The organism is Streptomyces scabichelini, from assembly GCF_011045015.1.
Classification (GTDB): Bacteria; Actinomycetota; Actinomycetes; order Streptomycetales; family Streptomycetaceae; genus Streptomyces; species Streptomyces scabichelini.
In genome coordinates this window covers 1-57,671 of sequence record NZ_JAAKZY010000002.1, presented here as the reverse complement: position 1 = coordinate 57,671, position 57,671 = coordinate 1, and the positions used below count along the sequence as shown (strand labels likewise).

Here is a 57,671-nt window from a genome sequence, read left to right as displayed (position 1 = left end):
AGCAGCGGCCCGGCGAGGAACGGCGCGGCCAGGCCCGCGGGCACCGCGACGGCCGCCCACTGCGCCGCCGTCGACGAGGCCAGCCGCGGGGTTCCGGCGCCGCGCGCGGCCAGCAGCGCGAGTTCCGGGCGGCGGTGCTCGGCGAGTTGGCGCGCGGTGAGCACGAGCGCGGCGGCGGCCAGGGCGGCGAGCAGGGTCGCCGGGATGTAGAGGCCGGCCCGGGCCACGGCGATGGGGGCGGTCAGGTCATCGAGCGCGTCTTCGAGGGTGGATTTGGCGACGAGCTCGGTCGTGGGCGGCGTACCGCGGAACACGGAGAGCGATACGTCGCTGCCGCCGAACCGCTCGGCGCGCCCCTGCAACGGTCCGATGTCGCCGAGCCGCAGCCCGCCGGTGTCCGGCACGCCGAGCCAGAACGCGCCGGCGTCCTCGGCCAGACCGGGAGTTGCCGTCAGCGCCTCGGGCCGCACCAGCGCGACGGAGTCGGACGGGCCGAAGGTGGTGCTCAGGTTCGCCCAGACGGCCGGGCTGCGGCCGTCCGCCCGGTACAGCCCGGCCACCCGCATCCGGACCTGCGGACCGTCGTCGTGCGGCTGCACCCGCAGCTCGTCGCCCGGCCGCAGCGCGAGCTCCGCCGCGAACACTTCGCCGAGCGCGGTCTCGACTCGCCCTCCCTCGCCGGTGGCACGCGGCCAGCGGCCCGCCACCAGCCGTGCGTGCCGCTGCGTCTCCTGAAGGGCGACCACGGACACGCCGGCGTCGTCGCGCCGACGGCCGTCCGTCTCGATCACGCCCAGCTCGGCGGACCGCGTGGCAGGGACGCGTAACGCGGACCAGGTGTGATGCGGTACGCCCCCGAAGGCACGGTCCACGGCGGCGCGTACCAGACCGTCCAGTTCCCGCGCACCGCTCGGCCGGTACGGCCCGGAGACGTCGACCACGGCCTCGGGGTCACCGGCGAGCCGCCGCTGCACCCCGCCTTCGACGGCCTTCTCGCTGAGGGCCGCCAGCGCGGCCAGCACGGTCGCGGCGAGGAGCACGGCAAGCCCCGCGGCGCCCAGCACCAGTCCGTGATGACCGGTCCCACGCACCGCCGCAGGCGCACGTCTCCCGCTCAACTCCCCGGTCTCCCCCCGTAGTCCGGCACAGTATGGGTCCATCTGTTCGAGCCCCGCAATGGTTCGGACCGGCCCGATCCCCGGCAACCCATTCTGTGTTCAAGCAATTTGAGCCGAGATCAGAGAATTGGAATTCAATTGTTGATTTGCCAATCAAATCTCAGGCCATGAAATTTGTCACACCATCCCGAGCGACAGAAAGGCCCACCCATAGACGACCGGCCAATACACTGGCGCCAGTTGCCATGGTGATTCGCATACTCACACGCAGTGAGGCATCGCATGGAGAATCCCCAAGACCTTCCCTCCGTCGGGTTCACCGACGGTTTAGGCGGATCACTGGCCTTCAAACGTGATCCGCTGGCCTTTCTTTCACGCAGTCGGGAGCGGTACGGCGACATTTTCCGCTTTCGTCCGCTCGGCATACCGATGGTGATGGTCAATCACCCCGACTACATCCGCCACATACTCATCGACAAAGGCGAGCAGTACGACAAGAACGCCACGATCTTCAAGGTCGTACGCCCAGTCCTGCGCAAGGGCTTGATCGCCAATGCGGACATGGAACTGTGGCGTCGTCAACGCCGCATGATGGCACCGTATTTCACCCCGAGAACGGTGAGTTCGTTCGCCCGGAACATGACCGAGGAGACCGTGCGGATCCTGGATCGGTGGGAGCGCGCCTACTGCGACAGCAACCGTACGTTCGATGTCACCGACGAGATCGGCCGGCTCGCTCTCCGTATCGTCAACAGGTCCCTGTTCAGCGCGGATGTGAGCGAGTCGGCCCAGGGGTTCGAGCGGTCCTTCGGCATCGCCAACGCGACACTCGGCGCCTTCTTCCGTTTTCCGTTCCCGCCGTTGAGTGTGCCGACCCCCGGCCATCGCCGGCTGCGGCGGGCGATCGACGACATGGACGAGTTCGTGTCCGGATTCGTCCGGCGGCGGCTGGCGGACGATGCCGCCCCGGGCAAGGACGATGTCGCCGCAGGCGAGGAACCGGATCTGCTCACCCTGCTCCTGCACTCCGTGGACGAGGAGGACGGGAAGGGGATGGACCTCCAGCAACTCCATCACGAGGTCCTCAATATCTGCGTCGGCGCCTACGAGACCACCACCAACGCCCTGTCCTGGGCGTTCCATCTCCTCGCCCGGCATCCCGAGGCCGAGAAGAAACTGCACGCCGAGGTCGACCGGGTGCTCGGCGACCGGCTTCCGCGTTTCGAGGATCTTCCCAAGCTGACGTATACGCGCATGGTCGTCGACGAGACGCTGCGGCTCTATTCTCCGGCGTATCAGTTCATGCGCCGTGCGAGTCAGGACGACGAGATCGGCGGATACCGTATCCCGGCGGGCAGCAACATGCTGATCAACAGCTATCTTCTGCACCGCCACCCGGATTTCTGGGACGAACCGGAGCGCTTCGCACCCGAGCGGTTCAGCCCGGAGGAGACCGCCGGGCGGCCCAAGCACGCCTATATCCCGTTCGGCAGTGGACACCGCATCTGCATAGGCAAGCATTTCGCGCTGGCCGAACTCATCCTCGTACTCACCACCATCGCGCGCGGACACCGCCTGGTCATGCCCGCGGACGCCCCCGAGGTACACCCGGATCCCCTGATCACACTGCACCCCAAAGGCGGAGTGCACCTGCGCCTCGAACGTCGCTGAGAGGGGAGGCGCCTGTTCATGGACACCGATGAACCCGACATCCGAAGTCCATTTCCCCATCGGCTCAACCCCTTTGCGGAGAAGGCACGCTTTCACGTGGCCCACTGGGTACGCCACAACGGTCTGGTGCACCGGGAATCCGCGAGAGAACGCTTTGAGCGAGCCGACTTCGGCTGGTTCGCGGCGGTGGTGTATCCAACCGCCGACGCCTCGCGTCTGAATCTCATGGCGGACTGGTTCGCCTGGCTCTTCCTGGTCGACGACCAGCTCGACGACGGACGGTTCGGACGCAGTCCGGACCACGTGGGCGAGACGGTGGACCGGATGCGGGCCGTGCTCGGAGGCCACGGCCGGTGCGAGGTGGCGGACCCGCACATCCCCACCACGATCTCCTCGCTGGCCGGCCTGTGGGAGCGTACGGCCCCGCATGCCACTCCCGAGTGGCGCCGCCGCTTCGTCGGACACCTGGAGGAATGCCTCAGGACGGCGGCCGTCTGGGAAGCGGGCAACCGGATCGACGGCACCGTCCCGTCCGAGGAGACGTACATCGTCAACCGCCGCCACACCGGCGCGATCTACGTCTGCATGGACCTCATCGAGATCGTGGAACGGATCTCGGTCCCCGACTCCGTGCACCGCAGCCCCGAGTTCACGGCCGCCCTCGATGCCGCGTGCAATGTCGTCTGCTGGACCAACGACGTCCATTCGCTGGCGAAGGAACGATTACGGGGCGAAGTGCACAACCTCGTCTTCCTCGTCGAGCACCATCGCGGCCTGGACCGGCGGACCGCGCTGGACCACGTCCGTACCGCCATCGAAGAAGAGACGGGCCGATACCTCGCGGCGGAGGCGAAGCTGCTGACGGCCCACCCGGACCGAACCCGGGAACTCACTCTCTACACCGCGGGCATGCGGACCTGGATGCGCGGCAACCTCGACTGGTCGAGGCGTACGAAGCGGTACCACCCGGCCTCCGACGGCGGTGCGGAGCGACCGGAGGACTACCTCGAAACCAGGCTCATGGAGGCCGACCGATGAACATCGCCATCCGCCCCAGCACCCTCGACGTCGGGGAACTCCTGCGCCGGGCCCGTGAGTTGACCGGTCCCGTGCTCCAGAACGTGGTCGCCGGGCTGCCCGAGCCGACCCGGACAGTGGCGCGCCACCACTTCGGCTGGCGGGACACGGCCGGCCGTCCGGCGCAGGGGGACTGGGGCAAAGGGGTGCGCGGCGCCCTGGCACTGGGCAGCGCGCAGGCCTGCGGCGGACCCATGTCGCTTGCCGTGCACGCGGCCGCCGGTGTGGAACTGGTGCACAACTTCTCGCTGCTGCACGACGATCTGATGGACAACGACCACATCCGCAGGGGCCGCCCCACCGCCTGGTCCCTCTTCGGCGACGCCCAGGCGGTTCTGGCGGGCGACGCTCTGTTGGTCATGGCTCTCAAGGTGCTGATCACCGAACAGGCCTCCGAACTCACCGCGAACGCCGTCCGGGAGTTGTCCGATGCCCTGCTCGGTCTGCTCGCGGGTCAGGGCGACGATCTGGACTTCGAGAAGCGGACCGATGTCCGGCCGGACGACTGCCTGCGGATGGCCGCCGGCAAGACGGCGTCTCTGTTCACGGGCGCCTGCGCGCTGGGCGCGATCGCGGTGAGCGCCGAGCCGGACCGGGTCGGCGGGCTGCGCGCGTTCGGACACCACGTCGGCCTGGCCTTTCAGCTCAGCGACGACGTCCTGGGCATCTGGGGAGACAGCGCCATCTCCGGGAAGCCGGTGGGCGCGGATCTGCAACGGCGCAAGAAGTCGTTCCCGGTGGTCGCGGCGCTGTCCAGTGATACGCGCGCGGGACGGCAGCTGGCGGAGCTGTACGACCGTACGGAACGTCTGTCGGACGCCGGGATACGCCGGGCCACCCGCCTGATCGAGGAGGCGGGAGGACTGGAAAGGACCCGGCAGGAGATCGCACGCCGGCACGTTTTCGCCCTGGACCGACTGGCTTCGGTGTCCCCCGAGCCGGAAGGAGAACGAATGCTGAGGTCCATCGCCGACCTGGCCATGCACCGCCGGGCTTAGGTCGGCCCGGACTTCCCGCACCTCATGCTGCCCGAGCCTGGTCAGGCGGCGTCGCTTCGCACCGCGCTGACGGCCACCGTCGCGTACCGCATCGTGAAGCCGCCGCCCATCGCGTCGACGGCGGCCCCGACGCCTTCCAGCACCTCCGCCAGCTTGTCCGGCGGGAGGCGCGTGAAGGCGCCCTGGGTGGGCATCAGGTCCAGCCATTCGTCCCGGGTGTAGGACCGCTCCCAGTCGAATCGCCACTGCTCCGCGTCGCCGAACCCGCCGGCCTCCCGGATCCCGTCGGCGACCTTGGTGAGCCCTGCCTCGTACAGGTCCACTGCCGTCCTCGACGCCGCCCGGAAGTCGAACGGCGCATCGGGCATCGCTCGTTCACAGATCGCGGCGACGGCCTCCCCGAGGTCGGGCGGCAGCTGGAACACGTGCCAGAACGCCGCCAGCCGGCCGCCGGGCCGCAGCACCTCGGCCGCCTTGGCCGCTCCCGCAACCGGGTCGACCCAGTGCCATGCCTGCCCGGCGACGACCGCATCGAAAGTCCGGCCGGCCGGGTCCCAGGCTTCGAACGTCGCCACCTCGACCTCGACCCCGCCGCGTCGGGCGAAGCCGGCCATCCGCGCGTCGGGCTCGACCCCGAGCACACAGCAGCCGGCCGCCTGGAACTGGCGGGCGACGATGCCGGTGCCGGTGCCGATGTCGAGGACATCGGACCCGGGTCCTGCGGCGAGGATCCGCTCCACCAGGGCGTCGGGGTAGCGGGGCCTGGCTCGGTCATAACGCTCAGGGTCCGTGCCGAACGACTCCGCCACCTCTCGGGCCCGATGAGGCTCGCGGGCGGGCGGACGCGTCGGCTCCGACGGTACAGTGGGCATGCGCCCACTATGAGTGGGCACACGCCCACTCGTCAACGGGTGGGATCGAGCGAAGCAAAGGACATGCACGGTGCCGACAGGTGTGGCCATGCGCGACGTACGCGAGCAGCTCTTCGCCGCCGCCGAGCGCGTCCTGCTCAGGGACGGGCCGAACGCGCTGACCAGCCGTGCGGTCACCACGGAGGCGGGCTGCGCCAAGGGCGTCCTGCACCGCCACTTCGCCGACTTCGACGCCTTCCTCACCGAGCTCGTGCTGGACCGCATCGGCCGGATCGACGACCAGGCCGCCGCCCTGCGCGACTCCGCCGGAACCGGCACCGTCGCCGGCAACGTCACCGCCGCGCTGACGGACCTCTTCGGCTCGGTCGCCGTGGCGATCGTCAGCCTCATCACCTTCCGGGACGGCCTGCGCGCCCGACTGCGCCAGGCCAGGCCGGCCGGCGTCCCCGTCCTCACGGAGGCGACGGCCATGATCGCCTCCTACCTCACCGCGGAGCGCGACCGGGGCCGCATCGCGCCGGACGCCGACGTCGACACGCTCGCACTCACGCTGATCGGGGGCGGGCACCTGCTCTTCGCCGGCCGAGAGGGCACACCGCCGGAAGCCGAAGCCGTCCGCAGGGTGGTGACCACGACCATCGCCGGCGTCGTGCGGGAACCGACGCCATGAAGTCGGTGGTGCCGCCTCGTCCTTGCCGGACGGACTGGCGATCAGCCCTGCGGACGGATTGACGATCCGCTCTGCGGACGGATCGGCGATCAGCCCTGCGGCTGGACGATGTTGACCATCCACGGGATACCGAACCGGTCCGTACACATGCCGAACACATCGCCCCACATCTGCTTCTCCATGGGCACGGACACCGAGCCGCCGGCGGACAGCTTCTCCCAGTAGCCGCGCAACTCGGCGTCGTCGTCACCGCTCAGGCTCACCGAGAAGTTGTTGCCCGGAGTGTTCTCCATCCCCGGCGGGGCATCGGCGCCCATCAGGGTGAAGCCGCTCGGGGTCTCCAGCATGCCGTGCATGATCTTGTCGGCGTCCGGGCCGCCTTCCTGGCCGAATTCGCCGTACGTGTTCACCGACAGCGTGCCGCCGAACACCTCCTTGTAGAACTCCAGCGCCTGCCGGGCGTCACCGCCGAAGCTGAGATACGGGTTGAGCCGCGAAGCCATGGAAACCTCCCTGATCGGGACAATCGGTCAGATGCGCGCAGACTAGCGCCGGGCACTGACAACGGCCTGCCGAGCGCGGTCGCGGACTGCGGTTTCCCGCAGGTCAGGACTGCGGAGAACATCACCACGTCGGACGGCGACCCTCATACCGCCGCTTGATCTGCGTTTTCTAGCGTGGGGAGGAGTTCGGGGCGGTGGGCCCCGGGCGTTGGACCCACGGCTTGGAGGCCACCCCTATGCAGTTGATGAACCCGGCGCCGCCCCAGGCACCCGACGTGGCGCTGCCCCAGGAGCCCGCCGGTGGGATCGCGGGGTGGGCGGCCGACCTGGTGGACGCGATGGGCGGGCCTGGTGCGGGGCTGGCGATCGCGTTGGAGAACCTGTTCCCACCGTTGCCGAGCGAGGTGATTCTGCCGCTGACCGGGTTCGCGGCGGGGCAAGGGGTGATCAGCCTGGCCTCGGCGCTCTTCTGGACCACGTCGGGGTCCGTGCTGGGCGCACTGGTGCTGTACTGGATCGGCGTTCTGTTGGGGCGGGAACGGATACACGCGATCTGGGGGAAGCTGCCGCTGGTGAAGGCCTCGGATCTGGAACGCACGGAGGCGTGGTTCGCCAGGCACGGCACCAAGGCGGTGTTTCTGGGCAGGATGGTGCCGATCTTCCGCAGCCTGATCTCCGTACCGGCGGGAGTGGAGCGGATGCGGCTGCCGGTGTTCCTGCTGCTGACCGCGCTGGGCAGTCTGATCTGGAACTCGGTGCTGGTGATGGCCGGTTACTGGCTCGGCGACCGGTGGGACTCGGTCGAGAGCTACGTCGGGGTGCTGTCCAAGGCCGTACTCGTCGGCGTGATACTGGCCGTCACCGCCTATGTGGTGGTGCGCTTCCGGGGCCGTAACCAGGCCCGGCAGCACAGCAGTTCATGAGCGGGGACGTGCGGTACGGCACCCGCGGGCGATCTTGTTCCCGCGGCGCGGCGGGATTAGGGTCGAGTTCCGTGCAGCGGGACGAGCAGGACGAGACCGACGCCTCCTCGGGACACTCCTGGCCGCGGGTCGTCCCCGGCGTTCTCCTCGGCTGCGGCACCGCGCCGCTCGGGCTCCTCTACTTCGTCATCGTCGGCGCGGCCCTCGGCCCCTGGCTGCTGCGGCCACGCACCCGGAGCCGCGCGACCGCCGCGCTGGCCACCGGGGCCCGCCGGCTGACCGAGGTGGAGTGGACGCGCCGCTCCGTCTTCTTCGGTGACCGCTTCCCCGAGCACTACAAGGCGTCGGATCAGAAGATCCTGCGCTACCTCGCGGTCCGCAGCTCCACAGGGCTGCTGTGCACGGTCGTGGTCGGGCTGCTCGCCGTCGGCGTGCTCCTGGCCGGGGTGCTGATCGCGGCTGTGGTGCGGGGCACCGTCGGCTGGCAGGAGTTACTGATCCAGGCGCTGCTCGGCTGCGTCCTGCTGTTCCTCGACATCCAGGGGCTCTACGCGCTGGCGGCCTTGGACACCCGGCTGGCGCGCGAGTGTTTCGGGCCCTCCGAGGGCGAGTTGATGCGACGGCGGATCGACGAACTGTCCACCAGCCGGGCCGCCGTGGTCCAGGCCGTGGACGTGGAGCGCCGGCGCATCGAGCGTGATCTGCACGACGGTGTGCAGCAGCGGCTGGTGGCGCTCGCCATGCTGATCGGCCGGACCCGCCGCGGCCGTACCCGCAATCCCGAACAGGTCGACGACCTGCTGCGACAGGCGCACGAGGAGTCCCAGGACGCTCTCACCGAACTACGGGAGACGGCCTGGCGGGTCTATCCCTCCGCTCTGGACAGCCTGGGGCTGAAGGAGGCACTCGGCGGGGTCTCGGAGCGCTGCGCCGTCCCGATCCGCATGGAGTACGACGTGGCGGAGCCGCTGCCCCAACCGGTGCAGACCGCCGCGTACTTCGTGGTGTCGGAGTCCGTGACCAACGCCGCCAAGCACTCCGGTGCCACCGCCGTCTCCGTACGACTGAGCCGGTACGGCCCGATCCTCGTCGTACGGATCGAGGACAACGGCACCGGCGGGGCGGACCAGGCCGGCGGCGGGCTGACCGGGCTGCGCAGCCGGGTGGACGCGCTGGACGGCGTACTGACCATTGAAAGCCCTCTCGGGGGACCGACCGTCATTACCGCGGAGCTGCCATGCGTGTGATCCTCGCCGAGGACTCGACCCTGCTGCGGGAGGGCCTGGTGCGGCTGCTCGCCGAGGAGGGCCATGAGGTCCTGGCGGCGGTCGGCGACGCGGTCGCCCTGCTGCGGGAGGTCGAGGAGCACAAGCCGGACACAGTCGTCGTCGACATCCGGATGCCACCGACCCACACCGATGAGGGGCTGCGGGCCGCAGTGGAGATCCGCGAGCGTTGGCCCATGATCGGCGTGCTGGTCCTGTCTCAATACGTGGAGCGCAACTACGCCGCCCAGTTGCTGGCGTCCAACGCGGAGCGGGTCGGCTACCTGCTCAAGGACCGGGTGGGGCAGGTCGAGGAGTTCCTGGACGCGCTGGAGCGAATCCACGCGGGCGGCGCGGCCATCGACTCGGAAGTGGTGCGGCAGTTGGTGATCCGCACCACCCACGGCGATCCGCTGACCCGGCTCACCCCGCGCGAGCGCGAGGTGCTCGAGACGCTGGCGCAGGGGCACACCAACGCGGCGATCGCGCGGAAGCTGCACATCTCGCTGAGCGCGGTGGAGAAGAACCTCAACACGATCTTCGACAAGCTGGACCTGTCGCACACCACCGGCTACAGCCGCCGGATCCTGGCGGTCCTGCGCTATCTCGAGTCCTGACCCCCGCCACGCGCACTGCCGTCCTCCCTCATCCTTGCTCCCCACCGTCCCCCTTCCCTCTTCTCCCTTCTCCCTTCTCCCTGTAAGGAGCCCTGTGACCGACCAGCCCCGGCTCGACCAGAACCCCACCGCCCCGGCGCCCCTGTCCAGCTCCAGTGCCAGTGCCGCGCCCGGCGTGCTGCCTCAGTTCACCGATCCGCCTTCCTCACGCCGTCGCCGCCGCTATGCCATCGCGGGAACGGGACACCGGGCGGGGATGTACGTGGGTGCGCTGACGGGCGAGCACGCGGACGTGGGCGAGTTGGTCGCCTGGCTCGATCCCAACCCCGCACGCATGGCCTGGTACGACGGCGAGGCCGGCCGTGCGCTGGGGCTCCCGGGTGCGGCCGGTCTGCCGCAGTACGGACCTGACGGACTGGAAACCATGCTGGGTGAGCAGGCCGTCGATGTCCTCATCGTCACGAGCGTGGACCGCACCCACGCGGAACTCGTCGACCGTGCCCTGCGCGCGGGCGCCGACGTCATCGTGGAGAAGCCGCTGACGACGGACGTCGAGGGCTGCCGGCTCATCAGCCGCGCCATCGCCGAGACGGGCCGCGATGTCATAGTCACCTTCAACTACCGCTACGCACCCCGGAATTCGACACTCAGGCAGGTCATCGACTCCGGCGTCATCGGTGACGTCACCGGCGTGCACTTCGAGTGGGTCCTGGACACGGTCCACGGAGCGGACTACTTCCGCCGCTGGCACCGCGACAAGGCCAACTCCGGCGGGCTGCTCGTGCACAAGGCCAGCCATCACTTCGACCTGGTCAACTGGTGGATCGCCGATGAGCCGGTGCGCGTGTTCGCCTCGGGCGGGCTGCGGTTCTACGGGGACAAGAACGCCGCCGAGCGAGGGCAGAGCGACCGCCCCGACCGCGGTACGGGCACGTCCGGCGGCCCCTTCTCCCTGGACCTGCGCGCCGATCCCCGTCTCGATGCCCTCTACCTCCAGGCCGAGCACCACGACGGGTACCGCCGCGACCAGGACCCCTTCGCGCCCGGAGTCACCATCGAGGACAACATGGCCGTCCTCGTCGACTACCGCCGGGGGGCGACGCTCACGTACTCGCTGAACGCGCACAGCCCCTGGGAGGGCTACCGCGTCAGCGTCAACGGAACGGCGGGCCGGGCCGAACTGACCGTCGTCGAGCGCGGTTTCGTGCAACTGGACGACCAGGGCAACGCCGTACTCGACCCTTCCGCCTCCGAGGTCGACGCGCCCCCGGACGACGTGCGGCCGGAGCGGGACACCCTCGTGGTGCAGCGCCACTGGCAGCGGCCGGAGGAGGTGCGCATTCCCGACGGCATCGGCGGACACGGCGGAGGAGACGCCATCCTGCTCATGGAAGCCTTCCGGCGTGACCTGCTGGTCGCACCTGATCCGCTGCGCCGGGCCGCCGACTACGCCGACGGCCTGCGTGCCGTCGCGGTCGGCATCGCTGCCAACCAGTCACTGGTGACAGGTCAGCCCGTGCACATCGCCGACCTGGACCTGAACGCCCGCGGCGACGGACGGATCGCGTGAGGGAATCGGGGCCAGTGCCGCGCCCCTTTTAGGGGCGCGGGACTGTATCAATTTGCGGCTCCGCCGCGTGGGCGCGACCAGCCACGACCGACCCGCACCGTGGAGCAAGCCCGCACAAGTGCACGTCGCCGGGGTGTCGAAGGAGGCGTCGGCTCAGTCCGGCAGCCCCCACGGCTTCGCGTCCCCGACGGCCGGTACGTCACGCGGACCCAGGTCCGGGGCGGTGCCGCGCGGGAGGACGATGGCCGTCTCGTCCCGGCCCAGCGGGATCTCGATGCGGCCGGGCGCGGTCTCCCGGTACCGCAGCCGCCGCCCACGCGCGTCCCGTACGTCGATCGCGCCCTCGATGCCGTGCCCCAGCACGAGCGGCGCGCCCGCCTCGCTGTGCACCCGCACCCACCTGGTCCGGCCGCCCGAGCGGTCCGCGTCCACCAGGAACGCGCCCTGGGTGCGCAGGCCCTGGACGGAGGCGTCGGGCCAGCGGCGGGACATGGAGGGGAAGACCCGTACCACCCCGCCATGGCTCTGCACGGCCGTGTCGAGAACCGACTGGGCCGCCGACAGCGGGCTCTCGATGGCCAGGTTCCCACCCTCCACGTACATCGTGTTGGGGGTCATCCAGGCGTTGTTGATGACCTTGCCGTCGGTGAAGAAGGTCAGGAAGTCGAGGGCCTCCTCGGGCCGTTCCATGAGGGAGGCCATCGAGGAGGCGGCGGCGTAGCTGTAACCGGCCCACAGCCTCCGGTCCTTGACCCAGTGGTCGAAGGTCGTGCGCATGATGTCCCGGTCGGCCGGGCGGTCCCAGTTCAGCTCGTGCAGCGGGTACAGCCACAGCATGTGCGAGAAGTGCCGGTGGGACTCGGTGAGCGGCTTCTCCGCGCCGATGATGACGCCGGTCGCGTCACGCGGGTAGTCCACCAGGCGCTGGAGGATCTCGCGCCAGCGCGCGGCGCGCGGATGGTCCGTACGCAGAACGCGCAGGCAGTCGAGGAGAGTTGCGCAGCCCCAGCGGATCAGGGAGAGGTCGTACGTGCAGTCGGTGGCGTCGGCCCACTCGGGCGACCGGGTGAGCGGCAGATGCAGCTTTCCGTCGCTGCCCTCATGCAGGAAGTGGTCGTAGAAGTTCACCGCCTTGACCAGGATCGGGAAGAGGACGTCGCGCACGATCGACACGTCCATGGTGTGGCGGTAGCTGAGCCAGACGTTGTGCATGGCCCACATGAGATTGCCGTTGTTGTCGGTCTTGGTGGAGGTGCCGGGGATGCCGACGGTCTTGGCGCCGGGGCGGAGCTTCCAGTCGGAGGGGTGGGCCAGGGCGTAGGTCTGGCCGTCCTGGTACTCGGGCGGGACGGAGAGCGGCAGGTGCTTCTCGAAGTTCTTGAAGGTAGAGGTGACGGAGTCGAGTTCGAGGTGATCGGACCCCTGGATCAGCCAGGTGGCTATCTGGACGTTGAGGTTCCACCAGACGGCGGTCCAACTCCCGCCGGTCTCCGGGTACCACGGTCCCCACTCGGACATCGACGGGCCGCCGGTCCGGGTGGCGCAGGCGGCCTTGTAGAGCTGGATCCAGTAGAAGTCCTGGATGCGTTTGTCGGGTACCGACAGCAGGCTGCGCCGGTAGAAGCGGTGCCACCAGGCGCGGTGGTCGCGCACCAGTCGGTCCGGGTCCATGGACAGGGTGCGGGCCACTTCGGCGACGGCCAGTTCCGTCGTGCGCGACAGGTCCTCGGGGAAGCGGTAGACGATGTGCGCGGCCAGCAACCTGCCGGTGCCGACGCGCCGTTCGCGCCAGGCGGTGGTCCATCCGCCGCCGGCGATCAGCGGCTGCTCCACGTACCTGGTGGCCCCGGCGTCTCCGGCGGAGCCGGTGCGGGGGTCGGGGTTTCCCGTGTAGTCGGCGGGTTTGTCCTTCGTACGCGGTGAGGTCGCGGGCATCCATGTGAACGACCAGGCCGCCTCTTCCTCGCCCGCGCTGGGCCGGGTGGAGATCAGCAGGGCGGTACGGGCGTTGTGCACCAGCATCGTGAAGCGGACGCTGCCCCGGGTGGTGGTGACGATGGCGCGCAGCTCGGCGTCCCAGAGGTCGAGGGTCCAGTCGACGCCGGTCACCTCGCCGGCGAGCGTGAGGTCGAAATGTCCTATGGGCAACCGGGAAAAGCCGTACGGGGCGCGCCACTGCGGTCGCTGGTCCTGCACCTGGTTGTGGCTGACCATGACTTTCACGGAGTTGGCCGTCGCACCTCGGTAGACCTGCACTCCGAGCAGGCCGTTGCCGAGGAAGGGGCCGTCCTTCCAGTCGCCGGGCATCCGCCGCCACCGCAGAGCGGCGGCCCTGGCCATCCGTTCGTGCAGGTCCTTCGCCGCGTCCGGCTCCCCGGACGCCGCCCAGACGGTGCCGGACCCGGCTGACCAGCCACCGGCGGCGACCGCGGCCGCCGTGCCGATCACACCTCTTCGAGAAATCCCGTTCCCTGGTGTCGCGGTCACGTAGGTGCCTCCCATTTCTGTTTGTGAACCACCCGCATGGTGCAGGGCGTTCGGCGACAGGGGAAGACCTCCGACGTATCGGAAATCGGAGGGATCCGTATCCGCAGGTGAGCTGCGGATGCCCGGCTGCATCCGACCGACGGAGGGGCCGATCCGCCCGATGTCTGCGCGGCCGTGGGCAGGCAAGTCCCGGGTCGTCTGGCACAAACCTGTCGTGTACGCACGCGTATGGATCGGCATCACTGGCGTATGTGCAACGCGGCCGCACCACTGGTTGAATCGCACGGAACCATGAGGAAAAGCCAAGCCAACGCCTACCAGTTACTCGCCCGAACCGAGGAAGTCTTTCCGGCCCGGCGCAATCCGGACGAATCTCGGATCAGCCCCCGAATGGAATCGTTCGACAACTGGCTGCGAATGCACCGCGACCAGCCTCCGGCCACTATGCGCTCCGCTATGCTCGGCCCCGTTCAAGGTTCAAGCGAACAACGACCGGCGTGGGACCGAACCGCCGGGAAGGAAGCGTGAGAGAGCGCGTGATATCGGGAGACGGCGATCACCAGGCGGCGACGCATTCGCCACGCGGCTCAGGACGGCTGATCGCCGGTCGGTATCTACTCCACGACATTCTGGGCAGAGGCGGCATGGGCACGGTCTGGCGCGCCCACGACCAGTTGCTGGACCGTCCGGTCGCGGCCAAGGAACTGCATATCCTCACCCACGGCGACGAGGAGCACCGCATACGGTTGCGCCGCGCGATACGTGAGGCGCGCGCGGTCGCCCGGGTGCCGCACCCGCATGTGGTGGGCATCCACGACCTCGTCGAGTCCGAGGACCGGCTGTGGATCGTCATGGAACTCGTCGAGGGGCCGTCACTCGCCCACCAGATCGCCGAGACCGGACCGCTCACCCCGCAGCACGCCGCCGCCCTGGGGCTGCAACTGCTCGACGCGCTGGAGGCCGTACACGCGGCCGGCACCCTGCATCGCGACGTCAAACCCGCCAACGTCCTGCTGCGTCGCGACGGCAACGCCGTCCTCACCGACTTCGGCATCGCGGCCCTGGACGACGGCGAGTTCCTGACGACCACCGGCGAACTGGTCGGCTCCCTCGAGTTCATGGCGCCCGAGCGGGTGATGGGATCGCAGGTCGGCCCGGCCTCCGACCTGTGGTCACTGGGCGCGACCCTCGCCACGGTCTGCGGCGAGCAGTCCCCGTTCCGCAGGCCCGCGCGGCCCGCGACGCTGCACGCGGTGGCGTACGAGGAACCCGTCCTGTCGCAGCGGCTCGGCCCGCTGCGCCCGCTCGTCGAGGCACTGCTGCGCAAGTCCCCGGACGAGCGCCCTTCGGCGGCGGATACGCGTTCCGCACTGTGGCGCGTCGCGGCAGGGCAGGCGGACGCCGGGCCACTGCCGTCGCCGGCCATGGGCGCAGTCCGGACCGCGGCCCCGCTGCCCGACGCGGACACGGTGACCAGTGGCCGGCAGGGGTTCGTCCCGGCCGGGCAGACCGCGCCGACGGCGCTGCACACCACGTCACTCAAGCCCGCGCACCAGCAGTCGTCCCGATCGAGGGGCCCCAAGCGGCTGTTATGGGCCATGGCAGGTACGGCGGTGCTGGCGGCCGGCGTCGGCGGCGGGCTCTTCCTCACCGGGGTGCTCCCCCTCAAGGAGGACCCGACGACGACCACCACCAGTCGGGTTGTCCAGTCCACCACCGGCTGGCAGGGGGTGTCCGGGGTGTCCGTCCAGCGGGGAGACCGGGTCAGCGTACGGTTCGCTTCGGGAGAGTGGACGGTCGACTTCCGGAACATCCCCGTGACCGGGCCGGCCGGTTACAACGCGGAGATCGACAGGTCGCTGGACGGGGCGAAGGACTGCAAGATCAAGCCCACGGCGCCGTTCGGCACCCTGCTGGCGCGCCTCGCGGGTGGGCAGAACTCTCCTGTCCACGTCGTCGGACGGAGCCTGACGTTCCAGGCGGCCAGGAACGGCACCCTGCAACTGTCGATCAACGACGGCGAGGGCTGCCTCCAGGACAACAGGGGCACGCTGACCGTGCAGGTGAGCGTCACGCATCAACCTTGATGGGCGGCCGGCGCGGCGGGTGCGCGTTCCACCTGACGCCGGGAAGGGGGGCCCGAATGATCACGGATCCGACGATCATCCGGATCGGTCAGGCCGTGCAGCTCGGCCACAGCGGCGAGCGGGAGGCCGCTCGCCGCCGGTTCGCAGAGATCTGGGACGAGATCGGCGGCGAGCACGGGGATCCCCTGCAGCGTTGCACGCTCGCGCACGCGATGGCCGATGTGCAGGACGACGTGCACGAGGAGCTGATCTGGGACCAGCGAGCGCTGGCGGCCGCCGACCTGATCACCGACGCGCGGGTCGCGCAGGCCGGGGTGTCCCTACCGGTGGCCGGCCTGTACCCCTCGCTGCATCTGAACTTGAGCGAGTGCTATCGCAAGCTGGGCGATCTCGATCGTGCTCGTGAGCACCTCCAGCGCGCGCAGGAAACGATCGGCGCGCTTGGCGATGACGGATACGGGCAGCTGATCAGGGACGGCCTGGAGCAGGTGGCTGAACGGCTGCGCTGATGGTGCGGAGCGCTTGGGCGGTGCGGGACGCCTGGGCGGCGACGCCGGGGATGCTCGAGGTGATGAACGAGCCCCCTCCGGTCAGGTCTCCGACCACATGCACGCGCGGGTCGGCGGGGATCAGCCCGCCGGACGGGTGGAGTGTGGCCAGGCCGGCGCTCACCAGGGACCGGACCAGGTGCCGGGCCGCGGCCGGGACCGCTTGCGGTGGCGGGTTCACGGCGTTGACGACGATCTCCGCGGTGCGTTCGCCGTCGTCGTCCCGTACCCGGAACCACCCGTTCACCGGCTCGATCGCGTGGACGCCGCGCGTGACGGCGAGCTGACCGGAATCCAGGAGCCGCATCAGGACGGACGCGTTCACCGGAACCATGGGCGAGGCCACGCTGGTGGCCGTGCGGAGGTGGCGCCGCAGCCACGCGCGGTCGGCTTCGGGCAGCAGCCGCCACACGTACGGCCCGACGGTGTGCGCCGTCTCCTGCAGTACGCGGCGGCCGATCCGGGGGTCGTCGACGGCGGCGATCTGCCGCCGGAGCCGCTGGACCGGGTCCTCGGCCTCGGTGCCCCGCAGCTCGGCCGCGAGCTCGTCGAAGTCCTCCCCCGCGTCGGCCAGTTCCCTGCGCAGCAGCCCGACGAGGTCGTCGAGCGTGACGTTCCCCCGTGCCTGGTGCAGCCCCGCCACGCGTTCGGCGGTCACGTGCCGCGGGCGCCGGTCGTCCGGGCGCTGCCAGACGTGCGGCAGCACTCCGCTGCGCGAGAGGAGCGTGATCCGCCCCTGATGCCCGCGCGCGGCGAGCGACACGACGACGTCCACGGCGGTCAGGCCGCTGCCGATGATCGCCACATCGCCCCCGGCCGGAACGTGGTCGAGCGTGTCGGCGAGCGGATAGGGATCGGTCGTGAAGCCCGGGAACTCGTCGAGGCCGTACGGATCTGGGGGTGTTCCTCCGCCCACGCACAGCGCCACGTGGGTGGCCTCGTGCTCTTGTGTGTCGTACGGGTCATGTGTGTCGTGCGTACGCAGGACGAGTCGGGCTCCGGAGCGGACGACCTCGGTCACGCGGGCGGCCACGACGCGTACGAGCCGGCCCTGCTCGCCCAGGGCCGCGATGGCCTTCTCGGCGGTGTGCGCCAGATACTCGCCGTAGAGTGCGCGCGGGACCAGCGGCAGGCCCAGGAGCTCGTCGATGTGGTCGGCGCCTCGATCTCCCAGCCAGGCCGCATAGTGGCCGAAGTCGCTGTTCCGGATGGACATGATGGCGGGTGGCGCGTTCACCAGCACCGAATCCAGGTCAGGGCCGTACGGCCGCCCCCTCCAGAGCTGCGGTGACGGCTCGAAGACTGTGATCGTGCCGGTCTCGCCCACGGCGGGCTCGCCCTCCGTGGCGGCCAGCGCGTCCAGCAGGCCGACCGCTGCCGCGCCCCCTCCGACAATCGCGATGTCCATGATCTCCCTCTCCGGTGGTCGTGTGTCATCGACCTTCGCCAACTCCGCCGGAGAGCCCCATCCCCCGTGTGCGGGCGATCGGCTCGGAACGGCCCCCTCAAACGGGGGGTTGGTGCTGTGCAGAAGACAAGGCAGGCTGACCCCGGGGGGATACACATGACCGATCCACACAGGCCGGTGCTGTTGGCCGCCGAACGAGCCGCCGACGCGTTCCAGTTGTTCAGCCGGGCCTCGGCCGGGCTGCGGCGGCTGGTGCCGTTCCACTCGGCCGTGTGGACGGCCGCCGACCCGGAGACCGGCCTGATCACCGCGCCGATGCTGGTGGAGAACCTCGGCTCCGGTGAGGGCTGTGCCGCCTACTGGGAGAGCGAGCTCCTGGAGGAGAACGTCGTGCCGTTCCGCGAGCTGGCCCGCGCGACCGTACCGGCGGCCGGGTTGCGCGCGGCCACCGGCGATCTGCCCGCCCGCAGTGCCCGCTTCCGGCGCCTCCTGCTCGGCCAGGGCGTGCACGACGAGTTGCGCGCCGTACTGCGGATCGGCGGCCGGCCATGGGGCCTGGTGAGCCTGTTCCGCATCACCGACACGTTCCGTCAGGACGAGATCGCGCTGCTCGCCGGCCTGTCCCGCCCGCTGGCCGCGCGGCTCCGCAGGTTCGCCCGGCCTCCCGGGTCGCACCCCCGCACCGACTCGCCCGCGCCCGGCCTGATCCTCTTCGACGATTCCGGCGAAGCCATGTCGATCAATGACGAGGCACGGCATCACCTCGCGCTGCTGCCGAAGGGGCCGTCCTTCCCCTCACCGCTGGGGCTGAAGCTGCCCATCTGGGTGATCGGCACGGCTCTCCAGGCACGGGCCGTCGCCGACGGCCGCGACCACGGCAACGCCCGGGTGCGCATCCGGACCGCCGAAGGCCGCTGGCTGACCTGCCACGCCTCCTGTCTCACAGGACCCGGCGGCCGGCCAGGCCCTGTAGCCCTCGTCATCGAGCCCGCGGCGCCCGCCGACCTGGCGGTCCTGGTCGCCGATGCATACGGCCTGACCTCGCGAGAGCTCCAGATCACCCAGCTCATCGCGCGCGGGATGACGACCGTTGAGATCGCCACCACGCTGTTCATCTCCCCGCACACGGTCCGCGACCACCTCAAGACCGTCTTCACCAAGGCCTGCGTCTCCAGCCGAGGCGAGCTGGTCGCCCGTCTGTTCACCGAGCACTACTGGCCCGCCCTGCCGGAGCCGACCCAGGTCCAGCAGCCCGGCGGGCCCCCCGCCCAAGCCCGAATCCCCCGCAACTGACGCACCTCCGTTCCGTCGGCCGTGCAGGGCGGGATGGATCAAGGGCGGGACGGATCAGAGGCCGCCGAGCGCCGGGTTCACTCCTGCGGCGGCGGTGGCTTCTTGCGTGACCGCAGGTACACCGCCGCTGCGAGCACGAGCAGCAGGTTTCCCACGATCCACTGACCGCCGCCGTCGGTGAGCGTGTGCGGCAGGTCGGTGTAGCCGAACACGTAGTAGAGGCTGGCGCCTCCGACGGCCCACAGGAGCAGCGCCGCGGGCGCGTTCCGCCCGATCATGTAGCGGAGGATCAGCATCGCGCCGACCCACATCACCGCAAGGCCGTTGGTGTGGACTGTCGCGCCCTCAAGGCCTCTCGTCATGAAGAGACCGACGCCGGTGACCAGCACCCCGGCCAGAAGCATGAAGATCACGTCACCACATCTCTTCTGAGTGGAGCGAGTGGAGTGGATGGAGCGGGTGGAGCGGGTGGAGATGGATTGTTGCGGACCGGACGCTACCCCTCACGGCTCGGGACCCGTCCCGACGGCATGATCGCGGCTCGAGCATTCCGGAAACCCCGACAGCTCGGCGTGTGACTTCGGCAACTCCGGAACGACCGCGGCGGCGCCCGGGCCGCCTCTTCGTGCCGCATGCCTCCCGCTCCCCCGCCCGGAGGGTCTCCCCTCCAAACTCCTTGCGACGCCCCGGCGTTGAGCCTCCGCGGACGGCTATGGCGTATATCGGGAAAAGATCGAACAAGCCGGCCGACGACAGAGACGTCGCGTTCCGTACCGGGTGCCGCCCTCGGCAGCACCGCCCCCGTTCACCGCGTGCGGACACACACTTGGGCATGCCCTGCTGCTTTTCCGCTCCCCTCGCGGCCCTGTCGGCCCTGCCCTCGCCCTGCGAAATCCTACGATCCGGCGCCCTCCTGGCCCCCGCCCTGCTGCGGGCGGCAGCCGGCGCCGTTCACGGCTCGGTACCCACGGGCCACTCCCGTCACTCGGACACCCTGGCGGCCGTCAATCTGGAACTGGTCACCCTGACCGAGGACAGCGCCGTCATCACCTGGTACACGGGAGTGCCCGGCACCCACGACGGGCTGGGCCACATACTCCCCGCCGTCACGGAGGGCGAGGTCGTCTACGGCACTCACCCGGCCCGGCTGAACCGCACCGCGGCGGAGGACCGGCCCACCGCGCACCACCAGGTGGAGCTCACGGGCCTCGAGCCGGGGCAGACGTACTACTACCAGGCCCGCTCGCGGGGCGTGGCCGCCACGCCCACACCCCTGCACCTCGTTCGCGGCAACGCCGTGGGCACATCCCGCTTCGGGTTCGGCATACACGGAGGGCCCTACTCCTTCACCACGCCGCAGCCCCCGCCCGGGAGACACCTGCTGTCGATCGCGCTCTGCAACGACCTGCACGTCGGGGAGACCACCGCCGGTCTGGTGACCGGCGTACCCCTGATGCGCGGGGTGTCACAGGAGCCGGGGCTCGCGCCGTATCCGGAGACCATGAGCCGGGCCCTGGTGGAGGAGGCGCGTCGGCGCGGGGCGGACGTGCTGCTGGCCGCGGGGGACATCTCGGCCGGCGGCGCGCCCCGGGACATGGCGGAGGCCGGGCGGATCCTCGACGGCTTCGGCGCCCACGGGCAGGACTACTTCGTCGTACGCGGAAACCACGACAGACCACGACACTGCGACTGCGGTTCTTGTACGGGCGGTTGCGGGGACGCCTTCCATGAAAGGTTCCTCGGCGGCGCGGGACCCTCGTACTTCGCCCGCGATCTCGGCGGGCTGCGGATCATCGGTCTCGACACATACGAGAAGGCCGGCAACGGGGCCGACACGGGCGGGCTCGGTGCCGAGCAACTGGCCTGGTTCCGGAGCAGGTTGAAGGAGAACAAGGACCAGCCCACAGTCGTGTTCGGCCACCATCCGCTGACCGTACGGGATTCCATCTTCCCCGTGGCGAGCGGACAGCGCCTGAACCGCCGCCAGGCCCGCTCGATCCTCGACGCCTATGCCGGTGCTCCTGGCGTCTTCCTCCACCACGCGGGCCACACCCACCGCAACAAGCGGACCGTCCTGCCCCAGGCCCCGCACGTCACGATGCAGGAGGTCGGCGCCGCCAAGGAGTACCCCGGCGGCTTCTGCCTGCTCCGGATCCACTCCGGCGGCTTCGCCCTCAACCACTACAAGTCCAGCAGTGCTCCGGCCCGCGAATGGAGCGAGCGCAGTCGCCGGGTGGCGGCGGGTCTGTGGCCGCACCACGCCCTCGGCCGCTCCGTCGCCGACCGAAACAGCATGCGCACCCACGACCTGTCCGGCATCAGCCATGCTCGGCTCGGGGCCACGGAGTCGGCCCGCCCCTGACCTGCGGTGCCGCTTCGGGCCGTCACGCGGCCCCTCGTACGACTGGTGAAAGGGCGGCTGCGGCGGGGTCGTGGATGGGTCCCGTGCCGCGGGAGAGGGGCAGGCCGGTGCGGTCGTTGGTGTGGGCGATGATCTCGGCGGTGATGGAGATGGCTGTTTCTTCGGGGGTGTGGGCGCCGAGGTCGAGACCGATGGGGGAGTTCAGGCGGGCGAGCCGGTCGTCCGGTACGCCGGCTTCGCGCAGGGCGTCGAGGCGGTGGTCGTGGGTGCGGCGGGAGCCCATGGCGCCTATGTAGCCGACGGGGAGGCCGAGGGCGAGGCGAAGGAGAGGGATGTCGAACTTGGCGTCATGGGTGAGGACGCAGACTGCGGTGCGGGAGTCCACTTCCGTGCGCTCCAGATAGCGGTGCGGCCAGTCGACGACGACCTCGTCGGCGTGAGGGAAGCGGGCTGGGGTCGCGAAGACCGGGCGGGCGTCGCAGACCGTGACCCGGTAGCCGAGGAAGCGTCCGGCCTCGCTCAGCGCGCCCGCGAAGTCGACGGCGCCGAAGATGAGCATGCGGGGGCGGGGCGCGTGAGTGTGGACGAGGACGGACAGCCGTTCGGGGCAGGTGTCGGCGTCGCCGCCGACTTCGATCCGGGCGGTGCGGCCCGCCCGCAGCAGCGCGCGGGCCTGGAGCGCCACCGCACGGTCCTCGCCCGGGCTGCCGAGGGTTCCGTCGTACGCGCTGCCGTCGCCGTGGAGGGAGAGGGTGCGGCCGAGGAGAGCCTCGGAGCCGTCGATGATCTGCGCGAGGGCGATGGACCGGCCCTGGGTGACGGCTTCGAGGGCCGTGGTGAGGTGGGGCTGGTCGGCGGGGTCGACGTGCTGGACGAGGACTTCGATCTCGCCTCCGCAGGTCAGGCCGACGGCGAAGGCGTCGTCGTCGGAGTAGCCGAAGCGGGCCCGTGCGGGGGTGCCGCGGTCCGCCAGGACCTGTTGGCACAGTTCGTAGACGGCTCCCTCGACGCAGCCGCCGGAGACGCTGCCGACCGCCGTGCCGCCGGTGTCGACGGCGAGGGCGGTGCCGGGTGGCAGGGGTGCGCTGCCGCTGACCTGGACGACGGTGGCGAGGGCGAAGGGGCGGGCCTCACGGCACCAGTCGTACAGCGTGTCCGCGATGTTCAGCATGGGCGGGTCTCCGTGGTGAGACGACGGGGGACGACGTTTTCTGAGCGGAGGTGGGCCGCCGCCGTGCCTTGAGGGGGGTGACACGACGGCGGCGCAGAGGTTCGGCGGCCGGGCATGGCCAGCAGCCGCCGAACGGTTGGGTGAGCACCCCGGGCGGCCGTCCTCACCACGACGCAGGCCGCCCGGGGGCTCGTATCGGGCCTCGGCTCAGAGCAACGCCTCGGCGGTGATGGGCAGTTCGCGGATCCGGCGGCCGGTGGCGTGGAAGACCGCGTTGGCGATGGCGGGCGCCACGCCGATGTGGACGACTTCCCCAAGGCCCTTGACGCCGATGGGGGCGGCCTCCAGGTCCTCGCCGCCGTCGAGGAAGATCGCCCGCAGGTCGGGGACATCGGCGTTGACGGGGACCATGTAGTTGGCGAGGTCGGCGTTGACGATCCGGCCGTCGCGGTGGTCGGTGATCGTGTGCTCCAGCAGCGCCGCGCCGATGCCGCCGACCTGGCCGCCGAGGGCCTGGCTGTCGGCGAGCTTGGGGCTGATGATCCGGCCCGCGTCGTACACGCCGAGCATCCGCCGCACCCGTACCAGCCCCAGGCGGGCGTCGACGGCGACCTCGGCGAACGTCACGCTGTAGCTGTACATGGAGGACCGGGCCTCGCCTGCGGTGTAGGACCCGAGGACTTCGAGGTGGGTGCGGTCGTTGCGGGCCAGGAGCTGCCCGTAGGTCTCGCCGCGCGCCGGATTGTCCTGTACGTGCAGCCGTCCGGCGCGGACCACGACGTCGCCGGCGTCGGCGCCGTACAGCGGCGAGCGCTCGTCCTCGACGGCGAGCTTGATCGCCTGCTTCCGTAGTGTGTCGCAGCCGTCCTGGACTGCGGAGCCGACATTGGCCATGGTCATCGAGCCGCCGTGGGGCGGGGTCAGCGGCATGGTGGAGTCGCCGAGCCGGAAGGTCACCTTACGCATCGTCAGGCCGAGGGCGTCCGCGGCGACCTGGGCCTGGGAGGTGTAGGTGCCCGGGCCCATGTCGCTGGTCGCGGCCTCGACCAGGGCGGTGCCGTCGGCAGCCAGCCTGACCCGGGCCTGGGTGGTGAAGCCCCGCGGGACGTCCATGATGCCGGTGGCCATGCCGGTGCCGATCAGCCAGTCGCCGTCGCGGGTGGAGCGCGGCTCGGGGTTGCGCCGGCTCCAGCCGAACTCGCGGGCGCCGGTGGCCAGGCACTCGCGGAGCCGCCGGGTGGAGAACGGCAGCCCGTTGGACGGGTCCTCCTCCGGTTCGTTGCGCAGGCGCAGCTCGATGGGGTCGATGCCCAGCTTGTGGGCGAGTTCGTCCATCGCCGACTCGATGGCGATGGCGGCGGTGCCGAAGCCGGGACCGCGCATCCACACCGGCGTGTTCACGTCCAGAGGCACCGTCCGGTAGTCCTGGCGGACGTTGGGCGCGTTGTAGAGCATCTGCCCGGCGTGCAGGACACCTTCGGTGAAGTTCTCATACGTCGAGGTCTCGGCCTTCACGTGCTGGACCATGGCGCTCACCCGTCCGCGCCGGTCGCTGCCCAGGCGCACCCGGTACTCGTACGCGGGCCGGTAGCCGGTTCCGAAGTACAACTGCTTGCGGGACAGCACGAGCTTGACCGGGCGGCCGGTTTCGCGGGCGGCGATCGCCGCGATGGTGATGTGGGGCCAGGCGCGAATGGCGTTGCCGAACCCGCCGCCGACGAACGGCGAGATGACGCGCACCGAGTCCTTCGGCAAGCCGAACACGGCGGCGAGGTCCTTCTGCGTACCGATCGGCCACTGGGTCTTGTCCCACAGGGTGAGTTCGTCGCCGTCCCAGCGGGCAAGGGTGGCGTGCGGTTCCATCGCGTTGTGATGGGCGCGAGGCAGTTGGTAGGTGACATCCAGCCGGACGGCAGCGGATTCGAATGCCTTGTCCGCGTCGCCCCGCGCATAGTTCACGGGCTCGCCGGCCGACGCGGAGGCCATGTCGGTCGACGGCTTCGCGGCGTCATAGCGGACCTTCACCAGGCTCGCGGCGTGCTGCGCCGTCTCCAGGGTGGTGGCCACCACGACGGCGACCGGCTGACCGTGGAAGAGAACCTTGTCGTCCTGGAATATCCGCAGCTGCTTGTTGCCCGGCGGATCAATCGACTCCGGGTTTCCGCGGTAGGCCAGCTTGGGTGCGTTGAGGTGGCTGATGACCTTGATGACGCCTGGCTGGGCGAGGGCCGCACGGGTGTCGATGCCGGTGATGCGCCCGCGGCCGATGGTGCTGTCCACGATGACGGCGTGGACGACGCCCTTGATGATGGGGGTCCCCCCGCGCGAGGTTGTTCGAGCGTGGGGCAGTTCGGCGGCGTACGTCGCCTTCCCCGTCACCTTCAGCCGACCGTCCACCCGGGTCAGCGGCGCTCCGACGGCTGCCTGTGGCTGCGGGCTCACTTGGTACCTCCTACGATGCGCAGCTGGCGCTCGACGGTGCGCTGGAGCAACTCGACCTTGAAACGGTTGTGTTCGAGCGGGCGCGCCCCGTCCGCCGCCTGCTTCGCGGCCTCGGCCCACAGGGACTGCGAGGGCCGCTCGCCCACGAGGTGCTTCTCGACGGCGGGCAGCTTCCACGGCACAGTGCCCACTCCCCCGGCGGCGACCTTGGCCTCGCGGATCACCCCGCCGCGTACGTGCAGCGCGACCGCCGCCGAGATCAGCGCGAACTCGTACGACTGCCGGTCGCGGACCTTCAGGTAACCGGACTGGAGCGGACGCGGCTGGGCCGGGATCTCCACGCCGGTGATCAACTCGCCTTCGCGGAGGGCCTGTTCGCGGTCCGGGGTGCTGCCGGGCCGCAGCAGGAAGTCGGCGAAGGGGATGCTGCGTGCGCCGTCCGGACCGAGCAGGTGCACGTGTGCCTCCAGGGCGGCGAACGCCACGGCTACGTCGGAGGGGTGCGTGGCCACGCACTCGTCGGAGGTGCCCAGGATCGCGTGGGTGCGGTTGAAGCCTTCCCGCGCCGCGCAACCCGAGCCGGGCTCACGCTTGTTGCAGGCGGCGGTCACGTCGCGGAAGTAGGTGCAGCGGGTGCGCTGCATGATGTTGCCGCCGATGGTGGCCATGTTGCGCAACTGCGCGGACGCGCTCAGTTCCAGCGCCTGCGAGATCACCGGATACAGGGTGCGGACCTTGGAGTGGGCGGCGGCCTCGGCCATCCGCACCAGGGCGCCGATCCGCAGTCCCCCGCGCTCGGTGACGGTGACCTCGCGCAGGGGCAGATCACTGATGTCGACCAGGGTTTCGGGGCGTTCGACGGTCTCGCGCATCAAATCGACCAGGGTGGTGCCACCGGCGATGTAACGCCCGCCGCGCCGGCCTGCGGTCAGTGCCTCGCGCGTGTCGGCAGCCTTGGTGAAGGAGAAGGGGTACATGGTGGCCGGGCCTCATTTCCCGCGTGCGGTCTGCTCGACCGCCCGCACGATCTTCACGTAGCAGCCGCAGCGGCAGATGTTGCCGCTCATCCACTCGCGGATCTCCTCCTTGGAACCGGTGTGGCCCTCCTCGATACAGCCGACGCCGGACATGATCTGACCCGGCGTGCAGTAGCCGCACTGGAAGGCGTCCTCTTCGATGAACGCCTTCTGCAGCGGGTGCAGTTCGCCGTCCGCGCCGCCGGGGGCGAGCCCCTCGATCGTGGTGACCTCGGCACCCTCCAGGCGCACCGCAAGCGTCAGACAGGAGTTGACGCGGCGGCCGTCGACCAGGACCGTGCAGGCGCCGCAGGCACCGGCGTTGCAGCCTTTCTTGGTGCCGGGCAGTTCCAGGTGCTCGCGCAACAGGTCGAGGAGCGAGGTCCGGTTGTCGACCGCGACGGTGTGCCGTCTGCCGTTGACGGTCAGCGAGACGCTCCCGCTCGGCGGCGCGTCGGCGGCGGCCGCCTCGTCGGCGCCGAGCAAGGGCGTGCCCGCGATCAGGCCGCCGGCCACGACTGCACCACCGACAGCGGTGGTCGTCGCGATGAACGTGCGCCGGGACGGCGCCGAAGAGGGCTCGGCAGAGGGGTCGATCGGGGGAGAAACAGCTGACTCGGTGAGTTCAGTGGACATCTGTACCCTTTCGGAATCGGCGGACAGTCGGGGTGCCTTACGCGTTGTCGCGCCTGAAGACAGCAACCGTGTAGTCGTCACCAGCGGAAACGCCGCCGGCCGGCAGGACGGCGTACTCGCTGTGGCCGCCGCAGGTTGGCCAGACATGACGGGCAGCGGCGCCGGCGGTCAGCGGTCAGCGGTCAGCGGTCAGCGGTCAGCGGTCGATGCTGGCCATGTTCGCCTCGTCGTGGCGCTCCCCCGCGGCCGGTGTGAGGTTGTTCAGGCGGTCGAGCTGCGCGGCGCTGAGCTCGATGCCGTCGGCGGCGGTGTTCTCTTCGACGCGTGAGACCCGCCGGGTGCCGGGGATGGGCGCGATGTCGTCGCCGCGGGTCAGCAGCCATGCCAGTGCGGTCTGGGCCGGGGTGGCTCCGATCTCGGCGCCGATGGCCCGCACTTCGTCGACGATGCGCAGGTTGCGCTGGAAGTTCTCGCCGGTGAAGCGCGGGTTGGTCTTGCGCCAGTCGTCGTCGGTGAAGTCGTCGACGGTGCGGATCTGGCCGGTCAGCAGGCCGTGGCCGAGCGGGGAGTAGGGAACGAACCCGATGCCCAACTCCCGCAGCAGCGGGAGGATTTCGGCCTCGATGTCGCGGGTCCACAGAGAGTATTCGGTCTGGAGCGCGGCCACCGGATGCACGGCGTGGGCCCGGCGGATCGTCTCGGGGCCGGCCTCGGAGAGTCCGATGTGGCGCACCTTGCCTTCGGCGACCAGCTCGGCCAGCGCGCCGACCGTCTCCTCGATGGGCGTGTTGGGGTCGACGCGGTGCTGGTAGTAGAGGTCGATGTGGTCGGTGCCGAGCCGCAGGAGCGAGCCTTCGACCGCCGTCTTCACATTGCCGGCGCTGCTGTCGATGACGCCGGGGCCGTCACCGGCGTGGGAGACGAGACCGAACTTCGTCGCCACCACGACGTCGTCGCGCCGCCCCTTGATGGCCTTGCCGACGATCTCCTCGCTGTGGAAGGGCCCGTAGATCTCAGCGGTGTCGATGTGGGTGACCCCCAGGTCCAGCGCCCGGTGGATGGTGCGGATCGACTCGGCGTCATCGAGTCCTCCGCCCGTGGTGTAGACGCCGGCCATGGTCATGGCTCCCAGGCCGATGCGGGAGACATCGAGCCCGCCCAGTGATACGTGCTTCATCAGATACTCCATTGCTCCTTGTCGTGACGGCCGTCAGGCCCGGTCGGTGGTCGTGATCAGTGCGGTGCGGTGCGCCATCCGTCGGCGGGCCCTGGACGCGGTGCTTCGGCGTATTACTCAGGCGTGGTCGTCGTCGTAGGCCAGGCCGGTGTTGTCAGAGACAGGCGACGGGGATCGGCAGGCCGAACCAGGTGTGCCGGGTGTGCCGGGTGTACAGGGTGTGCCGGATCAGTGCTCCTGGGCCGCGAGCTCCAGAACGAGGACCGGGATTTCACGGTCCGTGTTCTTCTGGTACTCGGCGTATTCCGGGAACGCCGCGACGGCTCGGGCCCACCACACGGCCTTCTCGTCCCCGGTCACCTCGCGTGCCAGCATGTCCTGGCGCACCGGACCGTCCTGCAACTCGACTCGGGGGTCGGCCACCACGTTGTGGTACCAGACCGGGTGCTTGGGGGCTCCTCCCGCGGAGGCGACCACGGCGTAGGAGCCGTCGTGCTCCACCCGAATGAGCGGGGACTTGCGGATCTTGCCGCTCTTCGCGCCCAGGGTGGTCAGGATGACGACGGGCACGCCCCCCAGCTTCTCGTCCTTCTCGTCTTCTTCACGTGTGACCAGGACACCCAGCGTCGTTCCCTGTGTACCGCCGGAGCTTTCGTACAGCTGCACATGGTCACGAACGAACTGCGCCTTGCTCGGCTCGTACTCGCCTTTGAGTGGCATGTTTCCTCTCTCAGGCGTGGGTGTCGGCGTAGGCGAGGCTGCCGCCCAGTTCACGGGAGGCCTCGGCCTGGGCGAGGAGTTCCTTCGCCTTGGCCTCGGCGGCCTCGATGGCGTCCGCGCCGGCGACGAAGCGCTCCAGGGGCTTGTCCTGGTCGGCGATGGTGAGCAGGGCGCGGGCGAGCTTGGCGGGGTCGCCGGGCTGCTTGCCGTTCATGCTCTTCATGCCCTCGATCCTCGGGGCGGTGCGCGGGGCGTAGTCGTCGATGGACAGCTCGGGCCAGGTGGTGGAGCCGTCCACGAGGAGTTCGGTGCGGAAGTAGCCGGGCTCAACGACCGTGGTGTGGATGTTGTACGGCTCGACGTCGTGACGCAGCGACTCCATCCAGCCCTCTTCCGCGAACTTGGAGGCGGCGTAGGCGGAGGTGAACTCCATGCCGACCAGGCCGGCGGTCGAGGTGATGGTGATGACATGGCCGGCGCGCTGTGCTCGCATGACGGGCAGGACGGCGCGGGTGACGTTCATCGGGCCGAAGAGGTTGGTCTCGAACTGCCGGCGCATCTGCGCGGGCGAGATCTCCTCGAAGTAGCCGGTGAAGAGGTTCCCGGCGTTGTTGACCAGGACGTCGACGCGGCCGAAGCGGTCGACGGCGGCCTGCGCGGCGGCCTCGGCGTCCTCGAGGCTTGTGACGTCGAGCTTGGTGACCAGCAGACTGTCCTGCGGCCCGCCGAGAGTCTTCTCGACCTCCTCGGGGCGGCGGCCGGTGGCGACGACCTGGTGGCCGGCGACGAGGGCCTCGCGGGCGATGTCCGTGCCCAGACCGCGTCCGGCACCGGTGACGAGAATGACCTTGCTCATGGGGGGTTCCTTTCGGGTGCCGTGATCCGGCACCCGGTGTGTGCGGGTGGTGATGCGTGGTGTCCGTCCCGGCGGCCGTCCGGGAGATTCACACCGCCGTGGGTCGGTGCACCACCAACAGAACCAGTCGTCACGGGACGCCGGGAGTCCCTGATGAGAGGGGGTACTGACAGGGACCCCCAACCCGGCGGAGGCGCTCGTAGAGTGGAGCACATGGCAGGAAGAAATGACCCTGACGGTACTCATCACGACATCCGCGGCGATTTCCGCGCGGAGATCCGGGAGTTCCTGGGCACGCGACGGGCCAGGGTCACCCCCGAACAGGCCGGACTGCCCGCGTACGGCGGGGACCGCCGACGGGTCACGGGGCTGCGCCGCGAGGAGGTCGCCCTGCTGGCGGGCATCTCCAGCGAGTACTACACCCGCCTGGAGCGCGGCAACGCCACCGGCGTCTCCGAGAGCGTCATCGAGGGCATCGCGCAGGCACTGCGGCTCGACGAGGCCGAGCGGATCCACCTGCTGGACCTCCTGCGCGGCGCCGGCACGACCCGTCCGCCACGCCGTCGGCCCGCCCAGCAGCGCGTCCGGCCCACGGTGCAGCGCGTCCTCGACTCGATGGGCGGCACGCCCGCTTTCGTCCTCAGCGGACGCGGAGACATCCTGGCCGCCAACGCCCTCGGGCGCGCCCTGTTCTCCCCGGTCTACGCCGACCCGGTACGCCCGCCCAACAACGCCCGGTTCATCTTCCTAGACCCACACGCGACCGAGTTCTTCCGCCACTGGGATCAGGTCGCCAACGACACGGTCGCCATGTTGCGCGCCGAGGCCGGCCGCAATCGCTACGACCGGCAGCTGACCGACCTGATCGGCGAACTGTCCACCCGCAGCGAAGACTTCCGCCGCCGCTGGGCCGCCCACAACGTCCGGATCCACACCACCGGCATCAAGCTCCTGCACCACCCGGTCGTCGGCGACCTCGACCTGCCCTTCGACACGTTCCCGCTCGGCGCCGACCCCAGCCAGTTCCTCCTCACCTACACCGCCGAGCCCGCCTCACCCTCGCAGGACGCCCTGAACCTGCTGGCCAGTTGGGCCGCCACCAACGACGACATCGATCAGCCCGCGCCGACCGACGACTCCCAGCCGACCGAGGCGGCCGACTCGACGGAGACCCCCGATTGACCCACGAGCCACTCGTGTCGATGCACCACATGTTTCAGCTCGTGGCCGTCTCGTACTGCGGGCGGCCCGTGGTGCGGTAGGTCTGGATCGTCAGCCCCTTCGGGGTGGACTGCAGGTCGACCAGCTCGAGTCCTGCGTCCGGGCCGGTGGCGGGGAACAGCCGCGTGCCCTGGCCGACGACCACGGGATAGGTGAGCAGTACGATCTCGTCCACCAGCCGGTGGTCGAGCAGCCAGCGGATCAGGGTGCCACTGCCCCACACCTGCAGCTCACCGCCCGGCTCGGCTCTCAGCTCGCCGACGGCGCCCGCGACGTCACCGGACAGGACGGTCGTGTTCGCCCATCGCGGGTCGGTGAGCGTGGTCGAGGCGACGTACTTGGGCCGCGTGTTCAACGCCTCTCCGACGGGGTTTCCCGGATCCATGCCCGCGCCCCAGGAGCCGGCGAAGATCTCGTAGGTCCGTCGGCCGAACAGGAACGCGTCGGCGCGCCGGAAGGCCTGGCCGATGAACGTCGAGGCCACGTCGTCGAGCAGTGGTGGGGCCCATCCGAAGCGCTCGAATCCGCCGCTGCCGTCCTCGTCCGGCGCGTCGGCTTCGCGCCGGGTCTCTGCGGTCCCTGCATCAATCCGTCGATGTCCCTGCGTCACTCCGTCGAGGGAGACGTTCGTGACGGTCGTGAGTTTCATGGTCGCGGTTCCCTTCGCGCTGGGATCGTCGTTCGGTACGACCGGACCGCGGCGCCGATCTCATCGGTCGTGCAGGCTCGTGCGCTTCAGCGCTTCAGCGCTTCCGGGAACCGGAGCGGGAGCGAGGGTGGGGATGGGGGTGCGGAATGTGGTGCGGTTCGTGGAGGTACCAGTAGCGGCCGACGAGGGCGCCGCCGAAGACGACGAAGCCGACACCGACCAGCCAGGACGTCACGATGAGGACGGTGCCGACCGAACCGTACGAGACCGCGTTGCTCACGATGAGCGGGGAGAAGACCAGGGAGGAGAACACACGCAGGCCGCCCAGGCCCACCATCGTGGCGATGGCGCCCGGCAGGAGGGCGCGCCAGGGGACCCGGCCGCCCAGCAGGAAACGCTGCCCCCACCAGAAGAAGAGCACGCCGAGCAGCGCGGACAGCCCGATCCGGCCCCATGAGCGCAGGGTCCCCGACCCCAGGACGGCACCGCTCTGCGCTTCGGCGAAGAGGTAGGCCGTGAGAGCGGCGAGCCACGCCACGCGTCGCCATACGGTGTGCCAGCGCCCGGCCGACAGGTCCCACACCTTTTCGTAACCGGTCTGGACGCTGCCCGCGAACGGCACGCCGAAGACCGCGAGCAGCACCACGCTGAGAGCACTGGTCGTGCTCAGGACCCTGCGGGGCGCGGCGAAGAGGTCCTGCACGGCGTCGGCGGGACGCCCGGACAGCCCCATGCCGTCCACGACCCACTGGGCGAAGCCGCGCTCCTGGATCGGGGCGGTCGCCGCGACCACGATCAGCAGGGGGGCGATCGTCACCAGTCCCAGCGCGGCGAAGCCCATGGCCCGGTGCATCAGCTCAACTTCCGTGCCGCGCCGCCATACGTGCGTGCCCCTGACGTGGAGCAAGCGGCCCAGTTCCCTGGACCGTTGCCCGCGGCTGCGGCTGCGGAGGTGACTCCTGCTTGCGTTCGCCGGGCCGTCCTTGGCCCGGGGGACCCGAGAATCACTCGACCCGGAGGAGTCCGGAGCACCCGGTGAGCCGGATGGCTCAGACGGGCCCGAAGGTTCTACGGGGTCTCCAGGCTCTACGGGATCTCCGGGCCCTGCGGGATTTCCGGGCTCTACGGGCTCTCCGGGCGCTACGGGCTCTCCGGGTTTTACCGGTTCTACGGGTCCGGCACGCCGGTCATGCCCGCCGCCCCGCTCCTCGCCGAACGGGCTCCGGCAAGCCTGGTGCAGTGGTGGCACGACCCCATGGCGCATCCGTGTCACCTCGTTCTGTTTCCGTGCACCGGCGTATGGGCTCGTCCCCGCACCGAGCGGGCCCGTGCAGCGCGAGTGGCTGATTCCAGCGTGCCCCGCCCGCTCCGGATGTGCGACCGGCTCAGCGGCCCAGGCATCCGTTCCGGGGAAATGATCCGGGGAATTGATCCGGGGAAATGAAGAGCCGCCGACCCGAGCGTTCGAATCGGCGGCCCCGCTTTCATGCGCTCGATGCGAGCTCGTGTGTCATGCAGTTGTCATGCAGTCGATGCGAGCCCGTGGAAACCACTGCGGTGGAAGACCATCGGAGGAACATCGGGGTACATGTCGAGCGCCTCGATCTTCAGCAGCACGATCGCGTGATCGCCTGCCTCTACGACCTCATAGATGGAGCACTCCAGCCACAGCGTGGCGCCGTGCACGAAAACGGCCCCGGTCTCGGTGGCGACCCAGTCGACGTCGGCGAAACGCTGACCGCTCTTCGATGCGAGCGAACGCGCCACCGAGCGGTGCTCGCCGGCCAGCACACTCAGTCCCAGGCGACTTGCCTCGGCCAGCCGCGGCCAGGTCGAGGACGTGTTCGCCACGCAGACGGACACCAGTGCCGGATCCAGCGAGACGGAGGTGAACGAGCTGGCGGCCATGCCCTCCGGGGCGCCGTCCACCATCCCGCAGAAGGCGGTCACACCACTGGGGAAGCAGCCGAACGCCTGCCGGAGCAACACGTCGTCGAAACGTCTGTCGGATGCCCGGATCACGGCGTCACCGCCGCCGGGACGTACTTCCTGGCCGACTCGAGCCAGCCGGCCAGGTCCGGCGAGGTCGCGTACTGCGAGTCGATCAGGTACAGGCTCGGCGCGGGACAGCTGGCTCCGATCTCGACGAGTACCGGACGCAGGGTCAGTTCAGGCGCGAGAGCGTGCTGAAGTCCGGCCCCGAGCATGACGGGGAACGTCGGGATCCCGCCGAGCTCACCTTGCCCGAACTGGTCGAGAAACAGCTTGAGGAGACCCGTGTACGTGGCCTTGAACGTCGGGGAGGCCACCACGAGTGAGTCCGCACCCAGCACCGTGGCCTTGGCCTCGGCCACCTTGGGGTCACCCCATCCGAGCAGCCCGGCGCCGAGATCCACCACGTCGACAACTGCGGACGGCGCGCTCCCGCTGAGCTCGCGAGCGATCAGCTCTGCGGCAGCTCGGGTACGCGACATCGGCTTGGGGTTACCGACGACGACGACCGTCATATGAGTCCTCCAAAGCAGCAGACGAATGCTGACCCCGTCAGTGAAGGAGCGGCGGATTTCCCGGTCAGGTGTGCGCAGTAAACCTTCCATTGCGCCGCTGCCACCTCGTCGGCAGGACTGCCTGGACGGCGCAATGGCCGCGGAACGGTCGCGGTCTGCCGGTGTCACGCTGCCTGGCTAGCTTCCAGCAGCAAGGTCGGCGGCAGTACCTGACGCCGTCGTCGCATGGAGTGAGCGGGAGGCCGGGTTGCAAGCCAAGAAGTTCCACCTGGGTTGGTTCATGAACGGCTACCGCGTGCACGGGTGGCGGGACCAGTGGATCGGCACCCACAAGTCCGAGGGAATGCTCCCGGACTTCTACGTCGACATGGCGCGTTCCTTGGAGCGCGCCTGCTTCGACTACTTCATCCTCGAGGACTCGTCGTTCGTGCCCGACGCCTGGCAGGGCAAGCACGACTTCTATCTGGAGAACGCGTACGCGGTCCCCAAGTTCGACCCGGCGGTCCTGGCCTCGATCCTCACCCAGAACACCGCGCGCCTGGGGATCGTCACCACGCTGGCGATCACGGAGTACCCCCCGTACCTGCTGGCACGGCTCGTCTCGACGATGGACCACGTCTCACGGGGCCGGGCCGGCTGGAACATGGTCACCGCGAGCTCGGACCGTGCGGCACAGAACTACGGCCACGACGCCCAGCCGGATCACGACGTCCGCTACGACATGGCCGAGGAGTTCGCCGAGCTGGTCGTCAAGCTCTGGGAGTCCTGGGAGCCGGGTTCCATGGTGGTCGACCAGGACGGGATCTTCGCCGACCCGGCCAAGGTCCACCCGGTCGATTTCCAGGGGAAGTTCTACAAGTCGCGGGGCCCCATCAACTCGGCTCGCTCCCCGCAGGGCAGGTCGGTCATCGTCCAGGCGGGCGGATCGCCCAAGGGCCGTGCCTTCGCCTCCAAGTACGCCGACTCGATCATCGCCTCGGCGAGCACGGTCGAGCAGATGAAGGAGTACCGCGACGACGTCCGGGCCCGTGCCGAGGCGCACGGTCGCGACCCGGACTCCGTGAAGGTGCTGTTCCTGGTGTCGCCGGTCATCGGTGAGACCCATCAGGCGGCCGTGGACCGTCGGCAGCAGGCCAAGGAGGAGGCGGCGGCCAACCCGGTGACGCGCCTCGCCGGGATGGGCTACGCGACGGACATCGACTTCTCCGTGTTCGATCTGGACACCCCGATCAAGGATCTGGCGTCCGAGTTGGTGACCAACGGCCACCAGAGCTCGCTGCAGCAGTTCGTCGCGCAGAACAGGGAACGCACGCTCCGCGAGGTCGCGATGCAGTCGTCCACCAGCGCCGGGCAGCGCGTCGAGCTGTTGGGTACGCCGTCCGAGGTCGCCGACCAGATGGGTGACGTCATGGCCACGGTGGGCGGCGACGGTTTCCTGCTCACCCAGGACGTCCTCACACGGCGCTCCATCAGCGAGGTCTGCGACGGCCTCGTACCCGAGCTGCAAAAACGCGGGCTGACGCGGACCTCGTACTCGTACGAGATGTTCCGCGACAACCTGCTCGAGTTCTGAGGTGACCTCACCGTCCTGTGGGGTGCCCCGGTCTCCGGTCGAGCGCGCGCGAATCCAGCGGAGGAGCTTGCGCGTGCTCACCCTGGGACAGGTGGTGGGTGCCGGTGCGCTCGGCGCGGCCGTCACGATCGGCGGCTTCGTGGTCGAGGGCATCGTCGGTGTCGCCACACCGTGGGTGGGTCTGTCGACCGCGGCCGTCACCGCGGGCTCGGGCGCCATGGCGCAGGTGCTCGCCCGGGTCATGGCGCGACGCGGACGACGGGTCGGCATGCAGCTGGGCTACGGACTCGCCGCCCTGGGAGGTCTTGTGGCGTGTGCGGGCGTGCAGATCTCGTCGCTCGCGGTCTTCCTGGGCGGTCTCCTGCTGTACGGCGCCGGCTCCGCCACCAACCTGCTCGCCCGGTACGCGGCGACCGACCTGGCAGAGCCGGACGAGCGGAGCCGGGCGATGGGCCGGATCCTGTTCGCGGCCACCTTCGGAGCGATCTTCGGCCCTACTCTCGTCGGACCGGCCGAAGCACTCGGGCAGTCGGTGTTCGGGCTGGAGAAGTACGCCGGTCCCTGGCTCCTGAGCTCGTTCTTCTTCCTCTGCGCAATGGTCAACGTGGGGGTACGGCTACGCCCCGATCCCTTGGCGGTCTGGGCGGAGGGCAACGACGCGGCGCACGGGCAGACCGTCGCCGTCCGGTCGGTCCGCGTCGGCGACTCACTGCGGTTGATCGCCACGGCCTCCGCGGCCCGGCTGGCTCTGCTCTCCATGGTTGTCGCCCAAGCCGTGATGGTCGGCGTGATGGCCATGTCACCGATCGAGATGAAGACGCACCACCACGAGGCGGTCATCCCCTTCGTGGTCTCGGCCCACATGGCCGGCATGTTCGCCTTCAGCCCGCTCGTCGGTCGCGTCGCGGACAGGTTTGGGCGGTTCGTGGCGATGCGGAGCGGTGCGCTCGTACTCGTCCTTGCCGGCTGCACCGGGACGGTGGCGAACAGCGTCCCCTTGATGTTCGTCTCGATGTTCACGGTGGGGCTCGGCTGGGCGCTCGTCTTCATCGGCGCCTCGACGCTTCTGGTGGACACCGTCACCTCCGGTGACCGGGTGCCGGTCCAGGGCACGGCGGACTTCGTCATAGCCGTCTCCGGTGGAATCGCCGGGGTCCTGTGCGGGTTCCTGCTCAGCTGGGTCGGGTTCGCCGCCCTCGCCCTGGGCTCCGCGGGCCTGAGCGTGCTGCTCCTCCTCGGGGTGTCCGGTCAGCGGCGACGGGAGAAGTCAGTGGTGGAGGCCGGGTGACCACCGACGAAGCACGATCCACCCCACGCCCGGCCGACGCCGTGCCGTCGTACTCGTTGCGGGCGCTGTTCCGGGTCCCCGGCTACCGCTACCTCTGCGTGAGTTCCTTCGTCTGGCACACCACGCGGTGGGGCGGCCTGTTCACCACGAGCTACCTGCTGGCCCAGCTTTCCGGTTCGCCCATCCTCAACCAGGTCGTCGGCGCACTCGTCTTCCTCCCGATGCTCGTCGGTGGCTTCGTGGCCGGGGTGATCAGCGACCGGCTGGACCGGCGCAAGCTCGTCCGTCGCGTCCAACTGGCGCTGATCCCGATCCAGTTCGCGATGTTCGGACTCGTCCAGTCAGGACGGGTCGAGATCTGGATGACCCTCCCCTTCATGTTCGCGCTGGGCATCGGCGGGTTGGTGAACATGACCGCGCAGCGCCCTCTCATCTACGAGACTGTCGGTCCGCGTTTCGCCGGGCAGGCGATGACGATCGAGTCCACCGCACAGGCGGGGTCGGCCATGTTCGGCACGCTCGCCGGTGGTGCGCTCATCGAGCACGTCGGCATGGGGGCGGGATTCGCCGGGATGGGCATACTGCTCTGCATCTCGGCGGCCTTGCTCCGGCTGGTCCCCAGTCCTCGCTACGCCACCCCGCGCGATCCCGAAGCGCGTGTGTCGATCGCCGCGCAGGCCGTCGCCAGCGTCAGGCTCGCCCGGCGCAGCAGGCGCCTGATGGCCACTCTGGGGGTGACCGTGGCGATGAACCTGTTTATGTTCGGCTACATCCCGCTGGTACCTCTCGTGGCCGATGAGTTCTCCGCCGACGCCGTGCTCGCCGGCGCCCTGGGCGCCGCTGCGGGTGGCGGGCAGATCCTCTGCGGAGTCGTCCTGAGCACCCGGCCCCTCCTTCGACGGGGGCTGGTCTTCGCGGTCGGCTCGATGGTTGCTCTGCTCGGCCTGTTCTGCTTCTCCATGGCGCCGCTGTACCAACTCGCGTTTCTCGCGTTGTTCGTGGCCGGGACGGGCCAGGCCGCGTTCGCGTCCATGCAGAGTCTCCTCGCGATCGAGTCCGCACACGAGACCGAACGCGGCGTCGCCCTCGGTGTGCTCAGCACCGCGATCGGCGCGATGCCGATCGGGATGGTGGTGATCGGAGCGAGTGCCGAGCTGCTCGGCACCAGGAACGCCCTCATGGTGTCGTCCCTGATCGGGATGGCCGCGGTGCTGACGGTCGTGCTGCGCCTGCGTGACCTGCTGTCGGCCGCCCCGGAGACCGCCCTCCGCCCCTCTCCCGGGGCCTGAGTACCTCTCGGTCGCAGTGGCCGCCCGCCGACACGGACGGCGTGCCGTGCCCGCGTCGCGAAGCCCGCGCCCTTGGCAATTCCGGGATTCCGAGCGCCCTCGTGGCTATCGGTGGCTCCGTTACAAAAACCTTATGTGTGGTGAACCAGGCGCAATAGGAAAGCCACGATGACGACGCTGCGGTGTCACACAGCGCAGCCATCGTCATCGCACACCGTGGAGACGAGCCGAACGCCTCGACTCCTTCCTTCCTCACCGCACTGTCACCGCACTGTCCAAGTGGCTCTGTGAGACCCCGCCGTAGGAGGCGTCCTTGCCCACCAAGACCGAACCCCAGCACAGACCGGAACCGCGCACCCAGCTGAGCCGTCGCGGCCTGCTCAAGGCGGCCGGCATCACGCTCGGCAGTGTCAGCCTGCTGAGCCTGATCCAGGCGTGCGGCGAGGGAGCCGCCGAGGACGGCGCGGGCAACCTCACCCTGCGCATGCCGTTCCTGCAGGACATGCAGGTCCCCGACCCGGACATCATGTACGAGGGTGAGGGCGTCCAGGTCATGCACGCGTGCTACGACGGCCTCGTCACCTACAAGTCCGGTACTCCGGAGATAATCCCGCAGCTGGCGGACTCCTGGACGGTGTCCGACGACCAGCTGACCTACACCTTCAAGCTGAAGCCGGACGTCACCTTCCACGACGGGACACCCGCCGACGCCGAGGCGTGGGTGAAGAGCTTCGAGCGTCGGGCCGCGGTCAAACAGGGGCCTGCCTACATGGTGACAGGGATCGCCAAGGCCGAGGCGACGGATGCGACCACCCTCGTGGTCAAGCTCAAGGAGCCCAACAACGCCTGGCTCCACTACGCGGCCTGCCCGTGGAAGATGCTGGTGACCAGCCCGACGGCGGTCACCAAGAACGCGGTGGGTGGCGACCTGGCCCAGACGTGGCTCAAGACCCACGACGCGGGCACTGGCCCCTACGTCATGAAGGAGTTCGTGCCGGGAAGCCACTACGTCCTGGAAAGGTTCGACGGCTACTGGGGCGAGAAGCCGTACTTCGAGACGATCCGGATCGAGATCACCCCCGAGATCGCGACCCAGAAGCTCCAGTTGGACCAGGGTGCGTTCAGTCTGGTCACCCATGGGTTCGCCATCGCCGACGTACTCAGCTACCGGAAGAACAAGAAGTTCTCGGTCTCCACCAACCTCGGCGCTTCGATGATGTCGCTCTACATGAACCCTGGCGCGGGCATGTTCAAGGACAAGTCCCTGCGACAGGCGATGATGACCGCCATCGACCGCGCCACGGCCGTCGAGACGTCCTTCAAGGGGCTCACCACGGTCCAGGAGAACTTCTGGCCGGAGAACATGTTCCCCAAGGGGCTCGCACCCTTCGACCCGAAGGTCGACCTCGGTCCGCTGACCGAGAAGGTCGCCAGGTTGTCGAACAAGAAGGTCGACTTCGCCTGGGTGTCGTCCAACGGCGCACCGGCTCAGCAGATGGCCGAGCTGGTCCAGACCCAACTCGCCCCGACCGGGCTGGAGATCACCATCCGGGCGATGCCCTCGGCGGAGTGGTTCGACCTGTGCAACCAGCCGGCCGGCAAGCGTCCTGACCTGCTCCTGGGGTCGATGGGCGGTGACGCGCTGCACCTGGACACCGCGCTGCGGATCTTCCTGCGTACGGGCGCGAAGCCCCTCAACGCGTTCCAGTACGGCAACCCCAAGGTGGACGCGCTCATGGACGAGGCGATCACCAAGGGCACCGCGGCCAAGACCAACGACGTCTACCTGCAGATCACCGAGATCATCGCCGACGACGCCTTGTGGGTCCCGTTGTGCCGTATCCCGCAGAACTTCGTCACCCACGCCGACATCGGCGGCGTAGAGCTGGATTCGTACCTCCCCTACATCTACAACCCGGCCAAGATCAAACGGCGCTGAGCCGGCAGCGACAGGCTGAGGAGGGCATGAAACATGACCAGCACCAGCACTCCCAGCGGCAGCGCCGCCGCACTCGCCGAACCACTGACCGCATCACGTGCTCGGGTGGAGGACCTCACGGTCACCTTCAACCGTCGAGGAGTGCCCGTCCACTCCCTGCGCGGCGTCACCCTCGACATCGCCCCCGGCGAGATCCTCGCCGTCGTCGGTGAGTCCGGCTCGGGCAAGAGCGTGATGGCTCTGGCCCTCCTCGGGCTGCTCTCGGGCGACCCGATGCCCCTGGTCACCGGAAAGGCCGAGGTGTGCGGGGTCGACATGGTGTCCGCGTCGGACGAGGAGCGGCGCCGCATGCGCAAACTGCACCTCGGCGCGGTGTTCCAGGACCCCATGACCTCGCTCAACCCCACGATGCGCATCGGCCGCCAGGTGGTGGAGGCGGCCGGGTCCGAGGAGGAGGCGCTGCGGCTTCTCGACCTCGTCGGCATCCCGGACCCCGCGCGGCGGATGAAGGCGTTTCCCCACGAGTTGTCGGGCGGGCTCAGGCAGCGCGTGATGATAGCCATGGCGGTCGCCGGCAAGCCCGACCTGGTGATCGCCGACGAGCCCACCACGGCACTCGACGTGACGGTGCAGGCCCAGGTCCTCGCGCTCATCCGCGACCTCTGCGACAAGCTCGGCACATCCTTCATCCTGGTCACTCACGACATCGGCGTGGCTTCCCAGGTGGCGGACCGGATCGCCGTCATGTACGGCGGCCGGGTGGCCGAGATCGGTAAGACGGAACAGGTCCTGCGGGCACCGTCACACCCCTACACCCTGGGCCTGCTGAACGCCCGCCTGGATCTCGGCCTGCCGACCGGCCGACCCATCCCGGCGCTCCCGGGCGAACCTCCGGACCCCCGGGCCCATCCGCGTGGTTGTGCCTTCGCACCTCGGTGCTCGGCGGCGACCCATGAGTGCGCGGAAACGCTGCCGGTGCCGACCCCTGCGTCCACTCACTCGGGGGTGGCGGCCTGCATCATCCCCGGCGCGACGACGCAAGAGGCGATACGCGTCGCCGCGCCACCGTTCCGGCCCATGGCCGAGGTCGACGACGACACTCCCGCGCTGCGGATCAACGGCATCGACAAGCAGTTCACGATCAGGCGCGGGCTGCTGAAGAAGGACCAGCTCCACGCGCTGCGCAACGTGATCCTCGATATCGCTCCCGGCGAGTCGATGGCCGTAGTGGGCGAATCCGGGTCGGGGAAGTCGACCTTGCTCCGCGTCGTCGCAGGGCTGATGACGCCCGACGGCGGCACCGTCGAGCGACTCGGCGGCCGGCCGCAAATGGTGTTCCAGGACGCCGGCGCCTCGCTCACGCCCTGGCTGACCGTGGGTGAGATCGTGGGCGAACGGCTGCTCAAGGACAACAGCAGGGCAGACCGCCGGGAGATGGTCGACCGGGCACTGCGCCAGGTGGGGCTTCCCCCGGACGTGGCCGGCATCAAGGCGGGTCTGCTCTCGGGAGGCCAGCGCCAGCGGGTCGCGTTCGCCAGGGCCGTCATCGTCCCGCCGAAGTTGCTGCTGTGCGACGAGCCCACCTCCGCACTGGACGCCTCCTTGGCCGCGTCCGTGCTCAACCTGCTTCAAGACCTGCGGCGCGAGCTCGGGATGGCCGTCATGTTCGTCACCCATGATCTGGCCGCTGCGCGCTTCATCTCCGACCGCACCGCGGTGATGTACCTCGGACAGATCGTCGAGCTGGGGCCGACCGAGGAAGTCATCGCCTCCCCCAAACACCCGTACACCAAGGCCTTGCTGGCCGCGATCCCCACCCCTGGGGCCGCGCCCGTGCGACTGCCGGGCGAGCCGGCGAGCCCGCTCTCCGTGCCGTCGGGTTGTTCGTTCCACCCGCGCTGCCGCGAGCGGATCGACCGATGCTCCACCGAGGCGCCGTTCCTCTACTCCATCGACGGCATCGGGGGTCGGGAGGCTTCGTGTCACCTCTCCAGGCTGCCCGCGAGCGAAGGGTGACTGGGCGTGGTTCGCCCCATCACCTCGGGAGTCGAACCACGGTCACAGCGGCGCAATGCGAGTGCCATGACGGCGCATTCGACGTGACATCGACACCGGATGTCATGAGGTCACCGCGGACCGAGGCACGCAATGGCGCGGTGCCGAACAGCCCGGCGATCAGTCATACACCGTCCACTGGTTCACGGCAGCGGAGACAGCAAGAGAGGCAGGCAGACGCACATGACGCAGATGTTCCACCTGGGTTGGTTCATGAACTTCACGCCGCCGGACTGGCAGTCGGAGTGGGCCTCCCCGGACGTGAAGAACTGGGCCAACGGCAAGTTCCACGTCGACATGGCCCAGTCGATGGAACGGGCCTGCTTCGACTTCATGATGATCGAGGACACCGTCATGGTCGCCGACGCCTACGGCGGCACCATGGAAGGCTCACTCAAGAACGCCGTCTTCGCACCCAAGCAGGACCCGGTCCCACTGGCCGTCATGGTCGCCGCCAACACCTCCAAGATGGGCGTGGTGGCGACGATGTCCACGTCGTTCTACCCGCCCTACCTCCTCGCTCGCGCCTGCTCCACCGTCGACTCCATCGCCGAAGGCCGCTTCGGCTGGAACATCGTCTCCTCCGCCGAGGACCGCGCCGCCCAGAACTTCGGCCTCACCGGCCTGCCCGAACATGACGAGCGCTACAACGTCGCCGAGGAGTACTTCGACGTCGTCAACCAGTTGTGGGACTCCTGGGAGCCGGACGCGGTCGTCATGGACCGCGAGACCAACACCTACGCCGACTACAACAAAGTCCGCACCATCGACTTCGACGGCAAATACTTCAAGTCCCGCGGACCCCTCAACACCGTCCCCTCACCCCAGCACCGCCCCGCGTTCTTCCAGGCGGGAGCCTCACCCCGGGGTCGTGCGTTCGCCGCCGGCGCCGCCGACGCGATCATCGCGGTCGGCACCGGCACCGCAGGCATGAAGGAATACCGCGACGACATCCGCGCCCGCGCCGAAGCAGCCGGCCGCAACCCCGACGACATCAAACTCCTCTTCGTCGTCTCCCCCACCATCGCCGCCACCGAAGCCGAAGCGATCGCCGCTCACCAACGCTTCGGCCAGTCGGACCTGTTCGTGGAGAAGGCACTGGTGGGCATCTCGTCCAACACCGAGATCGACTTCAAGCAGTTCGACCTCGACGAGCCGCTCCCCGAGGGCCTCACCACCAACGGCGAACGCGGATCCCTCGAACACTTCAAGCGGGGCGACGGCACTCCAGGCCCCAAGACCCTGCGTCAACTCGCGATCGCTGCAAGCTCGTTCGGCCTGGAGTTCATCGGCACTCCCGGACAGGTCGCCGACCAGATGGAAGCCGTGATGGAGCAGGTCGGCGGCGACGGCTTCCTCATCCACCGCAGGGGCCTGACTCGTAAGTACATCACCGACATCTGCGACGGCCTCGTCCCCGAGCTCCAACGACGTGGTCTTACCCGCACCGAATACACCGGGTCCACCTTGCGCGAGACCCTCGGCGAGTTCTGAAAGGCAGAGGCACATGACGCAGATGTTCCACCTGGGTTGGTTCATGAACTTCACGCCGCCGGACTGGCAGTCGGAGTGGGCCTCCCCGGACGTGAAGAACTGGGCCAACGGCAAGTTCCACGTCGACATGGCCCAGTCGATGGAACGGGCCTGCTTCGACTTCATGATGATCGAGGACACCGTCATGGTCGCCGACGCCTACGGCGGCACCATGGAAGGCTCACTCAAGAACGCCGTCTTCGCACCCAAGCAGGACCCGGTCCCACTGGCCGTCATGGTCGCCGCCAACACCTCCAAGATGGGCGTGGTGGCGACGATGTCCACGTCGTTCTACCCGCCGTATCTGCTGGCCCGTGCCTGTTCCACCGTGGACTCGATTGCCGGGGGCCGCTTCGGCTGGAACATCGTCTCCTCCGCCGAGGACCGCGCCGCCCAGAACTTCGGCCTCACCGGCCTGCCCGAACATGACGAGCGTTACAACGTCGCCGAGGAGTACTTCGACGTCGTCAACCAACTCTGGGACTCCTGGGAGCCGGACGCGGTCGTCATGGACCGCGAGACCAACACCTACGCCGACTACAACAAAGTCCGCACCATCGACTTCGACGGCAAATACTTCAAGTCCCGTGGACCACTGAACACCGTCCCCTCACCCCAGCACCGCCCCGCGTTCTTCCAGGCGGGAGCCTCTCCCCGGGGCCGTGCATTCGCCGCCGGTGCCGCCGACGCGATCATCGCGGTCGGCACCGGCACCGCAGGCATGAAGGAATACCGCGACGACATCCGCGCCCGCGCCGAAGCAGCCGGCCGCAACCCCGACGACATCAAACTCCTCTTCGTCGTCTCCCCCACCATCGCCGCCACCGAAGCCGAAGCCCGTGCCGAGGCCCAGCGGACTCTCAATGATCCGTCGTACATCGACAAAGCGCTGGTGGGCATCTCGTCCAACACCGAGATCGACTTCAAGCAGTTCGACCTCGACGAGCCCCTCCCCGAGGGCCTCACCACCAACGGCGAACGCGGATCCCTCGAACACTTCATGCGCGGCGACGGGAGCCCCGGCCCCAAAACCCTGCGCGAGCTGGTCATGGCCCGCAACAAGCGAGGGCTGGAGCTGGTGGGCACCCCGGAGCAGGTCGCCAAGAAGATGGGCGAGGCGATGGAGGAGATCGGCGGCGACGGCTTCCTGATCAACAAGGGCGGTCGCGACCTCTCCCGGCAGTACATCACCGACATCTGCGACGGCCTGGTCCCCGAGCTCCAACGCCAGGGCCTCACCCGTACCGAGTACACCAAGTCCACCCTGCGCGAGACGCTCCGCGAGTTCTGAGCCCACCGCAGACATCCCATCCCCGCATCCCCGGCCTTTCCAGAGCACCGCGTCACGATCGAGCAGGAGACATCATGCCGAAGAAGTTCCACATGGGTTGGTTCATGAACTTCATCCCGCCGGAGTGGGACACCGAGTGGGCTTCCCCGGACGTGAAGAACTGGGCCAACGGCAAGTTCTACGTCGACATGGCCCAGTCGATGGAGCGGGCCTGCTTCGACCTGATCATGATCGAGGACACCGTCATGGTGGCCGACGCCTACGGCGGCACCATGGAAGGCGCGTTGAAGCACTCGGCGTTCGCGCCGAAGCATGACCCCATCCCGCTGGCCGTTCTGATCGCCGGCAGTACGTCCAGGATGGGCGTGGTGGCGACGATGTCGACGTCGTTCTATCCGCCCTACCTCCTCGCTCGCGCCTGCTCCACCGTCGACTCGATCGCCGAGGGCCGGTTCGGCTGGAACATCGTCTCCTCCGCCGAGGACCGCGCCGCCCAGAACTTCGGCCTCACCGGTCTGCCCGAGCATGACGAGCGTTACAACGTGGCGGAGGAGTACTTCGACGTCGTCAACCAACTCTGGGACTCCTGGGAGCCGGACGCGGTCGTCATGGACCGCGAGACCAACACCTACGCCGACTACAACAAAGTCCGCACCATCGACTTCGACGGCAAGTACTTCAAGTCCCGCGGACCGCTGAACACGGTGCCCTCACCCCAGCACCGGCCCGCCTTTCTCCAGGCGGGAGCCTCCCCTCGCGGCCGTGCGTTCGCCGCCGGCGCCGCCGACGCGATCATCGCGGTCGGCACCGGTATCGAAGGGATGAAGGAGTACCGCGACGACATCCGTACCCGCGCCGAAGCAGCCGGCCGCGACCCCGACGACATCAAACTCCTCTTCGTCGTCTCCCCCACCATCGCCGCCACCGAAGCGGAAGCCCGCGCCGAGGTCGAGCGGATCCACAACCACCCGTCGTACATCGAGAAGTCGTTGGTGAACATCTCGTCCAACACCGAGATCGACTTCAAGCAGTTCGACCTCGACGAGCCCCTCCCCGAAGGCCTCACCACCAACGGCGAACGCGGATCCCTCGAGTACTTCATGCGCGGCGACGGGAGCCCCGGCCCCAAAACCCTGCGCGAGCTGGTGCTGCACCGCGCCAAGCGGGGGCTGGAGCTGGTGGGCACCCCGGAGCAGGTCGCCAAGAAGATGGGCGAGGCGATGGAGGAGGTCGGCGGTGACGGCTTCCTGATCAGCAAGCCCGGCTGGGACCTGTCCCGCACGTACATCAACGCCATCTGTGACGGCCTGATGCCCGCGCTGCAGCGCCAAGGCCTCGCCCGCACCGAGTACACCAAGTCCACCCTGCGCGAGACCCTTCGTGAGTTCTGATCGTGTGCGGGCGTGACCGCGTCGTACACGTCCCACGGCAGCGCGCTCGCCCGGTTCCGGGAGTCGGCCGGTCATCCGCTGACGATGGTCCTGGTCGGTTTCGTGATGGCCATGACCGCGCCGATCGAGCTGCTCTACGCGATCAAGCTGGGGCTCAGCCCGGTCCTCGTCACCGTCTTCATCGTGAGCTCCGCGGCCGGGCTCATGCTGGTCGACGTCCTGGGAACGCGGGTCGTCACCCGGATCGACGCTCGATCGACGGCCGTCGTCGGGATGGTGCTCTTCGCGGTCAGCGAAGCCTGTTACGGGCTGGCTGACCGCGCGCCGGAACTGATCGCCGCCCGGGTCCTCCAGGGCCTGGCCAGCGCGGTGGTCGCCGGCGCGGCACTTCAGGTGACGGTGCGGATGCACACTCGCCCGCACCGCGCTCTCGGCTCGAACGCGAGCCTGCAGATGCTCGGCGGCGCCATCGGCGCCCCGGTCGGCGGCATCCTGGCCACACAGCACGCGGGGGTCGACGGCTACCGGCTCGCCTTCGCGGTCTGCTGCGGAGCCGGCCTGGCGGCGGGCACGCTGGTGGTCCTGCTGCTGCCGCGCCTTCCCGCCTCGGACAAGCTCGGCAGACCCCGTGTCGGTCTGCCCCGGCTCGCGGTCGGCCGCGCGGTCCGCGTCGCGCTCGCGCTGGGGCTCATCGGCAACTACTTGCGCAGCGGGATCGAGAACACCGCCTTCCCGCTGATCGGGGACGCGGCGGGTCTCACCCCCGCAGGCATCGGTATCTCCCTGGGCGTGCTCTCCATGGTGGAGATCGTGGTCCTCGGCACCTCGGGCACGCTGTTCGAGAAAGTCCCGCCTGCTCGAGCGCTCGTGTGGGCGCTCACGCTGGGTGTGATCGCCTTGGGAGCGCTTCTGGCCGCACATTCACTCAGTGGCTTCCTCGTCGCGGCCGTGCTGTTCGGGCTCGTCGACGGAGTCGCTCTGGCAGCACCACCGGTACTGGTCGTCGTCACCAGCCCGGACCCGTCGATCGCCGTGGCCAACTACCGGATCGCCTGCGGGGTCGGCTCGTTCAGTGGCTCGGGCAGCGTCAACCTGCTCTTCGGCGCGCTGGGGACGGCGGGGTGCGTGGTCGGCGGAGGGCTCGTCCTGCTGTGCGCGGCGGTGCTGGCCGGGTCGAGACCCCTGCGGGAAACGCGCGCGACCCGCGCGCAATGAACCAGCAACGTGAATTGACCCTTCAATGACACCGCGAGCGGTGCACTTGTTCCCCGATGGAGCGCATCAGGAGCCCGTGACCGCACGGTCGAGGACGAGCGGGCCGTCGAATTTCGGAGGAGCTATGGCAGTTGCTGAGCCCTACGTCGCCAAAGGTCTGGTCCCGGTCGGGGCCAGGTTCGGTCAAGGCCTCAGACAGTATTTCCAGGGCACGCCGGTGGCCGCCTGGGTCGCCTTCACCGCGCTGGCAGCGATGTTCCTCATCGCGGTCTTCGCCGAGGCCCTCGCCCCCTATGACCCCCTGGTGCCGGCCGGGACACCGATGTCCGCGCCGGGATCCGGCTTTCTCCTCGGGACCGACACGGTGGGACGTGACGTGCTCAGTCGCGTTCTCGTCGGCATGTCCACCAGTTGGTGGGGCGCCCTGGCGGTCGTCGCGTCCGGTGTCGTCTTCGGTGGTCTTGTCGGTCTCGTCGCCGGGGCTGTCGGCGGCATCGTCGACAGCATCCTGATGCGCATCACCGACGTGTTCCTGGCGCTCCCGGGGCCGATCCTGGCGGTCGCGGTGGTCGCGGCCCTCGGCCCGTCCTACTTCCACACCCTCGTCGGCGTCTCGATCGTGTGGTGGCCGTTGTACACGCGCATCATCCGCGCCGAGGTACGCAAGCTACGGGCCTCTCCCCACATGGAGGCGGCCAAGATCTCGGGTGCCGGACCGGTGCGCCGGCTCACCAGACACCTGCTGCCCGGAGCCGTCCCGGTCACCATCATCACCGCGAGCCTGGACGTGTCGGCCCTGGTGCTGATGCTCTCGAGCCTCTCGTTCCTCGGTCTTGGCGCCCCGCAACCCGCGCCGGAGCTCGGGGCGATGAGCGCCCAGGGCATGACCAACATCTTCAGTGCGTGGTGGATCCCCGTGTTCCCTGCCGCAGCCGTCGCCCTGATCGCCATCGTCAGCAACTTCGCCGGCGACGCCCTCAGGGACCGCATCCGTGACCGCTGACACTGACCGCTGACCGGTACGGACCAACGTAGAGGTGACATCATGCTGCTGATCTTGGGTCGTCGGCTCCTGGGAGCGCTACCCGTCCTGATCGCACTCGTCCTGGTGGTCTTCGTCCTGCAGCAGGTGGCGCCCGTCGACCCTGTCGTGGCCCTGGTCGGGGAGAAGGCACCACCAGAGGTGTACGAAGCCGCCCGCCGGCAACTGGGACTCGACAAGCCGGTGCCGGTGCAGTTCTTCAACTACCTGGGGAGCGCGGTGCAGGGTGACCTCGGGACCTCCTCGGTGACGCGCACACTGGTCGCGTCGGACATCGTGAAGTTCCTGCCGGTCACGCTGGAGCTCGTGTTCATGGCACTCGTACTGATCGCTGTGATCGGGTTCTTCCTGGGGCTCGCCACGGCGCAGCGGTGGCGCGGATCGGGGGTGCTGCGAGTGGTGATGATCTCCGGCGCGTCGGTGCCCGTGTTCCTGGCCTGCCTGATCGCGATGCTGGTCTTCTACCGCTGGCTCGACGTCCTGCCGGTCACCGGCCAGACATCGGCGTACGACGCACCGTCGGGCCCGACCGGCTTCCTCCTGGTGGACAGCCTGGTGGCGGGTCGGCCGGGCCTGTTCCTCGACGACCTGAAACATCTCATCCTCCCCGCGTTGTGCATCGCGATCGGGCCTGCTGTGGCCGTCGGTCGCGTCCTGAGAAGCAGCCTGGAGGGCACCCTCCGGGCGGAGTACGCCCGTACGGCCAGGGCCAAGGGCCTGAGCGGGACGCAGGTCCTCATCAAGCACGCGCTCCGCAACGCCCTCGGCCCGGTGCTCGCGCTGATCGGACTTCAGCTCGCCGGGATGATCGGGAACAGCATCCTGGTCGAGGCGATCTTCGCCAGACCCGGGATCGGCCTGTACATCTCGCAGTCGATCGGCAAGGGGGACTTCAACACCATCGCCGGAATCACGCTGGTCGTCGGCCTCCTCTACGTAATGGCCAACATCGTCGTCGACGTCCTCCAGGCGGCGGCCGATCCGCGGATCGCCGTCTGAGCAACCCTGGTGAAGTCCGGTGCAGTACCGCGCCCGTAAGGGGCGCGGGGAACTGCGCGACCAGCCACGGATGGCCCGCACCCTCTTTTCGCACCGCACTCCCCGCGGAGCGCTCGGCGTCCAGGGGCGCAATCGACCGGCAACGCACGAGAAGGGGCGCGGAAATCCGCGCCCCTTCTCCTGTGCCCATGACCACTCCACTCGACATGCGCGAAGCAGACTCCCTCGAGCCCGACGTGGAGGTGGACAGCCAGTACCGTCCGGTGTACGCGCGTGGGACGCTCCAACTGCTGGCACCGGTGCTCGACCGGCGGGAGCGCCTGCGCATCTGGCTCGGCGTCGGGTTCGCCGTCGCCGCGATGGGCCTGATGGGCCTCATCCCGCTCGTCCAGCAGGTCATTCTCGATGACACGATCCTCTCCGAGAAGCGGTCCCGAGGCGTCTGGATCGTGCTCCTGCTCGTCACCGGACTCGTCAGCTTCGTGGCGAACTACCTGCGCCGCACGATCGGCGGGAGAGCCGCCGTACGCGTCCAGCGGGACCTCCAGATCAAGCTGCACCGGCACATGCAGTACCTGGACGCCTCGCGGCGCGACGAGCTGCGTGCCGGCGACGTGATGTCGCAGGCGACATCGGATCTCACCCTGATCCAGATGTTCCTCCAGCAGCTGGGCCTGGCCTACGGCAACGTCACCCTGCTCATCGTGTCGCTGGCCGTGATGGTCGCCCTCTCGCCCCTCCTGGCAGCGGTGATGCTGGTGGCCGTACCCGTGTTCCTCGCCGTGGCCATGAGGTTCCGCAGCCGGTCGTTCCCCGCGAGCTGGATGGACCAGCGGTTCCAGGGCAGCGTGGCCGGGGTCGTGGAGGAGGCGGTCACCGGAGTCCGGGTCGTCAAGGCCTTCGGGCAGGAGGAGCAGGAGCAGGCATCGCTCAACGACGAGGCGCGCAAGCTGTTCCAGTCCCGGCTCCGCACCGCGAGGATCACCGCGGTGTTCGGCGCCGGACTGGACGCCATCCCCGGTCTCACCCAGCTGGCCATCCTCGGTTTCGGGGGCTGGCTCGTCATGGAGGACCAGGTCTCACTCGGCGTGTTCCTCGCCTTCTCCAGCTACGTCCTGCAACTGGTCGCCCCGGTGCGCTTCCTGTCCGGCCTGATGGCCACCAGCCAGCAGGCGCGAGCAGGCGCCCAGCGGGTCGTGGAGCTGCTGTCGACGCAGGCCCGCGTGCAGGAGCGTCCGCACGCCGTCCGGCTGGAGAACCCCGAAGGCCTGGTCGAGCTCGACCACGTCGACTTCCGTTACCCGGGTGGCGACGTCGTGTTGCACGACATCTCGCTGCGGGTGAACCCTGGAGAGCGGATCGCCATCGTGGGGGCCTCCGGTTCGGGGAAGTCCACCCTGGCCCACCTCATCGCCCGGTTCCACGACCCCACGTCGGGAGCGGTACGCATCGACGGCCGCGACATCCGCGAGTACACCCTGACCTCGCTGCGTGCCGCGGTCGGGATCGTGTTCGAGGAAGGCTTCCTCTTCGGGACGACGATCCGCGACAACATCGCGTTCGGCAGGCCGACGGCCACCACCGACGAGGTGGAGCACGCGGCGGTCGCGGCCCATGCGCACGGCTTCATCGCCGGACTCCCCGAGGGCTACGACACCGTCGTGGGCGAACGCGGCTTCACCCTGTCCGGCGGGCAGCGGCAACGACTCGCACTCGCCCGAGCGGCACTGACCAGCCCTCAGGTCCTGATCCTCGACGATGCCACGTCGGCCATCGACGCACGGACGGAGCACGCGATCCACCGCTCGCTCGGGGAGGTCCTCGCCGAGCGGACGACCGTGCTGATCGCCCACCGGCACTCGACCCTGCTTCTGGCGGACCGGGTCATCGTGCTCGACCACGGCCGGATCGTCGACGTCGGGACCACGGAAGAGCTGCTCGAAAGCTCCCAGCTCTTCCGGGAGCTCCTGACCGGACCCGACGCGGACTTCGTGGCAGAACCCGAGGAGCCGGTCACCGAGCTGGACCCCGCCGCCTGGCCGGGGGGCGTGTCACGCCTTGGCGCACCCAAGATCAGCAGCCACACCAGCGAGGCCGCCACGCGGGCGGCGTCCGGCTCGCACGGCCCCGGTATGAGTGGCGACACCTCGACCCTCGCAGGCCTGGCCACCGTGTCGCCCACACTGCTCCAGGCCGTGGAGCGCCTTCCCGAGCTGCGCGGCGAGCCCGACATCGACCTCGCGGAAGCAGTGGCGCCGCACGACCAGTTCACCATGGGGAGCGTCTTCCGGTCCTTCACCAAGCCACTGCTGCTGGCCTCGGCCATGGTGGTCGTCGACGCCGTGTCGTGGATCGCGACGCCGGTGCTGATCAGGCTCGGCATCGACCACGGCGTCCTCCAGTCCTCCCACCGGACGCTGGCCTGGATCTGTGTGGCCCTCCTGGCCATCCAGGGCGTCATCTGGATCAACAGCAGGGTGATGATCTACTTCGCCCAGCTCATCGCCGAGCGCATGCTGTTCGGGCTGCGCGTGCGTACGTTCGCGCATCTGCAACGACTCTCGCTCAACTACTACGAGCAGCACATGGCCGGCAAGATCATGACCCGGATGACCTCCGACGTCGAGGCCTTCGCCCAGCTGTTGCAGCAGGGACTGCTGACCGCGATGGTGAGCCTGCTGGCGTGTGCCGGCATCGCCGTCGGCCTCGTCGTCTTCGACCCCCGGCTCGCCCTCGCGGTATCGGCGGTACTGCCGGTCCTCCTGGTCTCGACGCTGTGGTTCCGCTCCGCTTCGGGCAAGACATACCTGATCGCACGCCACCGGGTGTCGGTGCTCTACGCCGACATGCAGGAGAGCCTCGCCGGCGTCGCGGTCAGCCAGGCCTACAGCCAACAGCAGGCGAACGAACAGCGGTTCACGACGCTGGCCGACTCCTACTGCGAGGCCCGGATTCGCTCGGCCGAGCTGATCGCCCGCTTCTTCCCGGTACTCCAGCTGCTGAGCACCGTCGCCAAAGCCATCGCGCTGGCGGTCGCCGCTCCGCGTGTCATCGAGGGTGACCTGTCGTACGGGCTGCTGATCGCGTTTCTGCTCTACCTCGACCAGTTCTTCACGCCGATCCAGCAGCTGTCCTTCGTCTTCGACCAGTGGCTGCAGGCGAAGGTCGCGGTCGTCCAGCTGCGAGAGCTCCTGCAGACGCCGACGGGCACCCCGCTCGCCGAGGACCCCGTCGCCCCGAAGCGCCTGTCCGGCAGGATCTCCCTGGACCGCGTGACGTTCGCCTACGAGAGCACGGGCCTGGTCGCGATGGACCATGTGAGCCTCGAGATCCCACCCGGGCAGGTCGTCGCCCTGGTCGGCACGACCGGTGCGGGCAAGTCGACCCTGGTCAAGCTGGTGGCCCGGTTCTACGACACTTCAGCGGGCACGGTGAGCCTCGACGGCATCCCGATCAAGCAGCTCGACCTGGCGGCCTACCGCCACCAGCTCGGGTTCGTCCCCCAGGAACCCTTCCTCTTCTCGGGCACGATCCGTTCCAATATCGCCTACGGGACCCCCGAGGCGCCCGACCTCCTCGTGGAGCGGGCCGCCCGCGCGGTGGGGGCACACGCCTTCATCGCCGCGCTGCCCCTCGGCTACCACACCCCGGTGAGCGAGCAGGGCCGGTCACTGTCGGCCGGCCAGCGCCAACTGCTGAGCCTGGCACGGGCGCTCCTCGTCGACCCCGCGATCCTGCTGCTCGACGAGGCGACGGCCAACCTGGACCTCGCCACCGAGGCACGCGTCCAGCGAGCGATGGGGCTGGTCGCGAGGGGGCGTACGACGCTGCTGATCGCGCATCGGCTCCAGACGGCCCGAGCCTCCCAGCGCATCCTGGTCGTGGACAACGGGCTGATCGTCGAAGACGGTTCCCACGACGAGCTCCTCAAGCTCGGCGGCCACTACGCGGCGCTGTGGGCGGCCATGATGACGAGTACCGCCCACAGCCACGAGTGAGCACAGCCCACGACCCCACCCGCCAGGCGCTACGGTCGGCGCCTGGCGGGTGGGGTCGTGGGCTGGGGACGCGGGATGAGGACGTTGGCTGGGTCCTTCGGCGACTGCTCGGCCCCGGTCAGGCCGATCGGACGGCGTAGGTCTGGAAGGCGATCAGGCCGATCGGACGGCGTGGGTCTGAAAGGCGATCAGGTCGCTCCGCAGCCGGAACTGCGACAGCGCCCTGGGCTGGCCCTGCTCATCCTCCAGGACGTCTTCCAAGAAGAGCATGGGCGCTCCGACCTCCACACCCACCAACCGTGCGGACTGCTCGTCGGCTGCCGTCGCACCGATCGTCGTCGACTTGCTTCCCCGGATCCTGACGTCGAAGTGCTTCTCCAGGAACAGGATCGCGTCCGGTTCGTCGACAACGACGTCTCGGGACTCCTCGGGGCTCAGCGCGACGTAGCTCACCGAGATGCCCAGCACCAGCTCATGCTGGAGCAGGAGGGACTCCATCATGAGCACGGTCCAGTCCCCCACGAGCTGCAGTCGCTCACGCACCAGGCCCGGGCAACCCAGGATCTGGTGATCCATGGCACGGAGCTCGGTGTGGATGGCCCTCTCACCGCCGAACGCCTCGACAGGTGCGATGTCGTTGATCCGCAAGGTCGTCACACGGGCAGAGCGCGTGCCCCGTTTCGGGCTGCGCGTCACCAGACCGTCTTTGGCCAGGAGCTGCAGGACCGCACGCACCGTGTTGCGGCTCGCCGACAGGGCCTGGGTCAGCTCACCCTCGACCAGGTACTGGCTCTCGCAACTGCTCTGGAGGGCGGAACGCAGGAGATCGTACGTCCTGCGCATCGAGTTGTTCAGCCGGTCCGGCGTCTGTCGGTGCCGTTGGTACAGCGTCTCCGGGCGCACCGGACCGACAGGGTGGGTCGTCACCGCCGACTGCCACGGTTCAGCAGCGGGACGAGGCAACAAGTCATCTGCCACGAAAAACCCCTTTCGAAGAGGCGTTCATCCAGCCTGATCAGGGAAGCAGCGGAGTGTTGCCTGAATCGTCATGAAGTGCGACGTACGCATTGCGCCCTGGTGGCACGCGGGACGGCGGGTCACCCCTCAGGGCTGGTCGGCGATGCCGTCGGAGACTCGCAGGCGCGCGTTCGAGTGCAGCCAGAGCCGGGCGTCGGCGATGTCCTGATGCATCTGCTGTACCAGTGCCTCGACTTCGGAGAAGCGGCGCTGCGGCCGAATCCTGTGATCGAGCCCGACCCGCAGCCACTGACCGTAGAGGTCACCGGAGAAGTCCAACAGGTGTGCTTCGAGGAGGCGGATCCCGTCACGACCGTAGAAGGTGGCCCGCCTGCCGACCGACACGGCTGCGCCGTACGTGGCGCCGTCGGGCAGTTGCACCAGCCCGGCCCACACACCGTCGCTCACACTCTCGTCGCCCAGCACGAGGTTGGCGGTGGGAAAGCCGAGTTCGCGTCCGCGCCGGTCGCCGTGCTCGACCCGTCCCTCGATGAGTGCCACCTGCTTGGGCGTTGATCGGTCCGAGGATCGACGAAGCCTCGGTCGCGCACCAAACGGCACGCGGAGGGCGACGCTGGCCAGGGTCCAGTCCATCTTGTCTGCTCCTTCGGCACGGGGAACGGGTGAGTCAAGGACCAGTGCGACGGACCCCCATTGCGGGCGAACGAGTCGGCGGTGACGTCTGGATTACGCCGTCTGCGGTGCCGCGATACGCATCCCTGCCAGCGCCTGCCGGTGCCTGCCGGCGCATCTCCGGACATCGCCAAGGAGCCACGACGTGCCCTCCTGCTCCCCGCCGAAGTGCCAAGGCCAGCGCAAAGGGCCCGCAACCAGCGAGTGACCCTCGAGCAACAGCGGCGCGCTTGACTCCCCGGCATGAAGTACCGAGGCACTAGGGATGGGCGCCGGTACGGTGTGTGGCGTAAGACGCCGCACGACCATCGCGTCATCGCATCGGACCGGGCCACTCGCCGCACCCGGCTGCTCGTCGCTGCCGCCCGGCAGGCCGGCCCCACCGAGCTCAACCACGAGTGGCTGGCCGACCGAACGGGCGTCCCCCTCGGCTACCTCGTCTGGCGGTACCCAACCACCGCCGACCTACGCGCCCTCCGTTCGCTGTCCACGTGAGCCGTGCCCCGGTTCGGGGCCACGGCATGTCGACAACGTTCCAGCCACGTAGAGCAGACTGCCCACCGCAGCCATGACCTTGCCGCTCCCGTCGGCGACCTCAGCCGGCTCGAGCGCGTGGAACGTCGCTGCCGCCGAGGCCTTCCGCCTCGGCCCCAGTACTCGCGACTCCCGCACCAGTACTCGCGGCTCACACACCCATGGGCACCCGGCGCCAATCACTCGGCTTCTCGGGAGCAGCCTTCCGGGCGGCGGCCCCGCGCATCCCGCCCCGATGCGACTCTGCGCCAGTAGGTTCCAGAAAGCGGTTACCAAAAGCACAACCGTTTGGAAACAACATGGAAAGTATGCGCAACCATCCAACCAACTCACGGTCTAACCCGCAGTAATTGGAACAGCCGGAGATAGGGGGACGCATACAGATTTCGACTGCCGGCACGGCCCGGGGGACACCATCGACAACGACGTGGATGGGCGTGCCGTCGAGGCCGACAACGCCAAGGCCCTCACTGAGGCCCTGCTCGAACTGATCAACAACCACGCACTGCGCCACCAGATGGCGCACACAGCACTCAAGGACTCCGAACGCTTCGGCCCGACCAGGGCCGCCGAGCGCCAGGAGTCGATCACCGCCGCACAGCAGGCGGCTGACTTACTGAACACCATGGTCCGCTGGGAGACACCGTGATCGTCAACAGATTCCGCAAGTCCACCGCTGCTGCCGCAGCCGCCGCATCGGCGGACACCACGCAGGCAGGTATCCCCAAACTGATCCACGTCATCTGGATCGGCAAAAAGGCCTTCCCCTACCAGGACAACTTCCGCACCTGGCAGAAACACAACCCCGACTACAAGGTCCAGCTCTGGACCGACAAGAACCTCCCCGTGCTGCACAACCAGTGGATCTACGACGCCCTCGCCGACCTGCCGCTTGCCATACGGGCCGACCTTCTCCGCCTCGAAATCCTCGCGCAGTACGGCGGCATCTACACCGACGCCGACTCCTGGTGCACGAAGCCCCTCGCCCCTCTGCTCGACGACCTGACGCTGTTCGGCATGACCGGCAACAAGGGCAACGTCCAGAACGCCACCCTCGGCACCGTCCGGGACCACCCCGCCTACCGCATGATCGTCCAAGGCGCCGGGGCACGCTACCTCCGCCTGGCCTACCTCAAGCGCAACACGACGGAGAGGTACGAGATCTTCGACATCTTCGGCACCCGCTACATCACGCCCATTCTGCGTTCCTTCCCCGACTTCACGCAGATCGACCACGGTGCGGTCAAGGGAAGCCGCCGCCTGATATGCGTCGAGGGCCAGGACGACACCAGCGAGGCGTACATCGTCCACGCCAACGCCGTCAGCTGGAAGAAGCCGGGCACCGACAACCGGCTTTCACTCACCCCAGCCCGCCCCACGATGTAGGGGGGAGGCAACCGATGCTCCTTGCACCCCAGCGCGCCACAGCAACACCCAACATGTCCTCGTCCATGCCCACGGACGAGGACTGGGGCCTGCTCAAAGTCAGCATGTGCGCCAAGAGGCAAGCTGAGGAGCCCTTACCCCCGCATCTCGTCCGGGAGCGTCTCAATGGCGGCCGAGGGCGGCCGCCGCCGCCTCGCCATGGGTCATGCCCCGGGCGCGACGCCGGACCGAGGTCCGGCCGGCCTTCGCCTTGAACCGAGGCGAAGGCCGAAGACATTGCGCATGCCCGGACCATGCGGTCCGGGCCTGCGCGCTACGGAGATGCGGCCATGGCAATCACCGCAACAAGGAACTCAGGCGGCTCCTCGGCCGCCCGCCACGGCTCCGACGCCGCCGTGTCAGTCCCTCCCTCTACGGTTTGCCCATGACTCCTGAGATGTGGGACCGGTTAAGTCCCTTTCGTGACGAGGCGATCGCGCGGGGCATACCAGCCGACGACATAGAGCGATGGCTGGCCACCGCCCGCTCCTGCGCGACGCTGACGCGGGACGGGGACGGGCCGGTCGTTGGCCAGTTCGGCGGTCCGCTCCTGCTTCCGGCCGACACCCCGGACCCCGCCCTGTG

Annotated in this window: 47 protein-coding genes and 1 pseudogene (1 of these 48 running past the window's edge); 29 read left to right on the top strand and 19 right to left on the bottom strand. The window is 69.1% G+C overall.

Going from position 1 to position 57,671, the window contains the following annotated elements:
- Positions 1–1,118, bottom strand: partial view of an FtsX-like permease family protein gene (locus G5C60_RS01010; protein WP_241266387.1) — the start only. 2,125 nt of this gene lie to the left of the window's left edge; 1,118 of the gene's 3,243 nt are visible here — the first part of the coding sequence; its start codon is at positions 1,116–1,118; its stop codon lies beyond the left edge, outside the window.
- Between the two features lie 282 nt (positions 1,119–1,400).
- On the opposite strand from G5C60_RS01010, the gene G5C60_RS01005 reads away from it, so the two are divergent.
- The 3 genes from G5C60_RS01005 to G5C60_RS00995 are packed head-to-tail and all read left to right on the top strand — an operon-like array spanning position 1,401 to position 4,864.
- A complete protein-coding gene (locus G5C60_RS01005; protein WP_165254219.1) occupies positions 1,401–2,789 on the top strand; it encodes a cytochrome P450 in 1,389 nt (462 codons plus the stop codon).
- Between the two features lie 18 nt (positions 2,790–2,807).
- Positions 2,808–3,827: a terpene synthase family protein gene (locus G5C60_RS01000; protein ID WP_165254218.1), complete on the top strand. Its 1,020-nt coding sequence runs from the start codon at positions 2,808–2,810 to the stop codon at positions 3,825–3,827.
- On the top strand, positions 3,824–4,864 hold the full coding sequence (locus G5C60_RS00995) for a polyprenyl synthetase family protein (protein ID WP_165254217.1): 1,041 nt from the start codon (positions 3,824–3,826) through the stop codon (positions 4,862–4,864). The genes G5C60_RS01000 and G5C60_RS00995 overlap by 4 nt, the downstream gene beginning before the upstream one ends.
- Positions 4,865–4,905: 41 nt before the next feature.
- Here the strand turns inward: G5C60_RS00995 and G5C60_RS00990 are convergent, their stop codons facing one another.
- On the bottom strand, positions 4,906–5,736 hold the full coding sequence (locus G5C60_RS00990) for a class I SAM-dependent methyltransferase (protein ID WP_165254216.1): 831 nt from the start codon (positions 5,734–5,736) through the stop codon (positions 4,906–4,908).
- Positions 5,737–5,806: 70 nt separating this feature from the next.
- Here G5C60_RS00990 and G5C60_RS00985 point away from each other — a divergent pair, with 70 nt between their 5' ends.
- Positions 5,807–6,406, top strand: a complete 600-nt coding sequence (locus tag G5C60_RS00985) for a TetR family transcriptional regulator (RefSeq protein WP_165254215.1) — start codon at positions 5,807–5,809, stop codon at positions 6,404–6,406.
- 89 nt (positions 6,407–6,495) lie between these two features.
- Here G5C60_RS00985 and G5C60_RS00980 read toward each other — a convergent pair whose 3' ends face one another.
- Positions 6,496–6,909 (bottom strand): VOC family protein, encoded by a 414-nt coding sequence (locus G5C60_RS00980; protein WP_165254214.1) that lies wholly within the window; start codon positions 6,907–6,909, stop codon positions 6,496–6,498.
- A gap of 236 nt (positions 6,910–7,145) precedes the next feature.
- On the opposite strand from G5C60_RS00980, the gene G5C60_RS00975 reads away from it, so the two are divergent.
- From G5C60_RS00975 to G5C60_RS00960, 4 genes are all read left to right on the top strand, one after another.
- A complete protein-coding gene (locus G5C60_RS00975) occupies positions 7,146–7,832 on the top strand; it encodes a DedA family protein (RefSeq protein WP_165254213.1) in 687 nt (228 codons plus the stop codon).
- 71 nt (positions 7,833–7,903) lie between these two features.
- Positions 7,904–9,079 (top strand): sensor histidine kinase, encoded by a 1,176-nt coding sequence (locus G5C60_RS00970; RefSeq protein WP_338145637.1) that lies wholly within the window; start codon positions 7,904–7,906, stop codon positions 9,077–9,079.
- Positions 9,070–9,714: a response regulator gene (locus G5C60_RS00965; RefSeq protein ID WP_165254211.1), complete on the top strand. Its 645-nt coding sequence runs from the start codon at positions 9,070–9,072 to the stop codon at positions 9,712–9,714. Before G5C60_RS00970 ends, G5C60_RS00965 begins: the two co-directional genes overlap by 10 nt.
- A 94-nt stretch (positions 9,715–9,808) precedes the next feature.
- Positions 9,809–11,284 carry a Gfo/Idh/MocA family oxidoreductase gene (locus G5C60_RS00960; RefSeq protein WP_165254210.1) on the top strand — a complete coding sequence of 492 codons (1,476 nt, stop codon included), beginning with the start codon at positions 9,809–9,811 and terminating at the stop codon, positions 11,282–11,284.
- Positions 11,285–11,437: 153 nt separating this feature from the next.
- Here the strand turns inward: G5C60_RS00960 and G5C60_RS00955 are convergent, their stop codons facing one another.
- Positions 11,438–13,771, bottom strand: a complete 2,334-nt coding sequence (locus G5C60_RS00955) for a glycosyl hydrolase family 95 catalytic domain-containing protein (RefSeq protein WP_338145636.1) — start codon at positions 13,769–13,771, stop codon at positions 11,438–11,440.
- Between the two features lie 524 nt (positions 13,772–14,295).
- Between G5C60_RS00955 and G5C60_RS00950 the strand changes: the two genes are divergently transcribed.
- Positions 14,296–15,858, top strand: a complete 1,563-nt coding sequence (locus tag G5C60_RS00950; protein ID WP_165254208.1) for a protein kinase domain-containing protein — start codon at positions 14,296–14,298, stop codon at positions 15,856–15,858.
- A gap of 56 nt (positions 15,859–15,914) precedes the next feature.
- Positions 15,915–16,367 carry a tetratricopeptide repeat protein gene (locus G5C60_RS00945; RefSeq protein WP_165254207.1) on the top strand — a complete coding sequence of 151 codons (453 nt, stop codon included), beginning with the start codon at positions 15,915–15,917 and terminating at the stop codon, positions 16,365–16,367.
- Here G5C60_RS00945 and G5C60_RS00940 read toward each other — a convergent pair.
- Entirely contained in the window at positions 16,327–17,814 is a 1,488-nt protein-coding gene (locus G5C60_RS00940) for an FAD/NAD(P)-binding protein (protein ID WP_165254206.1), read from the bottom strand. The two genes, G5C60_RS00945 and G5C60_RS00940, sit on opposite strands and share 41 nt — an antisense overlap.
- 156 nt (positions 17,815–17,970) lie before the next feature.
- On the opposite strand from G5C60_RS00940, the gene G5C60_RS00935 reads away from it, so the two are divergent.
- Positions 17,971–19,107 carry a helix-turn-helix domain-containing protein gene (locus G5C60_RS00935; protein ID WP_165254205.1) on the top strand — a complete coding sequence of 379 codons (1,137 nt, stop codon included), beginning with the start codon at positions 17,971–17,973 and terminating at the stop codon, positions 19,105–19,107.
- 77 nt (positions 19,108–19,184) lie between these two features.
- On the opposite strand, the gene G5C60_RS00930 is transcribed toward G5C60_RS00935, so the two are convergent.
- Positions 19,185–19,520: a hypothetical protein gene (locus G5C60_RS00930; RefSeq protein ID WP_165254204.1), complete on the bottom strand. Its 336-nt coding sequence runs from the start codon at positions 19,518–19,520 to the stop codon at positions 19,185–19,187.
- 419 nt (positions 19,521–19,939) lie between these two features.
- Here G5C60_RS00930 and G5C60_RS00925 point away from each other — a divergent pair, with 419 nt between their 5' ends.
- Positions 19,940–21,469, top strand: a complete 1,530-nt coding sequence (locus tag G5C60_RS00925; protein WP_165254203.1) for a purple acid phosphatase family protein — start codon at positions 19,940–19,942, stop codon at positions 21,467–21,469.
- 22 nt (positions 21,470–21,491) lie between these two features.
- Here the strand turns inward: G5C60_RS00925 and G5C60_RS00920 are convergent, their stop codons facing one another.
- The 7 genes from G5C60_RS00920 to G5C60_RS00890 all read right to left on the bottom strand — a co-directional run bounded on the left by G5C60_RS00920 (position 21,492) and on the right by G5C60_RS00890 (position 29,487).
- Entirely contained in the window at positions 21,492–22,640 is a 1,149-nt protein-coding gene (locus G5C60_RS00920) for an XdhC family protein (RefSeq protein WP_165254202.1), read from the bottom strand.
- 207 nt (positions 22,641–22,847) lie between these two features.
- Positions 22,848–25,082, bottom strand: a complete 2,235-nt coding sequence (locus G5C60_RS00915) for a molybdopterin cofactor-binding domain-containing protein (RefSeq protein WP_165254201.1) — start codon at positions 25,080–25,082, stop codon at positions 22,848–22,850.
- Positions 25,079–26,059 (bottom strand): FAD binding domain-containing protein, encoded by a 981-nt coding sequence (locus tag G5C60_RS00910; RefSeq protein ID WP_165254200.1) that lies wholly within the window; start codon positions 26,057–26,059, stop codon positions 25,079–25,081. Before G5C60_RS00910 ends, G5C60_RS00915 begins: the two co-directional genes overlap by 4 nt.
- A 12-nt stretch (positions 26,060–26,071) precedes the next feature.
- Entirely contained in the window at positions 26,072–26,734 is a 663-nt protein-coding gene (locus tag G5C60_RS00905; protein WP_165254199.1) for a (2Fe-2S)-binding protein, read from the bottom strand.
- Positions 26,735–26,930: 196 nt separating this feature from the next.
- Entirely contained in the window at positions 26,931–27,911 is a 981-nt protein-coding gene (locus G5C60_RS00900) for an aldo/keto reductase (RefSeq protein ID WP_165254198.1), read from the bottom strand.
- 228 nt (positions 27,912–28,139) lie between these two features.
- On the bottom strand, positions 28,140–28,631 hold the full coding sequence (locus tag G5C60_RS00895; protein ID WP_165254197.1) for a nitroreductase family deazaflavin-dependent oxidoreductase: 492 nt from the start codon (positions 28,629–28,631) through the stop codon (positions 28,140–28,142).
- Between the two features lie 10 nt (positions 28,632–28,641).
- Positions 28,642–29,487, bottom strand: a complete 846-nt coding sequence (locus G5C60_RS00890) for an SDR family oxidoreductase (RefSeq protein ID WP_165254196.1) — start codon at positions 29,485–29,487, stop codon at positions 28,642–28,644.
- 213 nt (positions 29,488–29,700) lie between these two features.
- Between G5C60_RS00890 and G5C60_RS00885 the strand changes: the two genes are divergently transcribed.
- Positions 29,701–30,669, top strand: a complete 969-nt coding sequence (locus G5C60_RS00885; RefSeq protein WP_165254195.1) for a helix-turn-helix domain-containing protein — start codon at positions 29,701–29,703, stop codon at positions 30,667–30,669.
- A gap of 34 nt (positions 30,670–30,703) precedes the next feature.
- Here G5C60_RS00885 and G5C60_RS00880 read toward each other — a convergent pair whose 3' ends face one another.
- From G5C60_RS00880 to G5C60_RS00860, 4 genes are all read right to left on the bottom strand, one after another.
- A complete protein-coding gene (locus G5C60_RS00880; protein WP_165254194.1) occupies positions 30,704–31,357 on the bottom strand; it encodes a dihydrofolate reductase family protein in 654 nt (217 codons plus the stop codon).
- A 94-nt stretch (positions 31,358–31,451) separates the two neighbouring features.
- Positions 31,452–32,273: a YhjD/YihY/BrkB family envelope integrity protein gene (locus G5C60_RS00875; protein WP_420907330.1), complete on the bottom strand. Its 822-nt coding sequence runs from the start codon at positions 32,271–32,273 to the stop codon at positions 31,452–31,454.
- 605 nt (positions 32,274–32,878) lie between these two features.
- Complete coding sequence (locus G5C60_RS00865) at positions 32,879–33,379, bottom strand: flavin reductase (protein WP_165254193.1); 501 nt, start codon at positions 33,377–33,379, stop codon at positions 32,879–32,881.
- Entirely contained in the window at positions 33,376–33,864 is a 489-nt protein-coding gene (locus tag G5C60_RS00860) for an NADPH-dependent FMN reductase (protein ID WP_165254192.1), read from the bottom strand. The genes G5C60_RS00865 and G5C60_RS00860 overlap by 4 nt, the downstream gene beginning before the upstream one ends.
- Before the next feature lie 247 nt (positions 33,865–34,111).
- On the opposite strand from G5C60_RS00860, the gene G5C60_RS00855 reads away from it, so the two are divergent.
- From G5C60_RS00855 to G5C60_RS00800, 12 genes are all read left to right on the top strand, one after another.
- Positions 34,112–35,437, top strand: coding sequence for an NtaA/DmoA family FMN-dependent monooxygenase (locus G5C60_RS00855; protein ID WP_206438953.1), 1,326 nt, complete (start codon positions 34,112–34,114; stop codon positions 35,435–35,437).
- Positions 35,438–35,510: 73 nt separating this feature from the next.
- A complete protein-coding gene (locus tag G5C60_RS00850) occupies positions 35,511–36,725 on the top strand; it encodes an MFS transporter (protein WP_165254191.1) in 1,215 nt (404 codons plus the stop codon).
- Positions 36,722–38,014: an MFS transporter gene (locus G5C60_RS00845; RefSeq protein ID WP_165254190.1), complete on the top strand. Its 1,293-nt coding sequence runs from the start codon at positions 36,722–36,724 to the stop codon at positions 38,012–38,014. Before G5C60_RS00850 ends, G5C60_RS00845 begins: the two co-directional genes overlap by 4 nt.
- A gap of 313 nt (positions 38,015–38,327) precedes the next feature.
- Positions 38,328–39,953 (top strand): ABC transporter substrate-binding protein, encoded by a 1,626-nt coding sequence (locus G5C60_RS00840; protein ID WP_206438952.1) that lies wholly within the window; start codon positions 38,328–38,330, stop codon positions 39,951–39,953.
- Positions 39,954–39,986: 33 nt separating this feature from the next.
- A complete protein-coding gene (locus tag G5C60_RS00835; RefSeq protein ID WP_165254189.1) occupies positions 39,987–41,969 on the top strand; it encodes a dipeptide ABC transporter ATP-binding protein in 1,983 nt (660 codons plus the stop codon).
- 222 nt (positions 41,970–42,191) lie between these two features.
- Positions 42,192–43,502, top strand: coding sequence for an NtaA/DmoA family FMN-dependent monooxygenase (locus tag G5C60_RS00830; protein WP_165254188.1), 1,311 nt, complete (start codon positions 42,192–42,194; stop codon positions 43,500–43,502).
- Between the two features lie 13 nt (positions 43,503–43,515).
- The gene (locus tag G5C60_RS00825) at positions 43,516–44,832 is read left to right on the top strand and encodes an NtaA/DmoA family FMN-dependent monooxygenase (RefSeq protein ID WP_165254187.1); all 1,317 of its coding nucleotides are present in this window, start codon (positions 43,516–43,518) and stop codon (positions 44,830–44,832) included.
- A gap of 74 nt (positions 44,833–44,906) precedes the next feature.
- Positions 44,907–46,223 carry an NtaA/DmoA family FMN-dependent monooxygenase gene (locus G5C60_RS00820; RefSeq protein WP_165254186.1) on the top strand — a complete coding sequence of 439 codons (1,317 nt, stop codon included), beginning with the start codon at positions 44,907–44,909 and terminating at the stop codon, positions 46,221–46,223.
- Positions 46,224–46,235: 12 nt separating this feature from the next.
- Complete coding sequence (locus G5C60_RS00815) at positions 46,236–47,438, top strand: MFS transporter (RefSeq protein ID WP_165254185.1); 1,203 nt, start codon at positions 46,236–46,238, stop codon at positions 47,436–47,438.
- Positions 47,439–47,562: 124 nt separating this feature from the next.
- A complete protein-coding gene (locus G5C60_RS00810; RefSeq protein ID WP_165254184.1) occupies positions 47,563–48,441 on the top strand; it encodes an ABC transporter permease in 879 nt (292 codons plus the stop codon).
- A 42-nt stretch (positions 48,442–48,483) separates the two neighbouring features.
- A complete protein-coding gene (locus tag G5C60_RS00805; RefSeq protein ID WP_165254183.1) occupies positions 48,484–49,479 on the top strand; it encodes an ABC transporter permease in 996 nt (331 codons plus the stop codon).
- A 188-nt stretch (positions 49,480–49,667) separates the two neighbouring features.
- Positions 49,668–53,477, top strand: a complete 3,810-nt coding sequence (locus G5C60_RS00800; RefSeq protein WP_165254182.1) for an ABC transporter ATP-binding protein — start codon at positions 49,668–49,670, stop codon at positions 53,475–53,477.
- Positions 53,478–53,630: 153 nt separating this feature from the next.
- Here G5C60_RS00800 and G5C60_RS00795 read toward each other — a convergent pair whose 3' ends face one another.
- Together G5C60_RS00795 and G5C60_RS00790 are read right to left on the bottom strand one after the other, a co-directional pair.
- Positions 53,631–54,404: a GntR family transcriptional regulator gene (locus G5C60_RS00795; protein ID WP_165254181.1), complete on the bottom strand. Its 774-nt coding sequence runs from the start codon at positions 54,402–54,404 to the stop codon at positions 53,631–53,633.
- A gap of 177 nt (positions 54,405–54,581) precedes the next feature.
- Complete coding sequence (locus G5C60_RS00790; RefSeq protein WP_206438951.1) at positions 54,582–54,995, bottom strand: riboflavin kinase; 414 nt, start codon at positions 54,993–54,995, stop codon at positions 54,582–54,584.
- Between the two features lie 375 nt (positions 54,996–55,370).
- Between G5C60_RS00790 and G5C60_RS00785 the strand changes: the two genes are divergently transcribed.
- From G5C60_RS00785 to G5C60_RS00770, 4 genes and pseudogenes are all read left to right on the top strand, one after another.
- Entirely contained in the window at positions 55,371–55,622 is a 252-nt protein-coding gene (locus G5C60_RS00785; protein ID WP_165254179.1) for a hypothetical protein, read from the top strand.
- Positions 55,623–56,088: 466 nt separating this feature from the next.
- Positions 56,089–56,310, top strand: coding sequence for a glycosyltransferase family 4 protein (locus tag G5C60_RS00780; RefSeq protein ID WP_165254178.1), 222 nt, complete (start codon positions 56,089–56,091; stop codon positions 56,308–56,310).
- Positions 56,307–57,047 (top strand): glycosyltransferase, encoded by a 741-nt coding sequence (locus G5C60_RS00775; protein ID WP_165254177.1) that lies wholly within the window; start codon positions 56,307–56,309, stop codon positions 57,045–57,047. Before G5C60_RS00780 ends, G5C60_RS00775 begins: the two co-directional genes overlap by 4 nt.
- A 424-nt stretch (positions 57,048–57,471) precedes the next feature.
- Positions 57,472–57,671, top strand: a pseudogene (locus G5C60_RS00770) (DUF1963 domain-containing protein); the annotation flags it as partial.

Coding starts and splice junctions, on each gene's coding strand:
- G5C60_RS00920 (WP_165254202.1), bottom strand. CDS start 22,640: ATGCTGAACATCGCGGACACGCTGTACGACTGGTGCCGTGAGGCCCGC.
- G5C60_RS00945 (WP_165254207.1), top strand. CDS start 15,915: ATGATCACGGATCCGACGATCATCCGGATCGGTCAGGCCGTGCAGCTC.
- G5C60_RS00805 (WP_165254183.1), top strand. CDS start 48,484: ATGCTGCTGATCTTGGGTCGTCGGCTCCTGGGAGCGCTACCCGTCCTG.
- G5C60_RS00990 (WP_165254216.1), bottom strand. CDS start 5,736: ATGCCCACTGTACCGTCGGAGCCGACGCGTCCGCCCGCCCGCGAGCCT.
- G5C60_RS00995 (WP_165254217.1), top strand. CDS start 3,824: ATGAACATCGCCATCCGCCCCAGCACCCTCGACGTCGGGGAACTCCTG.
- G5C60_RS00860 (WP_165254192.1), bottom strand. CDS start 33,864: ATGACGGTCGTCGTCGTCGGTAACCCCAAGCCGATGTCGCGTACCCGA.
- G5C60_RS00810 (WP_165254184.1), top strand. CDS start 47,563: ATGGCAGTTGCTGAGCCCTACGTCGCCAAAGGTCTGGTCCCGGTCGGG.
- G5C60_RS00900 (WP_165254198.1), bottom strand. CDS start 27,911: ATGAAGCACGTATCACTGGGCGGGCTCGATGTCTCCCGCATCGGCCTG.
- G5C60_RS00890 (WP_165254196.1), bottom strand. CDS start 29,487: ATGAGCAAGGTCATTCTCGTCACCGGTGCCGGACGCGGTCTGGGCACG.
- G5C60_RS00925 (WP_165254203.1), top strand. CDS start 19,940: ATGCCCTGCTGCTTTTCCGCTCCCCTCGCGGCCCTGTCGGCCCTGCCC.
- G5C60_RS00975 (WP_165254213.1), top strand. CDS start 7,146: ATGCAGTTGATGAACCCGGCGCCGCCCCAGGCACCCGACGTGGCGCTG.
- G5C60_RS00820 (WP_165254186.1), top strand. CDS start 44,907: ATGCCGAAGAAGTTCCACATGGGTTGGTTCATGAACTTCATCCCGCCG.
- G5C60_RS00935 (WP_165254205.1), top strand. CDS start 17,971: ATGACCGATCCACACAGGCCGGTGCTGTTGGCCGCCGAACGAGCCGCC.
- G5C60_RS00885 (WP_165254195.1), top strand. CDS start 29,701: ATGGCAGGAAGAAATGACCCTGACGGTACTCATCACGACATCCGCGGC.
- G5C60_RS00905 (WP_165254199.1), bottom strand. CDS start 26,734: ATGTCCACTGAACTCACCGAGTCAGCTGTTTCTCCCCCGATCGACCCC.
- G5C60_RS00980 (WP_165254214.1), bottom strand. CDS start 6,909: ATGGCTTCGCGGCTCAACCCGTATCTCAGCTTCGGCGGTGACGCCCGG.
- G5C60_RS00965 (WP_165254211.1), top strand. CDS start 9,070: ATGCGTGTGATCCTCGCCGAGGACTCGACCCTGCTGCGGGAGGGCCTG.
- G5C60_RS00940 (WP_165254206.1), bottom strand. CDS start 17,814: ATGGACATCGCGATTGTCGGAGGGGGCGCGGCAGCGGTCGGCCTGCTG.
- G5C60_RS00835 (WP_165254189.1), top strand. CDS start 39,987: ATGACCAGCACCAGCACTCCCAGCGGCAGCGCCGCCGCACTCGCCGAA.
- G5C60_RS00825 (WP_165254187.1), top strand. CDS start 43,516: ATGACGCAGATGTTCCACCTGGGTTGGTTCATGAACTTCACGCCGCCG.
- G5C60_RS00800 (WP_165254182.1), top strand. CDS start 49,668: ATGACCACTCCACTCGACATGCGCGAAGCAGACTCCCTCGAGCCCGAC.
- G5C60_RS00910 (WP_165254200.1), bottom strand. CDS start 26,059: ATGTACCCCTTCTCCTTCACCAAGGCTGCCGACACGCGCGAGGCACTG.
- G5C60_RS00895 (WP_165254197.1), bottom strand. CDS start 28,631: ATGCCACTCAAAGGCGAGTACGAGCCGAGCAAGGCGCAGTTCGTTCGT.
- G5C60_RS00830 (WP_165254188.1), top strand. CDS start 42,192: ATGACGCAGATGTTCCACCTGGGTTGGTTCATGAACTTCACGCCGCCG.
- G5C60_RS00785 (WP_165254179.1), top strand. CDS start 55,371: ATGAAGTACCGAGGCACTAGGGATGGGCGCCGGTACGGTGTGTGGCGT.
- G5C60_RS00880 (WP_165254194.1), bottom strand. CDS start 31,357: ATGAAACTCACGACCGTCACGAACGTCTCCCTCGACGGAGTGACGCAG.
- G5C60_RS01000 (WP_165254218.1), top strand. CDS start 2,808: ATGGACACCGATGAACCCGACATCCGAAGTCCATTTCCCCATCGGCTC.
- G5C60_RS01005 (WP_165254219.1), top strand. CDS start 1,401: ATGGAGAATCCCCAAGACCTTCCCTCCGTCGGGTTCACCGACGGTTTA.